This window comes from Alcaligenes sp. Me129, from assembly GCF_050487245.1.
Classification (GTDB): Bacteria; Pseudomonadota; Gammaproteobacteria; order Burkholderiales; family Burkholderiaceae_B; genus Alcaligenes; species Alcaligenes phenolicus.
Map to the genome: position 1 here is coordinate 1 of NZ_JBKQGX010000023.1, position 55843 is coordinate 55843.

Genomic DNA, 55843 nt, shown 5'->3' on the forward strand with positions numbered 1-55843 from the left:
TACGGCTTACGGCTTACGGCTTACGGCTTACGGCTTACGGCTTACGGCTTACGGCTTACGGCTTACGGCTTACGGCTTACGGCTCATGGTCCATAGCCCACCAGAGTTCACGGCAACAATCCCGCCTCTTTCAGCAAAGGCTCCTCATAAACGGAGTCTTCAGCGGGATAGCGCAGGTTCGGCACGTTTTTGGCCTTGGCCAAGGCCCAGATGATGCTCTCCCCAGCAGGCAATGTATCGGGGGCTTGTGCGTACAAGGGGTCCTGAAATGCTGCCTCTGTTGATGTGATGGTCCAACCCTTGGCGGTAAATGCCGCGAGCACATCCGGCAATGCAGCCGCATTGATCTGGTTGGTATGCAAGAGGATTACATGAGCCGGACTGCGTCCCAGAAGCTCTTGCGCCAACTGATCATAATAGCTGGCACGGTCCAGCAGGTGAAGGATGTATTGCTCTTTCACGCGCGCTGCCTTGGCACTATCGCCTGCTTGCACATGATCTGCAAAGACCCGGCTGTAATACCAGTCGCTGGCATCAATGGATACGGGCGCGCTCTTGTAATCATGCGCCGCCATCCACTGACGGAAGCCGTCGCGCTTGGCGATGGTGTCCCCTTCCTTCAAATAAGGAAAGCGCAGCATGGGTGTGAAGGTGGGCAGGCTTTTGAACGCGGCATCGGCAAGCTGCACATCTGTAATGAAGTCCTCCAGACTGAGCGCCGGGTCGGCCAGGCTTTTGTGGCTGGCGGTATGGTTGCCGATCCGATGTCCTTCCCTAGACCAGGCCTGCACAAGACCCAGCCCCTCTTCCCCGCCCATACGGGCTAGCGATGGGAACAGAGTGGCCTTGATCTGGTGGTCCCGCAGGCTGGTCAATATTTGCTCATTCCACTGATTGGCCTGTGGCTGCGTGCCGGGGTTGAAGCCGTCATCAAAGCTGAGGGCCAGGGTCTGGGACGTGGCCCAAGTAGTGCAGAGAGCCAGAACAGCCGTAGCCAGGAAGTGCAGGGGAGAAATACGGAAAGCCATGCGAAAACGGAGAGGGTGAAAAGAGTGACGGAAACAGGCAAGCTTGCCCAGGCCTTGTCAGCATGCAGGACGACAAGCGGCGGTGCAAGTTCGTAGTTCTCGCAGGGGGCAAGTCAGCAGGCGAAAAAAATCCCCATCCTGAACCAGCAAGAGGGGATTTTGGGACACTGTTACCCGGAGTCAGGCTCCGGGCGACATCGTGTGCTTTAGGCTTGAGCGGCTTTGAATGCCAGACGCCATTGGTGCAGCAAAGGCTCGGTGTAGCCGTTAGGCTGTTCCAGACCCTTCAGAACCAGATCCTGAGCGGCGCGGAAGGCAAAGGAGCCTTCGAAGTTGCCGGCCATGTTCTGGTAGGCTGGGTCGCCTGCATTTTGCTGGTCAACCACAGCAGCCATGCGCTGCAGGGTTTCAACCACTTGTTCGTGGGTGACGATGCCGTGCAGCAGCCAGTTGGCGATGTGCTGGCTGGAGATACGCAGGGTAGCGCGGTCTTCCATCAGGCCCACGTCGTGGATGTCCGGTACTTTGGAGCAGCCCACGCCCTGGTCAATCCAGCGCACCACGTAACCCAGGATGCCCTGAGCGTTGTTGTCCAGTTCTTCCTGGATTTCCTTGGCGGACCAGCTGGTGTCAGTGGCCACAGGAATGGTCAGGATGCTGTCCAGGTAGTCGTTGGTGTCGCCTTCCAGACCCTTCTGGACGTCGACCACGTTGACTTGGTGGTAGTGCAAGGCGTGCAGCGTGGCAGCGGTAGGCGATGGCACCCAGGCGGTGTTGCCACCGGCCTTCACGTGACCAATCTTCTGTTCCAGCATTTCAGCCATCAGGTCAGGCATGGCCCACATACCTTTACCGATCTGAGCGCGACCACGCAGACCGCATTGCAGGCCGATCTGAACGTTGTTGCGCTCGTAGGCAGGCTGCCAGTCAGCTTGTTTCATGTCGGCCTTGCGCACCACGGCACCCGCTTGCATGCAAGTGTGGATTTCGTCGCCCGTGCGGTCCAGGAAGCCGGTGTTGATGAACACGACACGCTCGGTGGCCTGGGCAATAGCTGCTTTCAGGTTCACGCTGGTGCGGCGCTCTTCGTCCATGATGCCCAGCTTGACGGTGTTGGGAGCCAGACCCAGCAGGCTTTCCACACGGTCAAAGATCTCGCTGGCAAACGCCACTTCGTCAGGACCGTGCATTTTGGGTTTGACGATGTACAGCGAGCCGCTGCGCGAGTTTTTCTTCAGTTCCAGATCGCGCATGCCGATCAGAGTGGTGATCACGGCGTCCAGAATGCCTTCAGGGATTTCGCGACCTTCGCCGTCAATGATGGCAGGGTTGCTCATCAGGTGACCGACGTTACGCACGAACATCAGGGAGCGACCAGCCAGAGTCTGGGTAGCGCCTTTCAGGTCGGTGTACTGGCGATCGTCAGCCAGGCGGCGCGTAAAGACCTTGCCGTCTTTTTTGATTTCTTCGGTCAGCGAACCGGTGACCAGACCCAGCCAGTTGCGGTATGCCAGGACCTTGTCGTCGGCGTCCACGGCAGCCACGGAGTCTTCGCAGTCCATGATGGTGGTCAGTGCGGCTTCCAGAACGATGTCTTTCACGCCAGCCGGGTCGGTCTTGCCAATGGGGCTGTTGGGGTCGATCTGCAGTTCAAAGTGCAGGCCGTTGTGCAGGAACACGATGGCTTCAGGCGCATCGGGCTGACCGCGGTAACCCAGCAGGGTCGAGGCGTCTTTCAGACCGGTGGTGCCGCCGTTTTCCAGGGTGACGCGCAAAGCGCCGTCAGCGATGGTGTAGGAGGTAGCCTGATCGTGGCTGCCTTGAGCCAGAGGAATGGTGTCGTTCAGGAACTGACGGCCAAAGGCGATAACCTTGGCACCGCGCACGGCGTTGTAGCCACCGCCACGCTGAGCACCGTCAGTGTCAGGGATGGCGTTGGTGCCGTACAGCGCGTCGTACAGGCTGCCCCAGCGTGCGTTTACGGCGTTCAGCGCGTAACGTGCGTTCATGATGGGCACAACCAGCTGAGGACCACCTTGTTCGGTGATTTCGGTGTCGACGTTGGTCGTGTTGACCTTGACGTTGGCAGGCGCTTCTTTCAGATAGCCGATGGAGCTCAGGAAGCTCTTGTAGGCAGGCATATCGGTGATGGGGCCTGGGTTGGCCGTGTGCCACTTGTCCAGTTCGACTTGCAAGCGGTCGCGTTCGGCCAGCAAGGCGCGGTTTTTAGGTGCCAGATCATGGACCAGCTTATCGAAACCAGCCCAGAAGGCTTCGGAGGAGATACCTGTGCCGGGCAGGGCTTCTTGTTCGATGAACTGATGAAGCACCTCGGCGACTTGCAGTCGCTGGCAGGAGATTCGAGTGGTCATGTGTACCCTTGCTGATAGTTAAAAGTGATTCGGTACAGCGGCAGGCCAAAACGGCCTTGCTAACTGCAAATACCTGGTCAAGAGCACTTTCAGATCTTGCTGAAATCGCGGGTGACAAGACCCACGCGGCGCCAGGACACAAATGACATCAGAGGGCGAGCAAATGCTTGAAGCGAAAATCATTAAAATACGCTAACCCATTGTAAATTAGCCTAAATACAAGCTAATTTGCGCGATGACGAGCTATGTCTCACACGCATGCCGAGCACACTGCCAGGTTGGATAACTTAAATTATGAAGGACTGACGCTAGCTGGATTTAATACTAAAAGTATTAAGACTACATACTTAATGTATTTACTGGATTTGGGCAAGTCTTATATATGAGGTAGAAGACGTGCCTGACTTCCACTTGCCATCATAAGCTGCCTCATCTGGTCCCGCTTGAAATACCTGATATGCCCGCCAAGCCGCTTGTCTAGCGCCATTAGCATAAAAACTGGGTCTTGGGTCAAGGGCTTGCGCCAGGGCTCTACCTGCCTGATCCCGGAAAAATGGAATTTGCCTAAAACCGGGGTAAAGCTGCCTGTTTAAATGGGGCCTGTGAGTAAATTCAGTCTCAAAACCAACGATAGTCGTGTCCATTGTGTGGACAGTGGGGCTTGTGATTCAGTCAAAAACCAGTAACGACATTTGCTTTGAGTGGGACTGGGTCTGGGTTGCCTTGCTCGGATACGGCAAGACGCTGGGGCGCTAGGCGAGCCATTGCAAAGGTATATGGGTGATGGCTTTAAGCGCAGGCGAAACCGATAGCCGAACGTCTGTATTGGGGAGCGATGGTCCGCGAAAGCGGCAGATGGTCAGGCCTGTCTGTTCGGCTGGTGCATGAGCGTCAGGATCAGGCGGCTGAATTTGTCATGGAGTCGTGTAGGAGGCGGAACAATAAACAGCTTATGATGCTTGCAGATCTGCTTGTCTTTGTTTCCCCTTGGAATACTTGTTATGTCTGATCCCAGCGGTTTTTCTCGTATCACGTCCACGCCGGAGCTGATTCCATTCAATGGCTATCAGGATGCCGGCCAGGCTTTGGAGCAGCTGCGCCATATTTACGACCGCAACACCGCTTTTTTGCGCGACTCTTTTGCCCAGTGTCTGGAAACCGGATTTCCACGCGGGCAGCGCTTCAGAGCCTGCTACCCTGCCGTGCGTTTGCGCGTCGATACCTATCAGGAAGTGGATAGCCGTCTGTCTTATGGGCATGTGGTCGAGCCCGGCGTGTACATGACCACCATTACCGCTCCTGGCCTCTATCACGATTACTTGCTGGAGCAACTGGAACTGCTGCTGCGCAATCACGGTGTGCAGGTGGAAGTGGGGGAATCCTCCGTGCCTATCCCGCTGCATTTCGCCCTGAATAATGGTGTGCAGTCCACGGTGACAACCGTGCCTGAATCGCCCGGTGACACCTTGCGCGATCACTTCGATGTACCAGATCTGGCGTATATGGACGATGCCATCGTCAACGGTACGTGGGAGCGCGTGCATAACGAACCCTTGCCGCTGGCGCCTTTTACTGCGCCGCGTATCGATTACTCCTTGCATCGTTTGCAGCACTACAGCGCTACTCGTCCCGAGTACTTTCAGAACTTTGTGCTGTTCACCAATTATCAGTTTTATGTGGACGAGTTCTGCCAGTGGGCGCGTGAAGTGCTGCAGGCGGATGATCAAGGCTATATAGATCTGGTGGAGCCGGGCAATATCATCACCCCGGCGGGTGCGAATGCATCGACAACCGGTTCGCCTTTGGCTCGCGCGCCGCAAATGCCCTCGTATCACTTGCGCCGTGCCGATCATTCCGGCATCACCCTGATCAATATCGGCGTGGGGCCATCCAATGCCAAGACCATTACCGACCACGTTGCCGTTCTGCGCCCTGCTGCCTGGCTGATGCTGGGCCATTGCGCCGGTTTGCGTACTACTCAGCGCCTGGGTGATTACGTACTGGCACATGGCTATGTACGTCAGGATCACGTGCTGGACGAGGATTTGCCTACTTGGGTGCCCATCCCTCCTCTGGCGGAAATTCAGGTTGCCCTGGAGCAAGCCGTGGCCGAGGTGGCCGGGCTGTCAGGTTGGGAGCTGAAGCGCATCATGCGCACGGGTACGGTGGCGTCTATTGATAACCGTAATTGGGAATTGCGAGACCACCACGAGCCGGTGCGGCGCTTGTCGCAGTCGCGGGCGATTGCGCTGGACATGGAGTCCGCCACCATTGCTGCCAATGGCTTCCGCTTCCGTGTCCCGTATGGCACCTTGCTGTGCGTGTCGGACAAGCCTTTGCATGGCGAGCTGAAACTGCCGGGTATGGCCAGCGAATTCTATGCACGTCAGGTTGGCCAGCATCTGCATATTGGCATCCGGGCGCTGGAACTGCTGCGCGAGATGCCCAAAGAAAGGCTGCACTCGCGCAAGCTGCGCAGCTTCCTGGAAACGGCGTTTCAATAAGATATTGCAGGCCTTGTCAGTGCCTCTGCGCCTGGGTGAGCTGTTGGCTCGTAGCACTGACTCACCATTTTTAGTGGTTTGAGAGCAGGCCGTGCTACCAAGTGGAGCACGGCCTCTTGGTTTCTTTGAGGACAGCAGATACTCATATGGTTAAGGCGTTTCAAGATTTTTATGCCGACAACTTCAGCCATTGCTACGGTTGTGGCAAACATAATCCCGACGGGCATCAGCTTAAGAGCTACTGGGACGGCGACGATACCGTGGCCCGCTACACCCCCAAGCCGATTTACAGCGGTGGCGTGCCCAACCATGTATACGGCGGCTTGATTGCTTCCTTGTTGGACTGCCACGGTACTGCTTCTGCGGCAGCCTTCATCTATAGGGATCTGAATATCGAGATGGGCACCAGCGAGGAGCCGATCCGTTGCGTGACAGCCTCCCTGAAAGTGGAGTTTCGGCGTCCCACTCCAATGGGGACAGAGCTGACGGTACAAGGCAAGCTGCGTGAGCTGGATGGACGCAAGGTCTGGGTGGACCTGTCGCTTAGCGCGAATGGCGAAGTTTGTGCGACGGGTGAAATGCTGGCGATACGCTTCAAGGAATAAGCGGGATTTTTTTGAGGCTCAGCGGTCAACGTGCTTTGACACGGTGTCTTGGACTTGCTGATCGCTCAGAAGGAAGCTGGTTTTTGATATTTGTAGGCTGTAAAGAATGCCCTCAGGTTGTGCCGCCGATTTATGGCATTTCTTTCTTCGAGGGTAACCCGGAGGTTGAAAGTATCCCCACGCTGCGCTCGTAGGCTGCTGCTTTCATGAGGTTTGTTTTGTGCGGGGCAGCCAGACAATAAAAAGCCGGGCCCATTCAGGCCCGGCTTTCAGTCTTTCAAACCCAGCTAATTAGCGGCTGGCAGCAATCGCGTCGCGTGCCTTCTTTACCAGGTCTTCACCGATGGTCTTGGTCCATTTCTCGACCACGCCTTCGGTTGCCTTGGCAAAGGCAGCGTGCTGCTCAGGCGTCAGGCTGGTGACCTTCACACCGTGGCTTTCGATCTCTTTGAGCAAGGTAGGATCTTCCGCCGTGATGCCGGTACGGGCAATCACGATTTCACGCTTACCAGCTTCAATAGCGGCTTCACGCACGATCTTCTGGTCTTCCTCACTCCAGGATTTCCACACGTCGCGGTTCACCACAAATACCAGTGGGTCAGACACGTAGTTCCACAGGGTCAGGTACTGCTGCTGCACGTCGTACAGCTTGGCACCGGCGTAAATGGACAGGGGGTTTTCCTGGCCGTCTACAGCCTTATTAGCCAGTGCGGGTTGTGCATCTGCCCAGCTCATTTGCGTGGGGTTGGCACCCAGGGCGCTGAAGGTGTCCATGTACAGCGGCGAACCGACCACGCGCAGTTTCAGGCCCTTCATGTCTTCAGGCTTGGTCACTTCGTGCTTGGAGTTGCTGAGCTGACGGAAACCGTTTTCACCCCAGGCCAGAGGCACCACACCGGCTTTCTCGATGTAGCCAAACAGGTCCTTGCCCACTTCGCCGTTGATCAAAGCGTCGGTGGCTTTGGCATCCGGTTGCAGGAATGGCAGGGAGAACAGGTTCAGCTGCTTGATCTGGGGGGACCAGTTGATGGTCGAGCCCACGGCCATATCAATCATGCCTTGGCGAATGGCGGTGAACTCGCGTGTCTGGTCACCTTGTACCAGCGAGGTGCCGGGGTAGATCTTGATATTGATGCGGCCATCGGTACGCTCGCGCACCAGGTCGGACCAGATCACCGCCCCTTGGCCCCAAGGGAAAGTGGTACCCACCACGATGGACAGCTTGTACTCGGATTTGTAGGCGGCTTGGGCAGTGGGAACCACGGCCAGGGTGGCGGCTGTACATGCCAGAGTGGCCAGAATGTGACGTAATTTCATGGGTCAGGTCTCCCTTTCTATGAGTTGTGTTTCAGTCTTGTGGTTTTAGTTAAAGCCCAGGTAGCGTGGCAGCCACAGGGCAATCTCGGGTTCTGCGATAACGAGCAGCATGGTCGAGCCCATGCCCAGCAGCAGCCAGCCTACCCAACGCAGGGTGCTTTCCATGGGGACGCCCGCGATACGGCAGGCGACCATCAGGTTGACGGCGACTGGCGGGGTGAACTGGCCCAGAGCCACGTTCAAGGTCAGCAGGACCCCGAACCAGACGGGGTGCCAGCCAAAGTTGTAGGCAATCGGCATGAATAGCGGCACGAAGATCAGGAAGATCGAAATGCCATCCAGGAACATGCCCAGCACAATCAGCATGACAATCATCAGCGCCAGAATGCCGTACTCGCCCAGACCGGAATTGATGATGGCATTGGTGACGGGGTCAATAATGCTCAGGGTGGACAGCGCCCAGGCAAAAATACCGGCTAGTGCCACAACCATCATGATGACGGCTGATAGTTCGGCGGCTTCCCGCAGGATCAAAAACAGATCGCGGAACTTGATGGTGCGATGGATGACCATGCCCACGAACAGGCCGTAGAACACGGCCACTACAGCGGCCTCAGTAGGGGTGAACAGGCCCAGGCGCATCCCGCCCAGAATGATGACAGGCGCAATCAGGCCCCAGGCGGCTTCTCGCAGGCTGCGCCAGAATGGTGGACGTGGCAGCTCGGCCTCGGCCAATCCCAGCTTGTGACGGCGCGATAGCCAGATGGCCGGAATAATCAGGCCAATCCCCGCCAGAATGCCGGGGAACATACCGGCCGCAAACAGCGCAGGTACGGAGGCCTCGGGCACCAGCACCGAGTAAATAATGAAGGCGATGGAGGGGGGAATCAGAATGTCGGTGGCTGCACCCGCTCCCACAATACTGGCCGCAAAAGGACCGGGATAGCCCGCACGTTTCATCGCGCCGATCATGACCGCGCCCACGGCGGCCGCGCAGGCCGGGCCGGAACCGGAAATGCCACCCAGGAACATGGCCACGCCGATGGCAACGACGGGCAGCATGCCAGGGCCGCGGCCAACCAGCGCTACCGCAAAGTTCACCAGACGGCTGGCTACGCCCGAGCGGTCAAAAATGGAGCCCACCAGCACAAACATGGGAATGGCCAGCAAGGGGTATTTGGCCAGACCGGCATAAAAGCTTTGCGGCACGGCCATCAGGCCAAACCAGTGCGTATCCAGGTTGGACATCAAAATCGCAAAGGCACCACCTATACCCAGGGACACGCCCACCGGCACGCCCACCAGCATCAGGCCGATGAAGATGACAAACAGCAAGGTTGCAATCATGATTTAGCCTGCCAACGACGCACCCACATGCCCAGCAAACGCAGGCTCAGGGTAGTAGACAGGATGGGCAGCCACATGCTGTACCACCAGGTCGGGACACCAATGGAGGGCGAGGTATCGCCCCACTCGAACTCGTCCAGGGCCATGCGGCCGGACAGAATGGCCATGCCGACAAAGAACAGCAGGCTCATGCCAATGCCAAACAGGGCCAGGCGGCGTTGACGACGCACCGTGCCCGCATCGGCAAAGACTTCAATACGAATGTGCAAGTGGCGCACACAGGCGCTGGCACCGGCATTCATGGTCAGGACCACCAGCAGGAAGATGGAGATTTCCTCGGTCCAGGCAAAGGAGCTATCGGTCAGATAGCGCACAAACACGTTGGCAAAGGTAATTAAAGCCAGGGCCGCCATGATCAGGACCGAAGCCCAGTCCTCTATTTGCAAAGGAATACGCAGGCCGGATTCGGCGGGCGAGGCGGCGTGATTATCAGGTGTATCTGTAGAACTTGAATCCATGAGGTCTGTCAGATTTGGCAATAAAGCTACATGCTAGCGGTCAAAGACGGGGCTGGCAGTGAGTAATTTCCCCCGGTGCAATAGCACCCGCGGGCCATCATTGGCCTGGGGAGAGACGATAGGGATGGGGGCGAGGGCACACGCAATATGGGGGTTGGTGCTTCGCCTAGCTGATGAGGTCTGAAACCTGGCCCGGCACGACAGATGGGCCTGTGTGTGGCGCTCTGAGAGGCCCGACAGGGGTGTTGCCGGGCTTGCTGTGCGGGTGATTAGCAAGGGTGCAGGCTGCCGGTGAGGCAGCCTGGGCTAATGCAAGCTGGGGGACAGCTTACTCTTTTTTACGGTCCTTTTTCCCTTTTTTGCCTTCTTTGTCCTTTTTGGAAGGCTTTTTGTCTTTATTTTTATCCTTGTTTTTGGCTTTTTCTTTTTTCTTCTTTTTGCTCTTCTTATCCTTTTTGCCTTTCTCGCTTGAGGATTCTTTATCGCTATCCGCGTCCTCATCTTTATCCTGATCGGACTCGCCCTTTTCTGCTTGCTTAATGGCAGTGGCCTTCAGATCAGCGGCTTTTTGTTTGGATGAAACTGGCGTATTGCGGGCCTGTTCCATTTCCGCATCCAATTCTGCGGCCACTTCGCGTAGCTCGTCGGCAACAGCCTGGGAGCGATCTGATTGCAGGGCAATCATGGTGCCACGGCACTGGGGAGCGCCACACAGGCAGCGGTAGTTCTGCTTGAGCTCCTCGGTAATTTCATCGTCGATGACCAGCGAGTAGTCATACAAAAGCTCTTCCCCGGCAGGAATATCGCGCATGGCCACAATAAAGACGCGCGAGCCATCGGCGTTCTCGTGACCTTCACAGTTGGGGGCGCAAGAGTGGTTGATCCAGCGTGAATCATTGCCTCCCTGACCACCGTCCACGATTTTGCCATTGCTCAGTGCAAAGAAAAAAGTGTGGAAAGGCTCATCCGGATTGACGGGGAACAAGGCATCGGCCTGTTCCGGCGTAAGCCGCTTGCCAGCATATTGCAGGATGCGCGTTCCGGCTGGAATATCGCGTAGCGCAAAGACGCCGTTGCCATGCAGTTTGGACGGTTTGACGACGTGCCAGGGTTGGCGTTGAGTGACCATGGGGAATCAGCCTGTAAAAGGGGATAAACTGGACGGCGATCTCTATCTTACAAAACATGCAGGGCTACGCAACCATGTCACTTGAAACGACCGCCCACAACGGCGCGCAAATCTTGCTCGAAACCTTGATCGCTCAGGGTGTAGATACCATTTTTGGTTATCCTGGCGGAGCGGTGTTACCGCTCTATGATGCTCTTCATGCCCAACCGCGAATTCGTCATATTTTGGTTCGTCACGAGCAAGCTGCCGTACATGCGGCCGAAGGCTATGCCCGCAGCACCGGCAAACCTGGCGTGGTGCTGGTGACATCAGGCCCCGGTATGGCCAATACCACCTCCGGTTTGCTCGATGCCCTGTGTGATTCTATTCCTGTCCTGTGTATTAGTGGTCAAGTAGCGACCACCGCAATTGGTACCGCCGCTTTCCAGGAGTGCGATGCGATTGGCATTTCCCGCCCTGTGACCAAGTGGAATGCCCAGGTTCGTCGTATTGAAGACGTGGCCTCCTTGACGGCCAAGGCCTTGCGCCTGTGTACCCAGGGCCGCCCCGGCCCGGTGCTGCTGGACTTCCCCAAAGATATTCAGATCGCCACCCTGCCCGCTGCCAGCAGCGACGCGCCGGCCCAGGACGAGGCTGACAGCCTCTTGGCTCCTGCCGCTCCGGCCTCTGCCCAGGAAGCGGCGATTAAACGCGCCGCCGCCATGATTGCGCACGCTCGCCGCCCCGTGTTTTACGGTGGTGGTGGCCTGATCAACTCCGGGGCCGATGCCAGCCACGCCTTCACCAGCCTGGTTCAGGAAACCGGCGCACCTTGCACACTGACCTTGATGGGCCTGGGTGCCTACCCTGCACGTGATGAGCAGTTCGTGGGCATGTTGGGCATGCACGGCACGCTGGAAGCCAACTTGGCCATGCACCATGCGGATCTGATTATCTGTGTGGGCGCTCGCTTCGACGACCGCATTACCGGCCGTCTGTCCGATTTCTGCCCGCATGCCAGCAAGATTCATATTGATATCGACCCCGGTTCCATCGACAAGGTGGTGCGTGCTGATGTGGCTCTGGTGGGTGATTGCTATCCCCTACTGCGCGCCCTGCGCAAAGAGCTGTCGCATCACGAATTGCCTGAAGGTCGCTTGAATGACTGGTGGCAGCGTATTGGCGTGTGGCGTGCACAAGAGTGCTTGAAAGTGACGCCACATAACGACGCTATCTTGCCGCAGCACTTGCTGCAACGTCTGGACGCGCATCTGGAAGGCCGTGATGCCATCGTGTCCACCGACGTGGGCCAGCACCAGATGTGGGCGGCACAATACATCAAGTTTGATCGCCCTCGTCGTTGGCTGACTTCCGGCGGTGCGGGCACCATGGGTTACGGCGTACCTGCCGCTTTTGGCGCGCAGATTGCGCATCCGGACAAGCTGGTGGTGTGTGTCAGTGGTGACGCGTCGGTACTGATGAATATTCAGGAACTGGCCAGCGCTGTGCAGCACCGCACGCCGATCAAGGTGATTCTGTGCAATAACCGCCACATGGGCATGGTGCGCCAGTGGCAAGAGCTGATTCACGATGGTCGTTACAGCCACAGCTATAACGAAGCCATGCCGGATTTTGTGGCCTTGTCGCGCGCCTTTGGTTGGGAAGCCGAACGCGTGGAGCATCCCGATCAGCTAGATGCGGCGCTGGAGCGTTGTCTGGCTCACGATGGTCCGTTCTTCCTTAACGTGGAAGTGCTGGCGCTGGAAAACTGTTTCCCCATGATGCCAGCGGGCTATGGCCATCAACAGGTCATGTTGTCCGAAGATAACTGGTACGTAGAAGAATAAGGTGCCCGGCTGGGACACAGGCGTAAAAACCCCTATGTCCCAGCCCGAGCACTACGCATTAAATACACTGATCCATTCAGACAGGAGGGGCATGCATGATGTACCGTCACATGAAGAACCGTCTTTTGGCCGCAGGTTTGATGCTGGGCTTGGGCCTGGCGGCGGGAGCGGCCACGGCCCAGACTTCCTTGAAGCTGGCTTACGCTTTGTCCACCAGCTCTCACTATGGTGCGGGTGCAAAAGCCTTTGCCAGTGCCTTGGAAAAGGACGGCAACTACACCATCGAGGCCTTTCCCAACAGCGCCTTGGGCGGCGAGCGTGAAGTTATTGAAGGCTTGCAATTGGGCACGATTGATCTGGCCATTGTGTCTACCGGCGCAACCCTGAACTTTGTGCCCAAGACTGGCGTGTTCGATATTCCTTTCCTGTTCCGCGACCTGCAACATGCCCGTCATGTGCTTGATGGCAAGATCGGTCAGGACATGCTGGCTGAATTTCCCAAACGCGGAATTGTGGCGCTGGCCTGGGGCGAGCAAGGTTTCCGTCACCTGACCAATAATGTGCGTCCTGTCACCACCCCAGCTGATGCCAAGGGCCTGAAGATACGCACCACAGAGAACCCCATTCATATTGCCGCTTTCCGTGAAATCGGCATTCTGGCTACGCCTATGGCCTGGCCGGAAGTGGCGACCGCCCTGCAACAAGGCACCATCGACGGCCAGGAAAATCCCTTGTCCGTGATTGTGTCGGCCAAGCTGCCTCAGCTGCAAAAGTACCTGTCGCTGACGGCTCACGTGTATGGCCCGGCCTTGGTGCTGATGTCTCCGGCGGTGTATGACGGCCTGTCCGATCAGGACAAGCAGTTGATGAAAGATGCCGGCGTAACGGCTGCCCAGGCCATGCGTGACTACGTGGACGATATCGAGAAAACCGGCGTGGATGCCGTCAAGGCCGAAGGCATGCAGGTCAATACAGTTGACCATGCCGCGTTTGCCAAAGCGGTAGAGCCTGTCTATCCCCAGTACTACAAACAGTTCGGCCAGAAACTGGTCGAATCTATCCGTCAGACTCAGTAAACGGCATTCATCATGAAAGCTCTGTTGTCCGTTCTGGATAAGGGCCTGTTTCGTCTGGTGTCCTGGGTGACGCAGTTGCTGCTGCTCTCGGCAGTGGCGGCTGCGTTCTATCAAGTGATCGCTCGTTTCGTGCTCCAGTCGCCCGCCGACTGGAGCGAGGCCTGGTCACGTGCCGCTCTGATCTGGACAGTCATGCTGGGTCTGTGTCTGGCCTTGCGTCAGGGTGCCATGCTAAGCGTGGATGTGCTGCGGCTCTGGGTCGGAAAGCGGACGCAGCATTGGCTGGATGTGGCCGTGCTGATTACGTGTCTGGCTTTCTTCGGCCTGTTGACCTGGGTCGGCATTCAAATGACCTGGCGGGTGCGGTTTCAGACCATGCCTAGTCTGGAGTGGTCCATTTCCTGGGTGTATATCGCGATCCCGATTGGTGCCGTGCTGGCCATTTTGGGCCTGTTGGCCCGTTGGCTGGAGAAACCTGCGCCTGCTGTGGTCGATAACACGCAGCTCTAATTCAAGACCTGATTCCGTGCCTGTAAAGCACCACCGAACTCTCGATGCCCTACGGGCATCTGTTTAGACCGGAGACCGTATCGTGTCCCAGATCATGCTTGTGTCCATGCTGCTGTTTTTTGTATTGACGGTGCCCGTGGCGATTGCCGTGGGGCTGGCCAATATGGCGGGGGTAGCCTGGGAGGGGCGCATGACTTTTCTGGTCATCGCCCAGCAGTTGTATGCAGCTCTGGACAAGTATCCTCTGGTTGCTGTGCCCTTCTTTATTCTGGCAGGCAACCTGATGGAGTCGGGCGGCATGTCCAACCGTATGGTGGAGTTTGCCAAAAGCCTGGTGGGTGGTGTGCAGGGTGGTCTGGCTTGCAGCTGTGTGCTGACCTGCATGATTTTTGCGGCGGTGGCCGGTTCCAGTGTGGCAACCACTTTTGCGGTCGGGGCAATTCTTATCCCTGCTATGGTCCGGCATGGCTACCCGGCACCGTTCGCGGCATCCTTGCAGGCCTCAGCGGCGGAGTTGGGGGTGATCATCCCGCCGTCCATTCCCATGATTTTGTTTGCCGTATCCACGGACACGTCGGTAGGCGAGCTGTTCGTTGCGGGTATTGGCCCTGGCTTGTTGATCGGCGGCGCCTTGATGCTTTATGTGTGGCTGTATGCACGTCGCCATGGTCTGGGTTTGCAGGACGGTGTGGGTCGTTTGGGTGTCTGGACGGCATTCCGTCAGGCGTGGCTGGCCTTGTTGATGCCGGTGATTATTCTCGGCGGGATTTACGGGGGTATTTTCACGCCTACCGAGGCTTCGGCGGTGGCGGTAGTCTATGCCTTGATCGTGAGCATGTTTGTCTACCGCAGCGTTAAATGGGGCGACCTGTCCAAGGTGCTGCATCGTTCCGTGGTGTCCACGGCGGTCATCATGTTCATCATCGCCAATGCGGGTGTGTTTGGCTTCCTGCTCAATCGCACCGGCATTCCGGCTGCCATGGGGATCTGGTTGGGGGAATTGTTCAGTAGCCCCATGATGTTTTTGCTGGGTGTGAACGCGGCCTTGTTTGTGGTGGGGATGTTCGTTGAAACGTCGGCTTCGATCGTTGTGCTGGCTCCCTTGTTGTTGCCGGTGGCCGTGCAGTTCGGCATTGATCCGGCGCATTTTGGCATCATCATGGTAGTCAATCTGGCCTTGGGGATGGTGACACCGCCCTTTGGTGTGAACCTGTTTGCGGCTTGTTCAGTGGCCGGGATTTCTTTGGAAAAACTGATACGTCCCCTGCTGCCTTTTGTAGTCGTCATCCTGGCTTGCTTGATGCTGATCAGCTATGTGCCAGAAGTCAGTTTGTGGGCGCGAGACCTGGTGTACCGTTGATGAATCGTCTGCTTTCCTGAGCGCTGTTCATGAGCTATTTCCTCCTGTTGTTGGTTCACCTTCTGGCTGCGATTTTTTTTATCGGCACTGTGTTTTTCGAGGTGCTGATGTTGTCGCCTTTGGCGCGTCAGGTTTCCCGCCCATCGATGCGGGAGTTCGAGTATGCCTTGGGGCGGCGGGCGCGCCGCATCATGCCTTGGGTTTTGTTATTGCTCTACGGTGCGGGCTTGAGTCTGGCCTGGCAGCATCGGGCCTTGTTTGAGGTCGGCGGGGCCAGGGCCTGGATACTGGGCGTAAAGATCACTCTAGCGCTAAGCGTATTTGGACACTTTCTATCCGTTATGGTGATGAGCCGGCGCAAAACCATGACGGCGCGCCGGTCCCGGATCATTCACCTGAGTGTTTTCGCCCACGTTCTCTTGATAGTGGTGCTGGCCAAGGCCCTGTTTTACTGGCCGCTTTGAGGCGTGCCCGACCAGGGTTCAAAGCAGAGCAGGCCCACAGACTCCTGCGTCAGTTCCTCTCCTTTAGCGGGGTTTTTTAAGGACACATAGACGCGTCCGCTGCCGGTATCCAGCGCTAGGCTGTTGGTCAGCTTGTCGGTGGTGGCTGCGGCTACCGGGCGCAAGGTATCCAGTGTGTAGGCGGCAACACGTCGGTCGCTACGCTCGGACACGTAGGCCAGGTTCGCCGCGGGGTCAACGCTGATTGCCAGTGGATTGCCCTGAGCAAGCTGTGCCGCGAGAATCCGCCCATTTGTGGCATCGAGCATCAGCACTTGCTGGCGTGATCCACTCCAGTCGCGTTGGGGCAAAAGCCGCTGTTGCCAGGGAGTAATGGAATCGAGCCCCTGGTCAGTCACATAAAGGTGATCCTGGTGGTAGGCCAGATTGATGGGTTGATGCACGCCGGGCAGAGTCCAGCGTTCCTGGATGCGCAAGGCTCGGGTGTCGATTACCACGATTTCCGCCGCCATCGTGGAGACATACAATCTCCCGCCTTGTTCATCCAGGGCCAAGCCGGTGGGATAAAAGCCCAGGTCGGGGATACGGGCCTTAAGGGCAAGGTTCTGGCTATCCAGCACAAAGAGTACGCTTTCGCCGGCCGACAGGCCGGGTACAAATAGCAGGCCTTGAGTTTTGTCCAGAATAAGGCCACGCAAGTCGTGCTCGTAGCGCTTGCCATCTGCGCGGGGCTGGCTCAGTTGTACGGTGTGCAGCCTGCGATTGCGCTGTGTATCGATTACGCTGATGCGCCCTTGCAGGGAGTGGCCTACGTACAGGCGCTTGGCCTGATCGTCCAAGGCCAGACCAAAGGCGCGATAAGGCAAGAGCAGGCGGCTTTTTTCCTGCAAGTTGGCGGCATCGAGCTGCACCAGGCTGCTAGGTGGTGCATCGTCTTTGAAGCCACCGGCCACTGCCGCATAGACGGCTTGTTGGCTGGGGCTGTAGGCCAACTCGTAAACGCCCGGCCCCACGGCTGTTTGTAAGTTGCTGGCGGTGGGGCTGCACATACGTTGCGCCTGTACTGGCAAGGCCAGTGCGCCACTGGTGGCCAGCAGGGCAACTATCCAACGGGTTCGCATGGGAAAGCTCCTTAGTATTGCAGGGTGTAGGTCAGCGCGTAGGTGCGCCCTTGGCCCCGAAAATCCAGCACGCTGGGGGAGATAATGCCGCTGTAGATCAGCTTGGCCTGCTGACCCCATCGAGTTTCGTAGGATTTATTGAACAGGTTCTGAATCCCCAGTGACAGCGTGCCTTTGACTTGTGCGCTGTGATCGAACTGGTAGCGTCCCAGAAGGTCGACCAGTGTCAGGCTGGGCAAGGATTCTTGTTGCTGACCGCCGCCCACGCTGGGGATGTCGCTGCGCAGTTTCATCGAATGGGCCACCTGAGCGCGTACGGCCCAGTTATTGCCTTGCTTGCCAATATAGGCGGTGGCTTTGGACGGGCTGGAGTAGTAAATACCGCGTCGCTGCCAGCGGCCGTCTTTCAGCTCTTCATTGCGAATCAAGAGCAAGCTGGCTCCCGTGCTCCAGCCATCGTTCAGGCGCAGGTCTACTTGTCCTTCCAGACCGTAGTTACGTACTTTGGAGTCCACCAGTGAGATATTTAACGTGCTGCGGTTCAGGGCGATCGACTTGTCCGATTGCGAATGGAACAAGGCGACCTGGGCAGAGAGTGGGCCGTCGTTGTAGCGCCAGCCCACTTCGGTCGAGCGGGTTTTGATGGCCGCCATGGAGGAGTCTGTCACGCTGATGTGGCGACCCAGTGTCCAGTGATTGTCGATCAGTGAATAGCTGGCGCCTGTTCCATAGTATTTAGCAGGATCGGCCAGTTCAAAACCCTCGGAGTAATTCGCCCATACTTGCTGTGCCGGGCTGAGCTTGTAGATCAAGCCGGCATTGAACAAGGTCGTCCCATAGCTGTTGCGCCCGCCTGGAATGGAATCGGCAGACTGGCCGTAGCCCGATAGAACCAGGCGTTGCTGTATCCCCTGAACAAAGTCATTCACCTGCACACGGACGTGTTGCTTGCGCACTCCAGCGCTCAGGCTTAGTTTGTCAGTTAGATGCAGGTCAGCCTGTGCGAAGGCCCCCAATATGTGATTGCGAAAACCGGGGTAGCGCGGCAGGCTGGCCACCTTGTCAAACTCCAGGCCCCCACTGTCCATCGCTTTGTTGATGTCGAACATGGTTTGGGTGGCTTTGAAGGTTTCGTGATCGTAGTCCACACCGTAGTTCAAGCTGAAGCGGTCCCAGTCCTTGTTGAGCATGGCTTTCAGCCCGTACGTCTGGGTTTCCTGAGTTGAAACACTCCAGTTGTAGATGCGTTTGCCTGGAACAAGCGGGTTGGCGTCTGAATCCGGGTAGGGATAAAAACGCATGGATTCATTGCGATAGTAGGCCTTCAGATACAGGTCCTGGCCACCGAGCACATCACCCTTGAAGTAGTCCGCCGCCAGAATCTGGCGTTCGGTGCGGGGCTTATAGTCCGAGTCAAAACCGCTGCGTATATCCAGTTCCGACGGGTTGAGAATATTGTCATTGGGACCGGGACGTAGCCACAGGGCTTTGCCCGGTTTAAAGCCGGAATCGTAGTATTGTGACAGTAGACGCAACTCGCCCGCCTCTTGCAGATCCACATTCAAAGAGCCCATCAGATCCAGGGACCGGTTCCATTGCAAGTCTGTTTGTGTAATGTCGGGCAGGACGCGTTCACCTTGACTGTCATAGGCGCCGCCATTACGGGTCAGTGACAAGGCCAGTCGCCCTTGGAGGGTGTCGTTGCCGCCTTCTACGGATTGCGACAGGGTGGTGTTCAGGTCATCGCCCGCTTGCAAGCCGCTTCGTACCCCCAGCTCGGAGACAAACCGAGCCGGACCGGGTTCGGCGCGTTTGGTAATGATATTGATGATCCCGCCTGTGGCGTTGCCTCCGTGGATAGCGGTGGCCCCTGACAGGACTTCAATGCGTTCGATATTGAAAGGATCAATGGAATCAAACTGTCGGCTTAACTGACGCGAGCCGTTCAGAGAAATGCCGTCGATCATGACTTGAGTGGGACGGCCTCGCAGGTATTGGCCTGCATTGGTGCGGGATTGCCCTCCCAGATCCAGTCCGGGAATCAGTTGTCCCAGCATTTGCTTCAGGGAGGCGCCTGCACCGGTTTGCTCGGCAATTTGTTTTGAGTCAATGACCCAGACCGTGTTGGCGGTTTCGTCAATGGATTTTGGGGTCCGTGAGGCCACAACGGTAACGGCGGCCAGTGTCTCACCTTGTCGGATAGGGGCGTCCTGGGCCTGCGAAGGGACGGTCTGCAAGGTGTAGGAGTCGGCCCCGACCTGCCGAGGGGCCAGCCCCGAGCCGTTCAGTACGGCGTGCAAGGCTTGAGCAGCGGTGTAGCTGCCTTGCAAGGGGGGAGACAGGCGATGCTCGACCAGATCCTGAGTGAAAAAGACTTGTATGCCTGCTTGACTGGCAATCTGGGTTAACGCGGTGCCCAAAGGCTGGGCGGGTAGATTGAAACTTAGGGTCTGGGCATGAACAGCGGTGCCAATGCTGGCCAGAGCCAGGACAGCCAAGGGAGTAGAGAGCGTCAGGCGCATGGACAAAGTACCTTGAAAGGAGGACTGATATAGCTAAGCCGATTCAGAAGACCGGCTTCCCTACCTCGCTTACAAAGAATTACTTTTTAAGGGGGAGGACCAGTAGGCTGCCATCAGCCTGTGGCTGAAGCTCGATTGACCAGACCTGGGGTAGCAAGGCTGGCAGTTGGTCCAAAGCCGTAAGCTGAAAAACGGCGCTGACTCTGCGTTGGGCCAAGGCAGGGTCCAACACCCGCAGGGTTTGCGGCAGATAAGCTTGTAGTTGATGCAATGCTTGCTCCAGGGGTAAATCATTGATCAGCAGTTGACCGCGTTGCCAGGCCAGCAGCGTGTCGGCCTGCACAGTTTCAATTTGTCCCATCCCGGCAGCATCGACTAGCAGCCGTTGATCAGCCTGCAAGACACGGAGGATGTCCGGGTGATGTGCCTGGTCGCGGACCTGCACCCGTCCTTGCTCTACGATCACGGCAACGGTATCGGGCTTGTGTTCAACCGCAAAACGTGTGCCCAGGACGCGGACTTGTACCGTGCCGGCCTGCACCTGGAATGGACGCCAGGCCGAGTGGCTGACATCGAAATATGCCCGGCCCTGCGCCATCTGTATGTCCCGGCTACGTAGCCGCCAGGTGACCGATAGCCGGGTATCACGGTCCAGGACGGCGATCGAACCATCGGATAGCGTAACGCGTTGCTGAGCGTGAGCCATGCTGCTAATCGATTCGTGTTGCCAAGCCGGGTTCCCGTACCACAGTCCTGTTGCCGCGATTGCGAGAACCAGCAAGCCGGAGCTAGCGCGTCGCCGTTCTCGTTTGCGTTTACGTTCGTTGGCCTGGCGAGCCAGTTGTTCTAGGTCTGGCAAAGGAAATTGCTCACGCAGTGTTCCCTGATTTTGATTGAGCAGTTCGTCCAGTTGGGATTCAGTAGCTGGATCTTGAGCGGGCGGGATGGGGCCAGGAGTGGAACTCATTTAATAACGCTCCATATGACGGCGACAATGCGCCATGCCCAGCCGTATATGTTTTTCTACGGTTTTGACCGAGATAGCTTGCAGGCGAGCGACGTCTGCCTGGCTGATATGGTGAATCTTATGCAAGATGAATACCTCCTGGCAGCGGGGAGGCAACGTCTGAATCGCTTGCATCAGGTGGTCCAATGCTTGACGGGTACACGCATGCTGTTCAGGAGTGGCCGCCGGGCATACCTGGTCTTCGGGCCAGAAGTGACCCTCGTCGTGCTTGCATCGGCGCTGGTCATGGCGGTAGCGATCAATCGCCAGATGGTGCAAGATGCGCCGTAGCAGGGCCAGGGGGGAGCGGGGTTCAGGGCGCTGGGGGCGTTCCAGCAAACGCAGGCAGGCGTCGTGCAGCACATCCTGTGCAAAATGATGAGCACCAAAGCGGCGGCGTAATTGAGCCAGCAGATCATCGTAATGTTCGCATAAGGCGTCGACCAGCGAATTGCGCCGGTGGCGGGATGAAGCACGGGGTTCTGTCGGCATGGGTGGGAAGCTGCCTGCGAGGCAAAAATAGGAGCAGAATCGGCAAGGTAAATAAAAACGATTCTTATTTTAATATAAGTCGGCTGACAGAGAAAATGCGGGTGGGTCGGCTAGCGAGGTGTCACGTGGTGGGGCATAAAAAACACCCCAAAGGTTGGATCAATATCCAACTTTTGGGGTGCAGTTGATGGCGCGGGCCTTGTTGCGATCGATGTAGTGGGCCGGCAGATTATTGTGCGGTTTTAGCGGCCGTTTTTTTGGTGGCCGATTTTTTAGCGCTCGTCTTCTTAGCCGCTGTTTTCTTCACGGCCGTCTTTTTAGCCACCGCTTTGGTCGCCGTTTTCTTGGCGGCCGACTTGCGACCTGGCTTCTCTGGACGAGGCTCGAACTCAAAGCCGATCTTGCCGTCTGCCTGACGCACCAGGAAGGCTTTGAACTTGCGGTTGGTGCGCGAGGACACGAAACCATCCAGCAGGTCTGTCTTGCCTTCGCCCAGCAACTTGGCCATCTGCTCGCGGGTAATTTCCTGCTGCAGAATCACCTTGCCGCTACGGAAGTCGCAGCTCTTGGAGGGGCCAACGGACTTCTCGCACAAATAACGCAAGCCGTGCTCAAAGACGGGAGACTGGCACTTGGGGCAGGGGCCGACCGGGGTCTGGCCGCTGAAATCCAGGGCTTCGTCATCATCGTCGTCGTTCTGGCCGAAGTCGAACTCCAGCTTGTACTCGTCGGTAATGCGTAAAAGTGCCGCAAAGGGACGCCCCATCTTGCTGATGAAACCAGGCAGTGGGCCCAGTTCTTTCTTGGCAAGCAGCTCTTCAACTTCAGGCAGCTCGAAGGTGCGACCACCGGGGTGCTTGCCGATAGAGAAATCGCAAGCCGTGCAGGCATAACGACGGTAATTTTCTTTGACCACGCCACCACATTTAGGGCATGGCGTCTGCAAGGTCGCGTAATCACCCGGAACCGTGTCGCGCTCATATTCTTTCGCGCGCTTGACGATAACTTGCGTCATCTGCGCGATTTCACGCATGAACACGTCCCGATCCAGCTGACGTTGCTCGATCTGCTTGAGCTGGTGCTCCCATTCGCCAGTCAGTTCGGGCGAAGTCAGTTCGCTCACGCCCAGACCGGACAATAAAGTCATCAGCTGACGTGCCTTGGCGCTAGGCACCAGCTCGCGGCCTTCACGACGCAAGTAGGCTTCGTTCAGCAGACCTTCAATAATGGCAGCACGAGTGGCTGGCGTACCCAGACCGCGCTCGGACATGGCTTCGCGCAAGGCTTCGTCATCTACCAGTTTGCCGGCGCTTTCCATGGCCGACAGCAGGGTCGCTTCCGTAAAGCGTGCAGGTGGCTTGGTAGCCAGGGCCTTGGTGTTCACATCTTCGGTGCGAACCTTCTCGCCGTCAGCAACCGGCACCAGGGACGCATCTTCACCTTGGGCATCGCGGCCGTAAATAGCCAACCAGCCCGGTTTGACCAGCACTTTGCCTTCCGTCTTGAAGTGGTGACCGGACACCTGCGTAATACGCGTGGTGACGCGGAATTCCGCAGCCGGGAAGAACACGGCCAGGAAGCGACGGCTGATCAGCTCGTAAATCTTGTGTTCGGCATCGCTCAGTTCCCGAGGCACCTGCAAGGTAGGGATGATGGCAAAGTGATCCGAAACCTTCTTGTTGTCGAAAATCCGACGGTTGGGCTTGACCCATTTCTGCTCGACCACTTCCTGCGCAAACGGTTGCACCGAAGCGCTGGCAGGCGTGCCGCTGTCAGCCAGCGCACGCATGGTTTCTTGCACCGTACTTATATAGTCTTCAGGCAGATAGCGCGAGTCGGTACGGGGGTAAGTCAGCGCCTTGTGGCGTTCGTACAGCGTCTGCGCCAAGGACAAGGTGGTCTTGGCAGAGAAGCCGAAGCGCGAGTTGGCTTCGCGTTGCAGTGAAGTCAAATCAAACAAGGCGGGCGACATCTGCGTGCTGGGCTTGGATTCCTCGGTGACTACGCCGGGTTGCTCGCGGCACGCGGCCACAATGGTTTGGGCCGCCGTCAGGGACCACAGACGCGAGTCTTTTTTCTCGGGGTCATGCTCGTCTTTGACGAACTTGGGATCGAACCAGCGGCCGGTGTACAGGCCTGCAGCGGCAATAAAGTCCGCATGTACTTCCCAGTAATCGCGCGACACAAACTGGCGAATGCGGTTCTCTCGCTCGTTCACGATAGCCAGCGTGGGGGTTTGCACACGGCCCACGGGGGTTTTGAAAAAACCGCCATCCTTGCTATTGAAAGCCGTCATGGCACGCGTGCCATTAATGCCCACCAGCCAGTCCGCTTCAGCGCGCGAACGGGCCGCCGCTTCCAGCGGTTTCATGTCTTCATCGTCGCGCAGGTTTTCAAATGCTTCACGGATCGCCGATTGTGTCATCGAACGTAACCAAAGCCTTTGCACCGGTTTTTTCGCTCCAGCGTACTGCATAATGTAGCGAAAAATCAGCTCACCCTCGCGCCCCGCGTCACAGGCATTAATAACAGCGGTGACATCTTTTCGTTTGATCAGCTTGACCAGCAGTTTCAAGCGCTCAGTCGATTTCTTGTCAGTCGGGTTGAGCTCAAACTGAGGGGGAATAACAGGTAGATGTGTGAAGCTCCACTTGCCGCGGACCGGATCATTAGGGGCCACCAGGCCCAGCAGATGGCCGATGCTGGAGGCCAGCACATAGCGATCGCTTTCAAAATAATCACCTTCTCGAGTGAAACCGCCCAATGCCCGCGAGATATCTACGGCGACTGAAGGTTTCTCGGCAATGATTAGTGTTTTATCCATATGATTCCAGTGACAGCAACTGCGCTGCAATGCGCGAAATGATACGAGGTGCTTATCCCTCTATGCAAGTTATGAGACCTGACAAGACTAACGTATGGCCCACAGACTGGCGAGTGTTTCTGACAAAACTGGCCTGGGGTTTGGCCGTTTTGCTGCTCGCTAGTGGTCTGGTGACCTGGATTGCGGCCAATTGGGAAAACTGGGGGCACGTAGCCAAATTTGCCCTGGCTCAAGGCGCCGTGCTGGTTTCTGCAGGGCTGGCCTTGCTGTTTCGCCGACGTTCCGGTGGCTGGGGTCATGATCTGGGAGTGCCTGCTGCGTTGACCGGCCTTGCCGCCGTGGCCACGGGCGGTTTGCTGGCGCTGATTGGCCAGACTTATCAGACTGGCGCAGACCCTTGGCAGCTTTTCGCATTGTGGACTGTGCTGATCATACCTTGGGTATTCACAGTGCGCAGTGTCTTTCTGTCGGTGCTGTGGCTGGTACTGATCAATACCGCCTTGTACTTGTGGATTGATGTTGCCCGCTTGGGCTGGTTCGGGCGCAGTTACACCTCGCAGACCTTGCTAGCTTTGGCAGTCAATGCGCTGTTGTTGCTGGCCGCCGAAACCATCTGGCGTGCGCGTCATGACCCGTGGCGCATCGTGCCGCGTGTGGCAGCAATTGCGGTGGGTTTTTTCATCGGTGCCCAGGTCATGGAAGGCAACTTCCTGCTGGGACTGGTCCTGTTCCTGGTGCTGTACGGTATTTATCCCTACCGCCGCCCGGATTTGCTGATCATGTCCTTGGCCTCGTTCGGTGCGTATGGCTCCTTGAGCATGCTGATTATTGAGTATGCAAGCGATGCGTTTCTGCTGATCGTGGTGGTGATTGTGGGCCTGGGCCTGGGCTTGCTGCGCTTCCTGCAGCAACAGGTCGTCCATTGGCGACGGACTCATGGTGGCGAGGCGGCAGCAACTCAAGCACCAGTGAACGCAGCAATGGCAACAAGTCCTGCCGCCTCAACAGCAGAGACCCTGGCCAACGCACAGGCTAGTGTTCAAGCTGACGCTCAGGATAGTGACGAGCATCACCCCTGGTATCTGCGCGTGATCAAGCTGTTCCTCTACCTGCTGTTACCGCTGATTATTCTGCTGTACCTGGCTGTTTCTCTGGATTTGAGTCTGGAAGCGCTAGGTGTACTGGGCGGCATCATGGCTCTGGTGTCCCCCGTGCTGTTTGGCAAGGCTCACACCGTACCCAGCCGGGATCTGGTCGGCGGCTGGGTTGCGTGTGCGCTGCTCTTGCTGAGCGTGCCGCTTGTGGACATGCGCTACCCCTGGCCACCTGAGGCCAGCGCCATGATAGCCGTCGTGATCAGCACCTTGCTGTACAGGCTTGCCAAAGGCCAGTTCGTATTGCGCATGTTGCTGGTGATTTGGGCACTGGCCGCGATCGAGTTTCTGGTGATCGAGCGCTTGTTTGATCGCTGGACCATGATGCCTTATTGGGTGCTGGAAATGCCCGCGGCATTCATGTTTTTTGCCGCCTTGTTGCTGGGGCATTTTTATCTGCGTGGTGAGCGCAAGCCGCATTTCTGGCTGCCCTTGTTCTGGTCCTTGCTGCTCGCTTCCCAGATTCATCTTGTTTCGGCGGGCACGCTGTTTTATTCCATGCCCTTCTGGGACGAGTCGCGGCCGTACCTGACCGTAGCTGGCTTTCTGCTGGCCATGGCTCCTTTGGCGATACTGGCGTTTTATTGGCGCGGCTGGCGTGACCAGCCCCTGGTTTATGGCATTGCCTTGCTGGGGATGGCCGCTTTGTGCGCGGTCTGGACACCCTATCCGCCAGTGGCCCTGGCCTTGAGCTGGGTTCTGGTGGCTTATGCCTGGCGTTATCTCAGCTTGTTGGCGGTGGCCGTGGCAATGGGTCTATTCTGCCTCTGGCGTCTGTATTACATCCTGAATATCAGTTTGCTGGACAAGGCCGAACTGTTGCTGGCAACCGGAGTGGGATGTCTGGTCTTTGCCTATTTGGGTCAGTTGAGCCGCAAGAAGAAAGGGGCGTTAGCAGCGCCGCAGGAGGCACCCAAGGGTATTGTTGCAAGTGTTCTATTGGGGACTGTGTTGGTGCTGGGTGTGGCCAACGTGGCCATCGTGCAAAAAGAACGTATCTTGAGCGATGGTCAGACGGTCTTGCTGGAGCTGGCTCCGGTGGATCCCCGTTCGCTGATGCAGGGCGACTATATGTCCTTGAACTTCGCCCTGTCGCAGAACTTGTCTGCCCTGTCCTGGGGCTTGCCCAAGGATGCGCTTGCCAAGATGGACGCTCAGCAATGGGTTGTTGTGGCGGTGCAGCTGGATGAGAACAAGGTGGCGCAGCTCAAGGGTGTTTATCTGGAGCAGGACGGCCAGGAGCGTCTGTGGAGCGAAGAAGGCCCTGTGGCTGAACCTTCCGATGTGATGCGCTTGCGCATGCGTCGTCATCGCAGTAACTGGACGCCTGGAACAGATGCCTGGTTCTTCGCGGAAGGCTCGGCAGATCGCTTCGATGCCGCCCGTTATGGCGAGTTTGCGGTGGTCGAGGGTGGTCAAAGCCTGCTGCGCGCGATGCTGGACAAGGACAGAAAGGAAATCAAGTGAGCCTGACCTGATCAGTTGCGCTCAATAGCCTGTAGCCGGATTGCCTCTATCTAATAAAGACAATCCGGCTTTTTTGTATCTGGGACTTGTTTCTATAGAGGTGGCCAAGCCAGAGCCAGTCAGCAGCAAGCCTAATCAAAAAGGCCCGAATCCGATGTGGCGTCGGATTCGGGCCTTGGTTTTTTGTGTTGAAGGACCCTCTTTATCGGGGCCGTTTCTTGAACAAAAAATAGGTTCCTGTGTATCAGCTTAGTGGGACTGACGGGTGGAGTCGTCGCTGAGCAGCTCTTCAAAGATCAGGTGATCGATTTCGGCTTCGTGGCTCCACAAAACCATCAGGGCGACAATTTTTATTTTGTCCAACGAGACCGGGCTTTCGTCCACCGTCATGGCGCTTTCAATCAGAATTTCGCGCAGGTGGGCGGTAAGAGCGCCGGAATTTTGCAAAAAGGTGATGAAACCCATCGCGTCAGCGCCCAGCACATTCTGTTCGTGCTCAGAAAAAATACGCTGACTGTTGGGACTGAGTTGAGCCGTAGGCTGACACTGTTGCGAGGTCTCGCCCAGTGCATGTAACCAGCCCAGTGCGTCGTTGATGTCCTCGTCTTCAAAGCCAATAGCGGCCAATTTGTGGGCCAGAACCTCCGCCTTGGGACAGGACTGGGGGTTGTAATACGTCTCGAATAGATAAACCAGGATATCAAACATGGGTATAAGGTTGCCGTCCTAAGTGATTAAAAAAACTGCGTGATTTCGGTAACCAGTGACCAAACTTTACGCTGATTTGCGGTAGGGGGCAAATGGGGTGTTCAGGGGATGGATGGGTCTTGCCTTGCGCATCCAGACTGCTTTTTGCCTGGGTCTGCTCTGGCAGACGCCCTTTGCGGCGGGGCGTCTTTATGATTGAAACATAAATCGATTGTTGGGGCAGAAACTGTCGTTTATTTGAAACCCTGCAAGTGGGACCGCAGCGGTTGAAAGGCCACTAAACTAGCTGGCATCCGCATCCGCATCCGCATCCGCATCCGCATCCGCATCCGCATCCGCATCCGCATCCGCATCCGCATCCGCATCTAGCCTCGGCTCGTGGCTCAGTTGTTCGGGCTTGGCTTCGCAGGCAGCGGGAAGCGCTGCGCCCACGCACTGATGGCCTGGCTCCAGAACCCGTCCAGGGTGTTCGCAGCCATGGGAGCAAAACCCAGAAAGGTCCAGACCCGTTGCAGCGTTTCCATAGGATGCTCCAGGTCAAAGGCCGGGGCATGGTTCTGTTTGGAGAGCTTGCGGCCTTGCTCATCGCAGGCCAGCGGCACGTGCAACGTGCGCGGGACAGGCAGGCCCAGGACTTTTTGCAAGACGCGCTGGCGGGCGGTGGAGCTGAGCAAGTCTGCGCCGCGTACAACATCAGTGATCCGGCTGTCCGCATCATCAATGACCACGACAAACTGGTAAGCCCAGAGCTTGTCGGCCCGTTTAAGGATGTAGTCCCCGACTTCTTTGGCTACGTCCTGTCGCTGCGGCCCGGCCCAGCGATCGGTGAAGTGTTCCACCCCTTCCGGGACACGTAGCCGCCATGCACGGATGGTACGGTTTGTCGGGATGCCGTGGCGGCAGGTGCCTGCATAGGGGTATTCATGCGAATCCGGGGCAACCGGCATGGAAGCCGCCAGAATTTCCTGACGGGTGCAGGTGCAGCCGTAGACCAGATCTCGCTCGCGCAGGCCATCAAACACTTCCTGGTAGCGTGCCAGCCGCTGGCTTTGCCAAATCACCTCGCCATCCCAATGCATGCCCAGGCCTTGCAACTGCTGCATGATGATCTGGTCAGCCCCTGCGACCACGCGTGGCGTGTCTATATCTTCAATGCGCAGTAACCAGCGCCCGTTCTGGGCGCGTGCATCCAGGTAGCTGGCCATGGCAGCAACCAGCGAACCCTCGTGCAAGGGACCACTGGGACTAGGCGCAAAGCGACCACAGTAGGGGGTAAGAGGCTGGGCGGTCATGAGTCGTTCTTAACGGCAAGAGCCCCTGGGCGGGGGCTCTTGTTAGTGCGACTTTACGCCTATTTTTCCAGCCCGGCAATGCGTTTTACACGGGCTGGAAGGGAGGAGTTTCAGCTCTCCATGGTGACCAGTTCTGCACCTTCAGGCACTTGATCGCCCACCGCAAAGAACAGCTCGGCCACGGTGCCGTCTGCCGGTGCCTGAATGGAGTGTTCCATTTTCATGGCTTCCATGACCAGCAGCACATCGCCCTGTTTGACGCTGTCACCTGCGCCCACATTCAAGGCAATGATCTTGCCCGGCATGGGAGCGGTCAGGCGGCCTCCGTGGGCTTCCTGGCTGTTCGTGCCGGCGCTGGCCAAGGTGTCGACCACGGCCAGAGTCCAGTCCGAGCCGGCCTGGGCAACTTGCAGATGGTCGCCATCTTGCAGCACCTGGGCGCGGTATTCGACCTGATCCAGCCACAGACGCAAGGTCAGGGTTTTGGCCAGGCCGGCCGTTTCTTCGGCTTGCCAGCGCAGCGCGTGTTGGGTTCCGCCCAGCGTGATCTGCCACTGGTTGTCACGACGTTGCAGCAGCACTTCGTGGGCTTCTTCACCCAGTTGCAAGGCCACTTTCTGATCGTAGTCCCCGCTCAAACGCCAGGCGTCATGTACCGCCCACGGGTCGGAGTTGGGGGCTTGCCCGCTCATACCCTGATGAGTCAGCACGGCGCAGGCGGCGAAGGCCAGCACAGAAGCTGGAACGTCCTGATTGCTGGGGAACAGCGCATCGTGACGACGTGGAATCAGACCCGTATCCAGATCGGCCTGGGCAAAGGCTTCATCGCCCAGCAGACGTTGCAGGAAGGTCTTGTTGGTGTGTACACCGGCCACTTGAGTATCGGCCAGCGTGCGAATCAGGCGACGGCGGGCCTGCTCACGATCAGCACCATGGGTGATGACCTTGGCAATCATGGGATCGTAGAAGGGGCTGATGACGCTGCCTTCACGCACGCCGCTGTCGATACGCACATCACCGGAGGTGAAGGACGCATGGGCGGGGTACTGCAAGCTGCGCAGCGTACCGATGGAGGGCAGGAAGTCCTTATCGGGGTTTTCTGCGTAGATACGAACCTCGATGGCATGGCCATTGATGCTCAGCTCTTCCTGCTTGGCAGGCAAAGGCTGGCCATCGGCTACACGCAATTGCCATTCCACCAGATCGTGGCCGGTAATCAGTTCGGTGACGGGGTGTTCGACTTGCAGGCGGGTATTCATTTCCATGAAGTAGAAACGCCCGTCCTGCTCGGCAATGAACTCCACCGTGCCTGCGCCCACATAGTTCACGGCGCGTGCCGCTGCAATGGCCGCTTCACCCATGGCCTGGCGACGCTCGGGCGTCATGCCGGGGGCGGGAGCTTCTTCAATCACTTTCTGGTGACGGCGCTGTACCGAACAATCGCGTTCGAACAAGTAGACGTAGCCACCGTGCTGGTCACCAAAGACCTGAATTTCGATATGGCGTGGCTTGGTGATGTAGCGCTCGATCAGTACGCGGTCGTCACTAAAGCTGCTGGCGGCTTCGCGCTGGCAAGAGCGCAAGGCTTCCAGGAACGCGCCGGACTCTTCCACAATGCGCATGCCCTTGCCGCCACCACCGGCGCTGGCTTTGATCAGCACGGGGTAGCCGATTTGGTCGGCTTGCTGGTGCAGAAAGTCGGGGTCCTGATTGTCGCCGTGGTAACCGGGCACCAAAGGTACACCGGCTTTTTCCATCAGGGATTTGGCGGCGGACTTGCTGCCCATGGCCGCAATGGCTTGAGCGGGCGGGCCTACAAAAATAATGCCGGCTTCTTCACAAGCGCGAGCAAAGTGCTCGTTCTCGGACAGAAAGCCGTAGCCGGGATGGATGGCATTCGCGCCAGTGGCACGGGCGGCTTCCAGAATGGCGTCGATCTTCAGGTAACTGTCGCGTGGCTCGGGGCCACCGATGCGCACGGCTTGATCACAAGCACGTACGTGCTGGGCGTCGGCGTCCGCGTCGGAGTAAACCGCAACGGTACGCAGCCCCAGGCTGCGGGCAGTGGCGGCCACCCGGCAGGCAATTTCACCGCGATTGGCTATCAGCAGGGTCTGAAACACAGTGTCTCCTTGTCTTACATGCGGAACACGCCAAAGCGGGTGTCTTCAATAGGGGCGTTCAAGGCGGCGGACAGGCCCAGGGCCAGAACGCGCCGGGTATCCGAAGGCTGGATGATGCCGTCATCCCACAGACGCGCAGTGGCGTAGTAGGGGTGGCCTTCATGTTCGTATTGTTCGCGGATGGGGGCCTTGAAGGCTTCTTCTTCCTCGGCGCTCCAGCTTTGGCCACGAGCTTCCAGGCCATCACGGCGCACGGTAGCCAGCACGCTGGCTGCCTGCTCACCACCCATGACCGAGATGCGGGCATTGGGCCAGAGGAACAGCAGGCGCGGGCTGAAGGCGCGGCCACACATACCGTAGTTACCGGCACCAAAGGAGCCGCCCAGAATCACGGTGAATTTGGGCACGGCTGCGGTAGAAACGGCGGTGACCAGCTTGGCACCGTGGCGGGCGATCCCTTCGTTTTCGTATTTGCGGCCCACCATGAAGCCGGTGATGTTCTGCAGGAACACCAAAGGCGTCTTGCGCTGGCAGCACAGTTCGATGAAGTGGGCGCCCTTCTGGGCCGCTTCGGAGAACAGAATGCCGTTGTTGGCAATGATGCCTACAGGCATGCCGTGGATATGGGCAAAGCCGGTCACCAGCGTGGTGCCAAAGCGGGCCTTGAATTCATCAAAATCCGAGTCATCCACAATGCGGGCGATGACTTCGCGCACATCGTAGGGTTTGCGGGTGTCGGCAGGGATGATGCCGTTCAGCTCTTGCGGGTCGTAGCGTGGCTCGCGCACTTCTTTCAGCGGCCAAGGCAGTTTCTTCTCACGGTTCAGGCGGCCTACGCAGCGGCGCGCCAGCTCCAGCGCATGCAGATCGTTTTCCGCCAGATGGTCAGCTACGCCGGACAGACGGGTGTGTACATCGCCACCGCCCAAGTCTTCGGCGCTGACCTCTTCACCGGTTGCGGCTTTGACCAGTGGAGGGCCACCCAGGAAGATGGTGCCTTGGTCGCGCACGATGATGGACTCATCGCTCATGGCTGGAACGTAGGCACCGCCAGCGGTACACGAACCCATCACGACCGCAATCTGGGCAATGCCCTGGGCCGACATATTGGCCTGGTTGTAGAAGATGCGGCCAAAGTGGTCACGATCCGGGAACACGTCTTCCTGGTTGGGCAGGTTGGCTCCACCCGAGTCCACCAGGTACACGCAAGGCAGATTGTTCTGTTGGGCAATTTCCTGGGCACGCAAATGCTTCTTCACCGTCAGTGGGTAGTAAGTACCGCCCTTGACTGTAGCGTCGTTGCAGACCACCACGCATTCAATGCCTGCAATGCGGCCAATGCCCGTGATGATGCCGGCACCGGGAGACTCGTTGTTATAGACGTCCTGGGCAGCCAGAGGCGAGAGCTCCAGAAAGGGAGTACCGGGATCAAGCAGACGTTCGACGCGTTCACGGGGCAGCAGCTTGCCGCGACCCACATGGCGTTGCCGGGAGGATTCGGACCCACCCAAGGCGGTTTTCTGTAGCTTTTGGCGCAGATCAAGGATCAGGGCCTGCATGATCGAGGCGTTGTCCTGAAAGTCTTGGGAACGCGGATTGATGCGGGATTCAATAACTGACATGGCGTGCCTGGAAAGAGAACAGAGAAAAGCCCATAAAATCAGCCGGGCCGCAGCCCGGCTGATGAGCTTGCTTTAGACCAGCTCGACGGCCAGGGCGACAGCTTCGCCACCGCCAATGCACAGCGAGGCAATACCGCGCTTGCCGCCGGTCTTGCGCAGTGCGCCGATCAAGGTTGCCAGAAGGCGAGCACCCGATGCACCGATGGGGTGACCCAGGGCGGTAGCACCACCGTGAATGTTGACCTTGTCGTGCGGGATGTTCAGCTCTTTCATGGCAGCCATGGTCACCACGGCGAAGGCTTCGTTGATCTCGAACAGGTCAACGTCAGCCACGCTCCAACCGGTTTTATCCAGCAGTTTCTGGATAGCAGCGACTGGAGCGGTCGTGAACCAGGCCGGTTCTTGCGCGTGCTGGGTGTGAGCCACAATGCGGGCCAGTGGAGTTGCGCCCAGTTCCTTGGCTTTCTCTTCGGTGGTGATCACCATGGCGGCGGCACCGTCCGAAATGGACGAGGCGTTGGCAGCGGTAATCGTGCCGTCTTTCTTGAAAGCGGGACGCAGCGTGGGGATCTTCTCGGGCATGGCTTTGGTGGGGGCTTCGTCCTTGGCAACAACGACATCACCCTTGCGGCCAGCGATGGTGACTGGCGCAATTTCCCATTCAAAGCTGCCGTCATCGCTGGCTTGGCGAGCGCGGCGCAGCGACTCCAGCGCGTAAGCATCTTGCTCTTCGCGGCTGAACTCGTATTTGCTGGCGCAATCTTCGGCAAATACACCCATGGCGGTGCCACGGCTGTAGGCATCTTCCAGGCCGTCCATGGCCATGTGGTCATACACGGTGGAGTGACCGTATCGGTAGCCTTCGCGGCCTTTCAGCAGCAGGTAGGGAGCATTGCTCATGCTTTCCTGACCGCCGGCCACCACCACGTCCACGCTGCCTGCCTTGAGCAGGTCGTGGGCAAACATGGCGGCTTTCAGACCGGAACCGCACACTTTATGAATGGTGGTGCAAGCTACACCCTGGGGCAGACCGGCGCCCAAGGCAGCCTGGCGTGCAGGAGCCTGGCCCTGACCGGCTTGCAGCACGTTACCCATGATCACTTCGTCGACTTTGTCGGCCTGAATGCCCGAGCGCTCCATGGCCGCCTTGATGGCGACCGCGCCCAGTTCGTGGGCGGCCAGATCGGACAGGCTACCCATCATGCCGCCCATAGGGGTGCGGGCGATCGAGACGATGACAACGGAATTAGTCATGAAAGACTCCTGGTTGCAAAGAGGAGACCGGCGCGCGTTTGGCAAACTCGTGCAGCTGCCGATCTTTGTTATACGGAAAAATATTTTCGATCCGACCTTGCGTCACTCGCAAGCGGCACTGAGTCCACCATTCAGGCTCCAGCAGTTCTGCATGGTGGGCCATGAAGGCTTTGCGAATACGAGGGTCGGTCAATAGAAAGTAGCCGAATTCTTCGGGAAATACATCGTTCGGGCCGATGGGATACCAGGGTTCGCTGGCCATTTCGGCTTCTTCATTTGGTGCAGGCGGAATGGCGCGAAAGTTCATCTCGCGCATGTGCTGGATTTCGTCGTAGTCATAGAAGACGACGCGGCCCAGACGGGTCACACCAAAGTTCTTGAACAGCATATCGCCGGGGAAGATGTCGGCGGCGGCCAGTTCCCGGATGGCCTTGCCGTATTGCTCCACGGCGGCGTTCAGGGCGGGGTCACTGGCTTTGTTCAGATACAGGTTCAGCGGGGTCATGCGCCGTTCAATGTAGACGTGGCGCAGCAAGATGGTGTCCTCGGACTCTTCCAGCAGGCTGGGCACTTCGCGGCGAAGTTCTTCCAGCAAGGCTTCGGAAAAGCGTGCCTTGGGCAAGGCAACCTGGGCGTAGTCCCAGGTGTCAGCCATGCGCCCGACACGATCATGTTTTTTAACCAGCTGGTATTTGCTGCGCACCGTGGCGTGGTCCATGCCCTGCTTTTGAATCCGGTCGCGGATCAGCTTGAACACATAGGGGTAGGACGGCAGGGTGAATACCGTCATCACCATACCGGCAATACCGGGAGCCAGATCAAAGTGATCGTGCGAGTGCGACAGGTGGTGCAGAAAGTCGCGGTAGAACAGCGTCTTGCCCTGCTTTTGCAGGCCGATGGCGGTGTACAGCTCGGCCTTGGGCTTGCGGGGCAGCAGGCTGGACAGGAAGTCCACATAGGCTGACGGGGCTTCCATATCGACCAGGAAATAGGCGCGGGTAAAGCTGAACAGCGTGGACAGGTCGTCCGTGGTGTGCAGCAAGGCGTCTATATACAAGTGTCCCGAGGGGCGATGCAAAATAGCGATCGAAAACGGCAGCACTTCACCCTGATTGATCAGGCGGCCCACCACATAGGCACCCTTGTTACGAAAGAACAGGGAGTTCAGCACCTGAATCTGGCAGTCCGAGCCAATGCGCGAGCCATAGCCACGTGGCAGGCGGCGACATAGCTGACGCACCGCCATGCGGGCCAGTGTGCGCACATCGCGCGGCAGGTCGGCAAAGGGGGCGGCCAGACCGAAGTCGGCCAGCATATTGGTCAGGCTGGTTTCCAGACCTTCTTCGGTGGGGTAATAGACCCGATACGAAGGCAGCGCGCCGTCCAGATAATCCGTGGCAACAGCTGGACGCACGAAAATAAATTCGTTGCGAAAATAGTGCCGGTGCAGCACACGGCAGGAGACGGAGTTGAAGAAGGTCTCGGCACATTCCGGCTGACGGTGGCCCGACAGCAAACGCACAAACTCCGCCTTGGCTTGCAACCACAACTGCTGCTGGGCCTCGTCCAGATGGGCCGGATCGGAAGGCGTGGGCTGATGCAAACGCAGATTCTGGCTAAGCATGGCCGCGCATTCGCGCACCCGTGTCGCGTAGTACTCGATACGTTCGCGCGAGAGCTGCTGAATACCATGCCAGTCGCCCGATTCGTACAAAGACTTGGCGCGCTGGGCGCTGTAGCGAAACAGCGCATAGTGGCGATTGAACCCATCCAGCATGGCCTGGGCCACCTGGATAGCCGTCATCCCCGGTTTTTGAACCGGGGTAATGACGGTGGTTTCGCCAAAATCAGGGTTGGACATGCCTCTGCCTTTTTAGGCGGTTTCAGCGAACAGTTCGCGGCCGATCAGCATGCGGCGGATTTCACTGGTGCCCGCGCCGATCTCGTACAGCTTGGCATCGCGCCACAGGCGGCCTGTGGGGAATTCGTTGATGTAGCCGTTGCCGCCCAGAATCTGTATACCTTCACCAGCCATCCAGGTGGCTTTTTCAGCGCTGTACAGGATGGCGGCTGCGCAGTCTTTACGCACAGAACGTACATGGCCTGCACCCAGACGGTCCAGATTCTTGCCCACGGCATAGCACAGGGCGCGGCTGGCTTGCAGGGTGGTGTACATATCGGCCACCTTGCCTTGAATCAGCTGGAATTCGCCAATGGCCTGGCCGAACTGCTTGCGGTCGTGGATGTAGGGAATGACCACGTCCATCACGGCTTGCATGATGCCCAGCGGGCCACCGGCCAGCACGGCGCGTTCGTAGTCCAGGCCGGACATCAGTACTTTGACGCCACCATTCAGTTGGCCCAGCACGTTTTCTTCAGGCACTTCACAGTCCTGGAACACCAGCTCGCCTGTGTGGCTGCCGCGCATGCCCAGCTTGTCCAGCTTTTGGGCAACGGAGAAACCGGCAAAATCCTTTTCGATCAGGAAGGCGGTAATGCCGCGTGCACCGGCTTGCGGGTCCGTCTTGGCGTACACCACCAGGGTGTCAGCGTCCGGGCCGTTGGTAATCCACATTTTGGAGCCGTTCAGCACGTAGCGATCGCCCTTTTTGTCGGCGCGCAGCTTCATGCTGACCACGTCCGAACCGGCACCGGGCTCACTCATGGCCAGAGCACCGATATGCTCGCCGCTGATCAGCTTGGGCAGGTATTTCTGCTTCTGGGCTTCCGTACCGTTGCGGTTGATCTGGTTCACACAGAGGTTGGAGTGCGCACCGTAGGACAGGGCCACCGAGGCGCTGGCACGGGAGATTTCCTCCATTGCGATCATGTGAGCCAGATAGCCCAGGTTCGCACCACCGTATTCTTCGCTGACGGTCATGCCCAGCAAACCCATCTCACCGAACTTCTTCCACAAGTGCATGGGGAACTGGTCATCGTGATCCAGTTGAGCCGCTAAAGGGGCAATTTCGGCCTGGGAGAAGTCGGCGACAGCGTCGCGCAGCATGTCCAGGTCGGAGCCAAGATCGAAATTCAGGCCGGGCAGGCTCATGAGGCACTCCGTGGAAATAAATGGGTTGTGGAATTGTATTTATATTACGTTTACGTAAACGTCATATATATGGGTTTTCCCTTATCGGGACTCCAACTTCAACTGTTCGCTCATGGTGTGACAGATGTCGAGCTGGTCCTGAATCTCCTGCAAGGTCTGATCCAGGTCCTGCCGCTGGCGCTCCAGGCGCAGGCGATGCTCGTTCAATACCTCCTGATAGTGCTTAAGCTGGGAAGCCGTGTCCATCGGGGATTCATACATATTGATCAGCCGCAGAATCTCCGATAACTGCAGCCCCAGGCGCTTGCCACGCAGAGCCAGCTTCAGGCGGGCACGATCGCGGGGCTGATAAATGCGCTGTGTACCTTGGCGCAGCGGGCTCAAGATCCCTTGGTCTTCATAGAAGCGCAGGGTGCGAGGCGTGATGCCAAACTCGTGCGCCAGATCCGATATTGTCCAGGTTGTCGTTGTCATTTTTAGTGTGATTTACGTAAACGTAAACTATCATGCCATAGAGCTAGAGAGGGAACTAGGGCCTTTTAGTATGGACAGCCCTTACGCCCTACAAGAGCCATTCATTGGAGCGAGCATGAATCCTAACGAACAAAAATTGAATTATCCCTGGGCAGATACCCTGCCCCCAGCGGGTGGCAGCCTGGAAGTCGCGCCGGGGGTGCGTTGGCTGCGTATGCCTTTGCCTTTTGCGCTGGATCACATCAATTTGTGGCTATTGCGCGACCAAATCGAGGGGCGCGAGGGCTGGACCATTGTGGACTGTGGCGTCGCCCGTCCCGAAGTGCGCGAGCTGTGGGAACAGGTTTTCCAGAACGAGCTGGAAGGCTTGCCCGTGCTGCGCGTGATCGTTACCCATATGCACCCGGATCATGTCGGTTTGGCGGACTGGTTGTGCCAGCGCTGGAATGCACCTTTGTGGATCAGCATGACGGACTACGCGACCGCCAGGCTGTGGTCGGGGACAGGTGGACGCCAGACTGGCGCGGAGGCCGGTGGCCCGAATGGTGTGGCGGCAGAAGCGCATTTTGTCCGTCACGGCCTGCAAGATGAGAAAGCCCGTGAACAGATTCGCAGCCGTGGGGATTACTACCCTTCGATGGTGCCTTCGGTGCCCGAGCGTTTTGTGCGCTTGATGGATGGTCAGCGTGTGGTGATTGCCGGTCGCCCCTGGCGTTTGATCGTGGGCTACGGCCACGCTCCCGAGCATATGTCGTTGTACTGTGAAGAACTGAAGGTGCTGATTTCCGGTGACATGCTTTTGCCGCGTATCTCCACCAATATCAGCGTGTTCGATACCGAGCCCTTTGCGAATCCCTTGCCTTTGTACCTGAACTCCCTGCTGTCCTATCAGGATCTGGCCCCGGATACTTTGGTGTTGCCTTCGCATGGCAAGCCTTTCCGTGGCATGCACGAGCGCATTCGTCAGCAGCAGGAGCATCACGCCGAGCGTCTGGAAGAAGTGTTGGAAGCCTGTGCCCAGCCCTGTACCGCCGCCGATATTCTGCCTGTGCTCTTTCATCGCAAGCTGGACTCGCATCAGATGACCTTTGCCATGGGCGAGGCCATTGCTCACCTGCACGCCTTGTATTTTGATGACCGTTTGCGTCGTGAGATGGGCGAGGATGGGGTTTACCGTTTCCAGCGCATTTAAACACTGGGGCGCCTCTTAATAAGAGGGGGCAATATAGCGACTGTTGGCGGAGGCGACTGGGCCCGCTGGCCTGTGGTAGCGTAGAGCTTTTCTTGCTACCGCCTGCCAACACTATGAGCTCTGATCTCGCCCTGGACACCGCCTTGCAACATACGGGTCTGGCCCCGTTCGATCCGCATACCGATGCGGCGCCGGTGGCCGTGCCCATCATGCGCACCAGTACGGTGCGCTTTCGCAATCTGGACGCTCTGGATCGAGCCCAGGCGGACAAGGCAGATCCTGAAAAACGCTCGGTTACCTACGGGCGCTCGGGCATGGATACCCACGCTGCACTGGAGCAGGTGTTCTGTCAGCTGGAATCTGCCACCCAGGCTTTGCTGGCACCGTCCGGCATGGCAGCGATTACCTTGGGTTTGCTGGCACTGCTGGATTCTGGCGATCACGTGCTGATTGCTGACAGTGCTTATGGTCCGGTGCGTTATCTGGAAAAGACCGTGTTGCGCCGCATGGGCATACAGGCCACGTTCTGTGCACCGACCCCCGAGGAAATGGCACGTCATCTGCAGGACAATACCCGCATGGTGTACGTGGAGTCACCCGGCTCCTTGTTGATGCAAATGCTGGATATGCCTGCCTTGGCGGAGTTTGGTCGCAAGCACGATTTGCTGCTGGTTACCGATAACACCTGGGGCTCGGGCTATATCTACCGTCCCTTGGAATTGGGTTTTGACGTGTCCATCGTGGCTGGGACCAAGTATGTGGCAGGTCACTCCGATTTGATGTTGGGTGCAGTCATGTCCGCAGATCCAGCCATCAACAAACGCCTGCACGACAACCACTATGCGCTGGGTTTTTCCATCAGTGCCGATGACGCCTGGTTGGCATTACGCGGTGTGCGTACCCTGCCTATTCGTATGCGTGAAAGCGCCGCCAATGCGCTGGCCGTGTGCCAGTTCTTGGATAGCCGCCCTGAAGTCACCCGTATCTATCATCCCGCTTGGCCACAAGATCCTGGCCATGCCTTGTGGCAACGTGACTGCACGGGCTCCAATGGCATGCTCTCGGTACAACTGAAGCTGAACAATGCGCAGGCACGCGCATTCGTAGATGCCCTGACCCTGTTTGGTATCGGCTTTTCCTGGGGTGGTTTTGAAAGCCTGGTGCAGTTGGTGGATACGGCGTTTCTAAGTGGTCATAGCTACTGGCAGGACAGCCAGGACAGTCTGGTGCGCCTGCATATCGGTTTGGAATCGACCAAAGACTTGTGCGCTGACCTGACGCAGGCTTTTGAGACGGCGGCGCAGGCTTAGGCCTTTCACTGACTGCTCCAGCCAGGGACGCACCCTGGCTTTAATAAATGGCCCAGACTTGCAATGACGTTGGAATCCCGTACCTTCTTGTAAGCCGCTGTTATCGAATTACTTACGAGTTACCGGCAGCTAATAGATCACAGATATAGAAACGCCAAGGGCCCTCAAAACCGGAACGAATCCAGTCTTGAGGGCCCTTGGCTGTATGGCTCAGCCAAACCGCTGATTAGCGGTTGGTGACCATCTTCACCAGCTCTTGAGCTTTGGTGATGCTTTCGTCGTAACCATTGGCCAGTGCAGGTGAAGTCACAAACTTGCCGCCTACTGCCAGACTAGGTGTGCCCTGAATCTGGTAGGTGTTGGACAGTTCGTTGGCTTTATTGGCCTTGGTCTGCACGCCAAAGGAGTTGAAGGTTTGCTCGAAGCGAGCCTTGTCTACGCCTTGTGCGGCTGCCCAGGCCGTGATGGTCTTGGCATCAAAAATGCGCTCACGTTTCTGGTGGATGGCTTCAAACACCTTGGGATGCAGGTCCAGACGGTCCATGGCTTCCAGGGTGTAGTACAGCTTTTGCAGATCAGTCATGCCGGCATTGAAGGCAACAGGCACACGGCGCAGCACGACATTGTCTGGCAGGGTCTTGGACCAGGCTTCGACCTTGGGTTCCAGGATGGCGCAGTGTGGGCAGCTGTAGGAGAAGAACTCCAGCACTTCGGTTTTACCGACGCTGTCCGAGGGCTGAGCCGCAGGCAGGGTAACGTAGCCTTGGTCGGCTTGTTGAGCCAGCGCGCTGGTGGCGGGCAACAAGGTCGCTCCAGCCAAGAGACTGGCACCGACCAGGGATCGTACAAACAATGCGTTCAGCTTCATGAATCAATTTCCTTAATGGGGAAGATGAGGTCTATGACCTGTGCAATGGCGGAAAAGTTCACCTTGGGGCTGCCTTTGGCACAAATTGCTTAGGGCCGGACCACCGAAGTATCAATTTTTTCCTCGGCCAGACGGCTGCGTGCCCGGTTCATTTCGTCTATGCCCTTGAAGGGGCCCATGCGTACCCGGTTCACCGTGCTGCCATTGACCTGTGCACTTTGCACTGAAGCGTCAAAGCCTAGCATCAACAAGCGGGCCTTCATGGCTTCGGCGTCCGCATTGTTGCGAAATGCGCCTGCTTGCAGGTAGTAGGGGGTGGAGGTGGTGGCTGGCTTGGTCGCCGCCGGGGGCGCAGCCGGAGCTGGTGTGGCGGGTTTGCTGGTGGCCGGTGCCGGGGTGCTTGGAGCGGCAGGCGTTGTGGCCGGAGGCGTTACCGCAGGAGCGGTATTGCGGGTCTCTGGCTGGCGAGCTGGTTCCGTGCCCATGGCGGGCAAGGTGGCGATCAGATCACCCAAGGCGTCCGGTGCAGCAGGCTTGGACGGGATGCTGGGCAAATTCACGGGGGGCAAGGTCAAACCGGGAATGGTGTCGCCCGGCGGAGGAGTTTGTCCACTGGAGCTGCCATACAGGTCCCGGTTCGGGTCCAGTAAGTCTCGCCCTTCAGGCAAGGCAACGGTAGGTTTGTCCCGGCTGGCCTTGTCCACAAAGGGCATGGGCACTTTGGTGACAAACAGGGCAACGGCGACCGCCGCGCCCAGACCCAGAATCAGGCCAATCAGAATGCCGGTATACGTACCGCCGGAACTACTGGATTTTTTACGTGCTCTTGCCATATCTGCCTATGGGTTTACATACGTTCGGGTGCGGACACACCCAGCAGGTTCAGACCATTGCGAATGACTTGGGCGCAGGCCTGGGCCAGACGCAGACGGGCCAGACGCAAGGTGGTGTCGTCTACCGACACGCGCTCGGCGTTGTACCAGGAGTGGAAGTCCGCCGCGCAGTCGCGCAGCCAGAAGGCAATGTGGTGAGGAGCCAATTCGCGAGCGGATTGGGCCAGCACATTGGGGTATTCGGACAGGCGTTGCAGCAGGGCGATTTCGGTGGGGGCGGTCAAAGGCGTGATGTCGGCCTGAGGAACCTGATCCAGCAGTTCTGCCGACTGGTTCAACACGGAGTTGATACGGGCATGGGCGTACTGGATGTAGTAAACCGGGTTTTCTTCGCTCTTGGACAGGGCCAGATCGATATCGAATACGAATTCGGAGTCGGCACGACGCTGGATCAGGAAGAAGCGCACGGCGTCCTGGCCTACCCATTCGATCAGGTCACGCAAGGTGACGTAGCTGCCTGCACGCTTGGAGATTTTCACTTCCTGGCCATTGCGCATGACTTTGACCATCTTGTGCAGGATATAGGCCGGGAATTCCTTGGGGATACCCAGACCCAGACCTTGCAGGCCAGCGCGCACACGGGCAATGGTGCCGTGGTGGTCGGAGCCCTGAATATTGATGGCGTGGTGGAAACCGCGCTCCCACTTGGCCACGTGGTAGGCCACGTCCGGCACGAAGTAGGTGTAGCCGCCTTCGGATTTGCGCATCACGCGGTCTTTGTCGTCGCCTGTGCCCAGTTCCGTGGTGCGCAGCCACAGCGCGCCGTCCAGCTCGTAGGTGTGACCGGCGTCGATCAGGGCCTGCACGGTTTTTTCAACCTTGCCGGAGGTGTACAGCGAGCTTTCCAGGTAGAAGTTGTCGAACTTCAGGCCGAAGGCTTGCAAGTCCAGATCCTGCTCGCGGCGCAGGTAGGCCACGGCAAAGCGGCGGATGTCTTCCAAATTGTCCAGATCACCACTGGCGGTGACGGAGGCGCCATCGGCAGCCTGAACCGTTGCACCGGCCTGGTAGTCGCGGGCGATATCCAGAATGTAGTCGCCCTTGTAGCCGTCAGCGGGGAATTGCTCGCTGTCGGGCTCGATGCCACGGGCACGCGCATGCACGCTGGTGGTTAGGTTGTCGATCTGGTTACCGGCGTCGTTGTAGTAGAACTCGCGGGTTACGTCGTAGCCTTGGGAGCTGAATACGCGGCACAGCGAGTCGCCCAGCGCAGCCTGACGGGCGTGGCCCACGTGCAAGGGGCCGGTCGGGTTGGCCGACACGAACTCCACCATCAGTTTTTCCTGGGTAGGAGCAAGGTGACCGAAGTTATCGCCCTGTTCAGCAATAGTCTTCAGGACAGCCTGGTGCGTGGCGGTGGACAGACGAAAGTTGATAAAGCCCGGACCGGCAATTTCCGCGCCTGCCAGCAAAGCGGCGGCGTTCGGATCAGCCAGGAGGGTATCGACGATTTGCTGAGCCAGCTCGCGCGGGTTGCGACCGGCTGGTTTGGCCAGTTGCATGGCAATATTGCAGGCAGCATCACCGTGCGCAGCCACTTTGGGGCGCTCCAGCGTGATGTTGGGTTCAGCCTGGGGCAAGATGGCACGGACGGCAGCCTGGAGGCAGGCGATTAATTGAGATTGTTGCTCAGCAAGCATAGGAAAGGTCTGGATTGGTAGAAAGACAACTGCGGCGTGTGGAACACGCCCCAGATGGAAGGCGCGACATTGGCCCGCCGGATAGCCCCACATGATAGCGTGATTTGACGCCAAATTCTTTTCAAGAAGCCTGGCGCTCCCATCCCAGGTGGTTATGTAACCACGTATCGTAAGCGTCCATGTCTACCCAACCCACTTGATTTCCGGGACGGATGCGCCAGCTGTTATGGCGTTTGATCACGGTTTCCATGGATTGTTGGGTAGCCTGCCCCAGACGTGGATGCAGGTCCTGATACATCAGGTTTCGACCCGCTCCGTGATAGTCCACACCCCGCAAACTGCCTTTCGTCAGTCGCAGCCCAGGCAGGCGCATGTCCAGTAATACAGGGTGAAGGACGCTAAGGTCTGTGTGCGCCAGTTCCGCCAGCGTCAGACCCGTCGCCCTGGCCTGCCAATGCATCCAGGCCAGCGCTACCTTATCCAGATCGCTGATGGTTTCTTCGTTTTCATCAGGCAGCGCACCGCCGCCAATTTGGCTGTGCGCGCCGATAAAAGGCATTTCCACGGTGTTCATGGCCTCTGCCAGGGCGCTTAAAGGGAAGTAGGCGCGGTGTTCATGCATGGCGACGGCATGAGCAACCCAGCTCCAGGCGTCAGACACACCCAAGCGGTATTGGGAGTTGCTGCCGCCTCCCAGCCCGAACTGGGCCACGGTGTCGAACAGCCCTAGAAAACGGGGCGTGATGCAGGCACGGATGGCGCCGCGCTGCGGATCATTCAGCACAAACCAGCCCTGCTGCACGTGGTCCAGAATTCGATTGGAAAAGTCTCGTGCCAGTGCCGCTCCCCGAGAAAATCCCAGCAAGTCCACGGGTACAGCGCTAGGAGCCGGGCCTTGTTCCTGCATGCGATTCAGAAAATTGTTCCATTGCGACTCCAGAATCTGCCCTGCTCGCCAAGCAGTCAGTGCATCCCAGTTCAGGGTGACTGGATCACCCGGCCCTGCGGCGTAATGCACCGCCCCATCCTGATACAACTGCGACAGTTTCCACACATTGCTATTGGTAATAGGAGCCTGTCGTGTGCCATCAAAGGCGAACAGGAGCAGGCCGGTGGGATCAATATGACGCAAAGGCTGTTGCTGTGCGTAACCCACGGCCTGGGTCTGCGGCCATGGTCCTAGAGGGTCCGCTTCCAGATACTGCCCGTGATCGGGTAGATAGGTCCGCAAGAGATTGTCGTGCCAGCCGGTAGCCGATTCCGCGTACTGCCCCGGCAGGCGTAGGTTGAATTCCAGGGTTTCAAGCAAAGGTTCGGCCTGTCCTAAAGGGTTCAGGTCGGCAGCCCAAACCGGCTGGGTTTGCTGATCGCTAATCAGCCGCACAGCCCCCATCAAATCACTATGCAGGTAATACAGCTGCCCTTGTCCGTCTGGCTGATAAACAATCATGCCTATTGGTGTCAGCCCGGCATACAGATAGCGCCGGGAAATGAGCTGGCCGGGTGTAGCTGGTAAATCCAGCTCAGCCATTAATTGCTGGCCGTGAAAGAAGAAGGCACGCTCTTGATTGCCTTGCTGGCGCCAGATACGTTGGCCAAAGGCATCGTGCCGGTATTCGACCAGTGTGGAGCTTGCTGTTTGCACACGCTTCAAGCGACGGTTGGGGCCGTAGTCCAGATTCAGGTTTCCGACGGCTTTCGCCGTGCCGGAGGAGGAACGCTGAATGGAGGCGGCTGGCTTCGGGTGGCGTGCAGCAAGTTCGCCGTTGTGCCCCCAGGCCAGCCACTGTTCTGGTTCTGTCTTGTCCTGACGGAAAGCGATGAGCCGGTTTTGGGCGTCGTAGTGCAACAGCCAATGACGGGTTTGCTGTAGCAGCGGGTATTGATGACGATCCTCCAGTACCCTGCCTTGGTCATCCAGACGGCGGGCTTGTGTCCAGGCAGGTTTGCCATCCGGCTGCAAAAGCATCAAATCCACCGCTTGCCCGGTGCTGTTCGCATGGCTGATCAGTTGAAGGCCATTGCCCCAGGCATAGCCCACCTCTTGTGCGTGGATCACGGTCTGGCTTTGCCCGGTTTGCTTGATCCACTCCAGAGACAGCAATCGTCCGCTTTTGTCCCAGTGATAGCGTAGCTGGCCACCTTCCGGCAGGGTGTGCCGCGTCAGCTTGCGCTGCTCGTCGTACTCAAAGCGCTCGGTCCAGCGTTGGCCGGGACTATGGCGGCGTTCCAAACGGCGCTCTTGTAGTAAACCGGCCCGCAATTTGAGCCATTGCGTTTCTGTGGGATGACGAATACGCAGCGCGCCAGGCCCGAGCCAGTCCAGCTCACTGCGTTCAGTGTCCTGACCTTGCTGATGTTCAAGACTGCTCAGGCGTCCCTGTTGGTCGTACTGAATTTGGAGCGCGCCTCCTTCGGCATATTCGAGGTACGTCAGTTTGCCATTCGGGTTCCAGCGCCGTGTTTCGCTTCCATGCTGGCTGGTTGCCCAGCTTTGCAAGCGCCCTTTTTCATCCAGCTCCAAACGTAATGCTCCCCAGCCGCCCTGCCTTTTCTCCAGTCGAGAGAGCGTTCCATTTGCCCGGCGTTGCGCTGTCCAAGGTCCGGCCTGCAACCAGCGCCCTTGCGGGTCATATTGCCACTCCGTGCTGTGGACCGGGCAGTCCCTACACAAGCGGCTTTCCAGTTTTTGTAGCCGCTGCAGGCCTTGATAGTCTCGGTAATGGAAGCGATGTCGCTCCGTACCTATGGACCATTCGCTCAGACCTGGCTCATAGCGTGCCGTCCAGTCTTGCTTGAAGGCGTGGGAGATCAACCTATTGACTCGGCCTTGGGCGTCGTACTCCCATTGTTGGATTGGCTGAGGGGCTTGCCCCGGTGCTTGCAGGCTGCTGCCACCCAAACGGTGCGACCAAGGTGTGGGGGCTGGATGATAGAGACGTTGCATGCCGTCCGGACGGCTGACGCTGGCCAGCCAGATTTGTTGATTCTGCTGTTCCAGAAGCAAGCGAAATGGCCCGGCCGGGGTTTTAATATTGATAGCCGTAGCCGTAGCCGTAGCCGTAGCCGTAGCCGTAGCCGTAGCCGTAGTTGCCTCCGTCGTCGCTGCTGCTACTGCGGCCGTTCCCGCTGCCCTTACCGCCCTTGTGACATGGGTCAGGGAACTGGTTTTAGTTTGGGATTGAACCTGTCCTGATGCCTGAACTTGAGTTTGGTTTTGTCCTGGTTCTTGGCCCTGCTCCGGCCCTGGTAGCGACACCGACTCCTGCGTTTGGCTTTTCCAGTCAAACACCAGCGCTTGGCCCAAATGATTACGGACAGTGTTAACCGCATACGCCTGCGGATGCGTGACCGCAAAACGTTCTATATCCAGCCACTGCTGAGTAGATATACGCACATGGATTAACCAGCCCTGCTCATCAAACCGCAGAATCAAACCATTCGGCCCTTGCCAGAACCAGCCCGAACTTTGCCGCTGTGCAGGTGGGTACAAGCGCGTTTGCCTTCCATCTGGCATGAACAAGGCATGGCCTTGCTGCCGCAATTGCAGGTCGTAATTCAAGGCCCAGCCAGTTTGCCCAAGTGTCGGCGTGGGGTTTCGCCCTTGCCCATTCCAATGGCGCTGCAATTGCAGCAAAGGCCAGGCCTGACTTAGCGGCAGGTCTGTATCACTTTGGTATTTTTGTCCGCTGAGCAAATCCACTGGATTGAGCAGACCCATATCCGTTGCGGGCTCGACCTGTTCTCCCAAGGCGGCCGCTGGTGCGCAGCGGGTGGAAGATGGAGGCAATGGGCATTCAAGCGAGCTTTGTGACCAGGCCAGGGACGGCAAGGTAGTCAAGAGCAAGATTAACCATGACAGAAACGCGGCAGGCATGAAGGACTCTCCAAGACGGGGAAAATCCTGCTATCTTGCAGGGGTGTGTATCCTGAAAGTCGAATCGGAAACACAAAGATCCATAAGGAGAAACCGTATGCTAGTCGTCTTTAAAAGCAAAGCCGCCGCCGATGTTCTGATGTTCTCTGAACATGCCATGCCTATTCTCCGGGCCGCGGGGCGTTCCTATCCTGATGGTTTGCCCGAGCGTGGCGTGTTCACGGCAGAGCAACTGTCCGAAGCTATTGGCAATATTGAGCGAGCGATCGGGCAGGACCGGGAAAACAAGCATTCGCCCCACGAGGACGAAGACGATGAAAAGGAACACCCGATTTCACAGGCCGTGAGTTTCAGCCAACGCGCCTATCCTTTGCTGGATATGTTGCGCCAGGCGAATAACACTGGCGTGCCGGTGATGTGGGAACCGGCTGATAGCTCCTGGTAGTCCCTGGAATGTCGGCCTGCCGACAATTTGGCAGGCCTTCTTTGCTTAAGCTCCAAAGTTGATCTATTTTTTTTCGGAGATCGTCTATGAGCGCTATGGTGCTTGTGATCTTTAGTCCTCGCCAGCACATAGAGCTGGTCACTCCTATACAAACCATTGATGCGGACAGCGGCAAGCAATCGCGTGATTGGTTTGATCGCACCTGGCAAGAGCTTGGCTGTGAACCCCTGCGGGCCAGCGGCAAAGTGCTGTTGCTAGACAAGATTATGGGCGTGGCCGATGCCCTGGGTTACACGCTGCTGTCGCAAGACGATGAGCGCGCCCAGGAATTTGCACGCCATTGCTTGCAAGCGGTGGGCTCCATGCAAGTTACTGTGGATTTGCCGGGTTTGGCGGTCACGTACTGATCTGCGGCAAGGCAAACGAAAACCGGCTCTTGGGCCGGTTTTTTTCTTTCTAATTCTTCGGCAAGGGTTGCCGTGTGTGCTGTGACACCCTTATCCTTGCCTGCACCATCTTTAACTTCTTCCTTCCCAGCGCCATGGATCTGAACACGCTAGAAAAGTACCTTGATGCCTCACCTGTGCTGCAAGCGCATAAACAGTATTTCCTGGACCTGGCGCAACCGGCGGTTGCCATCCGTTTGGGGAAAGGCCAGGGTCAGCCTTTGCAAAGCCGCTTTGGTGGCCAACCTATGGTTCCTCCAGGCTTTACTTGGCCCGAGCATCCGGACGGTGAATATTTATTTGTCGGCCAGATCAATTTTGCGGAGCTGCCGGAAGGACCGGACCGCCCAGCGAATTTGCCCACGAGCGGGCTGCTGTCGCTGTTTTACGGTATGGATCAGGAAGACGCCATTTTCTGGCGCGATGAGGACTATCTGAAGGCTTTTTACTGGCCGGACACCACTGATTTTCACGAGCTTCAGGCCCCTCATGACTGGGGTACAGCAAGTCGGGAAGTGCTGTTCGAAAACTGCATTGATATTCCTCGCCATGAAGAGCTGCGCAAGGATTGGCCAGTGGATATGGACGAGCTGTATGACTGGTTTGAGGAGCTGGAAGAAAGCGGCGACTTGCCGCGCGACTATCTGCTGGGTCGCCCCTCTTGGGACAGCCTGGGCTATGACCCTACGCCGACGCAGGACGAGTATCCCAGTCAGTCGCCATGGCGTTCACTGCTGACCTTGCAGTCCCATGATGAGTTGAACTGGTGCTGGCAGGATGGTGCCCGCTTGATGGCCTTTATTGAAGAGGACAAGCTGCGCTCCAAGGACTTCAGCCGTCTTCAAGTGGATTGCGGCTAAACAGGGGGCAAGCTCCGTGTGGTGAGATTGGCCGTTTAGAGGCATATTGGCACAGCCATCTTTACTGTGCCGCGAGCATTGGCTTTACGCTCTGGTGCCGAACAGCCGAACAGCCGAACAGCCGAACAGCCGAACAGCCGAACAGCCGAACAGCCGAACCAACCGGGCTAGTCAAACTGATCAGGTCCGGTCCGACCTGGCCGAGTCCGGCTTATCTACGGTGTGGGGCCACAATCTAATGGCCCGCCCACGAAAAACCCGCCTTGTGGGCGGGTTGCGGGCAGAGCGACGATAAGCCGGGCTGCGAAAGCGGGTCAGGCGCGGTTATGGTGAACCGGGCGGGCGCTTGGGTGGGATCACCACCCAAGTCGCGACATGAAGACGGTATTAAGCCGTGGTGGCTTCAGCTTCTTGCTGGGCGATGGTGTGGCGGTTGACCGCACTCAAGATCGCCAGGAAGGAGGAAGTCACGATGTCGGCGTGGATGCCCACACCAAAGCCCGATGGGCTGTCGCCGATACGCATTTCCACGTAAGCGGCAGCGCGGGTTTCAGCACCGGAACCGATGGCGTGCTCGTTGTAGTCCATGATCTTGATGGACAGATCCAAGGCATTCACAAAAGCAGAGATCGCACCTTCGCCCGAACCCTTCAGGGTGCGAACCTGGCCGTCGTGCTCCACATCCACTTCAATCGTGAATTGCTGGCCGCTGTCGGCGTGAGGCTGGCTGATGATGTTGTGCTTGAGCAGCTTGTAGTGCTTCTTGCAGTTCAGGTATTCGGATTCGAAAATGCCGTACACATCTGCAGGCGTCACTTCCTTGCCGGAAGAGTCGGTGACGCGCTGAATGGCGCGGCTGAATTCGATTTGCATGCGGCGTGGCAAGACCAGACCGTGCTCTTGTTCCAGCAAGTAGGACACACCGCCCTTGCCCGACTGGCTGTTGACGCGGATCACCGCATCGTAGCTGCGGCCCAGATCGGCCGGGTCGATAGGCAGGTAAGGGACTTCCCAGATTTCGTCGGCTTTTTGCTGGGCCAAACCCTTCTTGATGGCGTCCTGGTGGGAGCCGGAGAAAGCGGTAAAGACCAGATCGCCCGCGTAAGGGTGGCGTGGGTGCACGGGCAACTGGTTGCAGTACTCGGCGGTGCGACGCACTTCGTCGATGTCCGAGAAGTCCAGTTCAGGGTCCACGCCCTGGGTGTACAAGTTCAGGGCCAAGGTCACCAGGCAAACGTTGCCGGTGCGCTCGCCGCTACCGAACAAGCAGCCTTCGATACGGTCCGCGCCAGCCATCACAGCCAGTTCAGCGGCAGCGACCGCAGTGCCACGGTCGTTGTGCGGGTGCACGCTCAAGGTGACGTTGCTGCGCTGTTCCAGATTGTTGTGCATCCATTCGATCTGGTCGGCGTACATATTGGGCGTGGTGGCCTCAATGGTGGCGGGCAAGTTCAGGATGACACGTTCGTCAGCGGCTGGACCCCAGGCTTTCACGACGGCGTTGCACACCTCCAGAGCAAATTCGGGCTCGGTAGTGCTGAACACTTCGGGCGAGTATTCGTAACCCCATTGGGTTTGCGGATACTTGGCCACTTCGTTCTTGACCAAGCGTGTACCGGTCAAGGCAATTTCCTTGATCTCGTCCTTGCTCAAGTTGAAAACAATCTTGCGAAAGGCGGGGGCACAAGCGTTGTACAAGTGAATGATGGCGCGTTTGGCACCGGCAGCCGCTTCAGCCGTGCGCTTGATCAGGTCTTCGCGCGACTGCGTCAGGACGATAATGGTGACATCTTCAGGAATGCGGTTTTCGTCGATCAGCTTGCGAACGAAATCGAAGTCGGTCTGCGATGCGGATGGGAAACCGACCTCGATTTCCTTGAAACCGATTTTGACGAGTTGCTCGAAAAAGCGCAGTTTGCGAGCCACGTTCATGGGCTCGATCAGGGACTGATTGCCGTCACGCAAGTCCGTGCTCATCCAGATGGGCGCTTTGGTAATGCGCTTGGAAGGCCAGGTGCGTTCAGCGAAGTCGCGATCAAAGGCGACAAAAGGACGATACTTTTGAGAGGGGTTTTTCAGCATTGCCATGGGGATACCTGTCGGACAAAAAGTGTTGATTACTTCTTGCCGTCACCAGCGATTGCAGCATTTACGTAGGCCGGTGGCGGCACAAATGACGTAGATGTGGCTGAGTATTGGCTGCCGAACTGCCACGGGACACTAGGCCCGGCAACCGGACGCTAGTAGTAGCAGCTGGGATAGGCTGGAGGCAGGGGCCGAAGAACGGCCTTCACGCACGGAACGCGACAAGGCTGCTTCAGCGGCGGGGCTGAAACCTTGGCAGGCGTAGGAGAATTGGCGTGCGTGAGTCATGACCGTTAGTCAAACACAAAAAAAACAGGAAGGCAAGCTTTAGGCTTGTGGCTCGTGACGTTCGTAGTCGGCTTGCAGCAGGCGGCTTTGCTGCTCGGCCAGTTCGATTTTGCTAAAACGTCCGGAGCGCAACTCGCTATGGGCTCGTTGTAAATCGCCCACAGTCAACGGACTGCGCTGGTCGGGCCAGCACCACAAAATCACTTCACGGGCCGGACGGCTGAGTGATCGGGCCAGTTGAGCCACCGTGGACTCGTCGATAATGCGTTGCTGGTTGCGTCGCATGACCCCTTGTACGAAGCCATACAAAAGATAGGCAATAATGAGGGTTATGACGCCCACTACCGTCCACCAGAAAAACGGGTTGTATTGCTTGATCAGCGCCAGGTTTTGAATGCTCAAGGCCTGCAGGCCGGAGTAATCCAGGCCACGCCCAAAGCTGATAAGACGGTTGAGCAGGTCCCACCAGATAATGGCGACCACGATAGTGACTACGGTGCAGATAATAGTGGCCGTGGCGCACAGCTTGAACAGTGTGCTGCGCAGAGCCTGACTATCGTTGGCGGTGGGTGTCTGGGCGTTGTCAGTTTTCATGGAAACGATTGTACCTATGCTTACGCGTCAGTCACTAGATTTACGCCAGCAGCAAACGCTGGTTTTGACGCCGCAATTGCAACAGTCTATTAAAGTGTTGCAGCTATCGGGGGCCGAGCTTGAGCAGGAGTTGGCTCAAGCTTTGCTGGATAACCCCTTGCTGGAACGTCTGGACGTGCAGACGGATGTCGCCGCCGAGCCATTGCCCGAAGCCGCTTCGGGCGAGGCGGAATCCTCGTGGGCGAGCCTTGAGTTTCCCAAACATCAGGGAGATTCGGACGACCCTGACTGGACTCCCGAATCGGCCATTGCCCAGGACCTGGCGGCTTATTTAAGCGAGCAGCTGGGACTGTTGCGTTTGAGCGACCGTGACCGCGCTTTGGCCCAGTTATTGATCGATGAACTGGACGATAACGGCTACCTGCCCGTCTCGCTGGAAGAGGTGCTGGACTGCCTGCCCGACGAGCTGGACATTGATGAAAGTGACTTGCGCTGTGCGCTGGCCCAGGTGCAGTCCCTGGACCCGGCCGGTGTCGGTGCGCGGGATCTGGCCGAGTGCCTGGACTTGCAACTGATGCAACAGGCTCAGCAATTGGAACCTGCCTTGCTCGACTGCGCCCGCTATCTGGTGCGCGAGCATGTCGGCATTCTGGCCTCTCCCAGTCAGTTGCGTCAGCGCTGTGCCGGCCGCTATTCGGCCGAGCTGGTCGAGCGCGCCCATCATCTGGTCTTGAAGCTGGACCCCAAGCCGGGGCGGGCCTGGACGCAAAACGTCTCGGCTTATGTGGTACCCGATGTGCTGTTGATTCGCGGCAAGGACAATTGGCAGGCGGCCTTGAATCCTCTGGCTGTGCCGCGCCTGCAATTAGTGAATCTGCACGATTATGAAATTGAAGCGCACCCTGCCTTGCTGGCAGAGCGCCAAAAAGCGACCGGCTTGCTGCGCAGCGTTAACAGCCGTTTCGTGACGATTTTGCGGGTGGCCCAAGCGATTGTGCAGATGCAGCAGGACTTTTTCACGCAAGGTGTGTCGGCTCTCAAACCCATGCAATTGGCCGATCTGGCAGCCGAGCTGGATTTGCACGAGTCCACGATTTCTCGTGCAACGCGGCAAAAGTACATGCAAACACCGCATGGGGTGATGGAGCTTAAACAGTTCTTTACCGTGGCCTTGGCCAGTGCTGATGGCAAGGCTGATCTGTCGGCGGCTTCGGTACGGGCACAGATCGCGCAGATGATTCGTGACGAGTCGCCAGCCAAGCCTTTGTCGGACCAGCAGATTACCGACCTCTTGCAGGCTCAGGGCCTGACTTTGGCGCGCCGTACGGTGGCGAAGTACCGGGAAGCGGAAGGTTTGGCACCGGCGTCACAACGCAAGATGCGGGCGGCGGCTGGCGTTTAGGGACGACACGCCATAGCAGCTCAAAGATGCTTGGTGGGCCCAGAGGCTCACCGTTTTAGCTAACAAGACCTGTCAAAACAAAAAAAACAGGGCCTGCATACACGCATGAACAGGCCCTGCAAAAGCGGAGTTAGACCCTGCCAGCCAGACGGAGAACTGGATGGCAGGGGGATCGCTGGTCTACTTAGAATTTCATGGTGGCTGAAGCCAGGAAGGTACGTGGCGAACCTTGGCCATTGCTCAAGGGCACGACCCAGTAGGCCTTATTACCCACGTTTTCCAGGCTGGCGCGCAAGGTCACTTCCTTGCCGGCAAAGCGCGTTTTGTAGCGCATGCCCAGGTCATAGGTGGTCACGCCTGGCATGTAGTAGCTGTTGCTGGCGTCGGCATATTGCTTGGACTGGCTGTGCAGGTTGGCATTCAAGGTCAGGCCCTGAACAAAAGGCGTATCCCATTCAATTCCGGCCTTGGCGACCCAGCGGGACAGGCCCACGGCCATACGCCCTTCGTTGCTCGGGTTGCTGGCCTTGCGAATCTTGGGGTCCAGGTAGGCAATACCACCGGTCAAACGCCAGTTCTCGGCAATTTGACCAAAGACCTGTACTTCAACCCCTCGGTTGCGCTGACGGCCGTCGTAGCTCAGGTTGGGCTTGCCGTTGAAACGTTCAGCGCTCTCGTAGCTATTGGGTTGGGTGATGTCGAACAGGGCCGCTGTCAGAGCGTAATCGCCGCTGTCGTACTTCATCCCGATTTCGTATTGACGTGTTTTCTGGGGCGCGAAGATCTGGCCTTCGTTGGCGTAGTCGTCACCGACGATCATTCCTTGTGTCAGACCCTCGGCATAGTTGGCGTACAGCATCCAGTCGTCACGCAATTGCCAGACACCGGCAATGGTGGGCGTCAGTGCATTCTTGCTGTAGTTGTCGCTCTTGCCGCTTTTGTCTTTGGTGCTGACCCACTGCTGGCGCAGGCCCAGCGTCAGCTGATATTTGCCATCCGCAAAAGACAGGGTATCGGCTAACGCTGCACTGTACAGATAGCTGACGTTAGGCGCACTTAGCCCATTCATGGGGACATAGGGACGAGCCGGGTAGTCTGGGTCGTAAATATTGATGGTCTCGGACCAGCCTTTGATGGACGTGTTGTCGCTGCGCGAGCTTTTGCGGTTCCAGTCCACTCCGGCGCTGATGGTGTGGTGCACGGAGCCGGTGTCGAAGTTGTAGAACAGGCCACTATTGGCGGCCAGGTTGTAGCCGGTATTGTTGCGACGGGTCGCAGCCAGTTTCAGGTCCCCTTGCTCATTCAGCAAGGTGCTGCCCTTGGTGTTGTAGTTGCTCATCTCGGACTTGCTGTAACCCGCAGAACCGTAGACGGCCAACTTGTCGTTGGCAGCCCAGTCTGCACGTACCAGTGCGGTGGTTTCACGCGTCAGGCCAGCCGCCCACGGTACGCCCAGCAAGACATTGCCTTTAGGTGGTGAGGGCAATGGGTTCTTGTCCAGCCCCTTGGCCAGACGCACGCCCCGGTTCAGACCGGAAATGTATTCTTCCAGGTGGTACAGGTCGGCAGACAGTTTGACTGTGCCCAGGCGATAGTCGGCCCCCAGAGAAATCAGCTTGTCGCGATTGGTGCGGTGGTCCACCACGCCCTCGCCGTCCTTGAATACGCCGTTCAAGCGCAGGCCCAATTCATTGGATTCCCCGAAACGGCGGCCCAGATCCAGATGCGTCCCGAATTGGGAAGGCTGGATGTAGGACAGGGTGACGTTGCTAATGGGATCATCCGTGGCGCGCTTGGACACCAGATTGATTGAGCCGCCCACATCATTGCTGGCATTCATGCCGTTCAGCACGGCAGAGGGGCCTTTGAGAATTTCTAAACGCTCTGCGATGGCCATCACGCGGCGGCCACTGGTCAAACCTTGCAAACCATTTAGAGACACGTCACCGGCACGGAAACCCCGTATATACATGGTGTCTTTGCCGCCCGTTCCACCTGCACCGGGAGTCTGCACGGAAGGGTCGTTCTTGCTGATAAGAATGCGCAGTTCCTGACCTTGCAGATCTTCGATGTAGTCGCTGGTGTAGTTGATGGTGCTAAATGGGGTGTTCATGACATCCCGGTTGCCCAGCAAACCCAGGTTGCCGCCGGTAGCGACATGATTGCCTTCATAAGCGGGCGGCAAGTCAATGTATTCGCTGGCTTTGACTTCAATGGTGGACAAAGATGTAACTGGGGGAGCATCGGAAGATTGAGCCCAACTGCTGCCCGCGCTGAGCAGGCTCAGGCCAATAAGATGAGAAATGCGCATGGATCTGTAAGTTAAATATAAATAAAAATGATTCTCATTAATGTTTCATTTGTAGCATTTGCTTGTAGGTGCTTCAAGCAGTTAGGCGCCTTTGTGATATAAAAAAGACCCTAAAAAACTTATGGGTATAAGTAGGCGGAGTAGTCGATTTCGCTCCGAAACTGCGCCGGAATCAGGGTTTCAGAGGGATTTTTGAGCAAAATAGAGGCCTCGTCTGACACGAGGGTGGGAGTGCGTCCCATGGAACAGTTTTGGCAAGAACAGGTGATCTTTGCTTGGCGAGGGGGAGGCAAGGGAGCGGTGATGGCTCCTGGCTAATAAGGGAGCGGCTCAAGAAATTCTTCTATTTGTGACTTGAACAGGCTTGAGCTGTGTTTCGATACTTGTCGACTGGGACTGGGACTGGGACTGGGACTGGGACTGGGACTGGGACTGGGACTGGGACTGGGACTGGGACTGGGACTG

42 protein-coding genes are annotated in these 55843 nt (G+C 57.7%); 14 read left to right on the plus strand and 28 right to left on the minus strand.

Annotated elements, in window-relative coordinates:
• Window positions 1-107: 107 nt before the first annotated feature.
• Window positions 108-1028 carry a polysaccharide deacetylase family protein gene (locus ACLPGZ_RS17900; RefSeq protein ID WP_239054967.1) on the minus strand — a complete coding sequence of 307 codons (921 nt, stop codon included), beginning with the start codon at window positions 1026-1028 and terminating at the stop codon, window positions 108-110.
• 206 nt (window positions 1029-1234) lie between these two features.
• Complete coding sequence (locus ACLPGZ_RS17905) at window positions 1235-3400, minus strand: malate synthase G (RefSeq protein ID WP_035269306.1); 2166 nt, start codon at window positions 3398-3400, stop codon at window positions 1235-1237.
• 1001 nt (window positions 3401-4401) lie between these two features.
• Between ACLPGZ_RS17905 and ACLPGZ_RS17910 the strand changes: the two genes are divergently transcribed.
• Both ACLPGZ_RS17910 and ACLPGZ_RS17915 read left to right on the plus strand, forming a co-directional pair.
• The gene (locus ACLPGZ_RS17910) at window positions 4402-5904 is read left to right on the plus strand and encodes an AMP nucleosidase (protein WP_026483878.1); all 1503 of its coding nucleotides are present in this window, start codon (window positions 4402-4404) and stop codon (window positions 5902-5904) included.
• A 146-nt stretch (window positions 5905-6050) separates the two neighbouring features.
• The gene (locus ACLPGZ_RS17915; protein ID WP_203145230.1) at window positions 6051-6509 is read left to right on the plus strand and encodes a PaaI family thioesterase; all 459 of its coding nucleotides are present in this window, start codon (window positions 6051-6053) and stop codon (window positions 6507-6509) included.
• 291 nt (window positions 6510-6800) lie between these two features.
• On the opposite strand, the gene ACLPGZ_RS17920 is transcribed toward ACLPGZ_RS17915, so the two are convergent.
• The 4 genes from ACLPGZ_RS17920 to ACLPGZ_RS17935 form a co-directional block, all read right to left on the minus strand.
• Window positions 6801-7826 carry a DctP family TRAP transporter solute-binding subunit gene (locus tag ACLPGZ_RS17920; RefSeq protein ID WP_137431074.1) on the minus strand — a complete coding sequence of 342 codons (1026 nt, stop codon included), beginning with the start codon at window positions 7824-7826 and terminating at the stop codon, window positions 6801-6803.
• A gap of 45 nt (window positions 7827-7871) precedes the next feature.
• Window positions 7872-9173, minus strand: a complete 1302-nt coding sequence (locus ACLPGZ_RS17925; protein WP_035269297.1) for a TRAP transporter large permease — start codon at window positions 9171-9173, stop codon at window positions 7872-7874.
• Window positions 9170-9691 carry a TRAP transporter small permease gene (locus tag ACLPGZ_RS17930; protein ID WP_060186573.1) on the minus strand — a complete coding sequence of 174 codons (522 nt, stop codon included), beginning with the start codon at window positions 9689-9691 and terminating at the stop codon, window positions 9170-9172. Before ACLPGZ_RS17930 ends, ACLPGZ_RS17925 begins: the two co-directional genes overlap by 4 nt.
• A 328-nt stretch (window positions 9692-10019) precedes the next feature.
• Window positions 10020-10820, minus strand: a complete 801-nt coding sequence (locus tag ACLPGZ_RS17935) for an SET domain-containing protein (RefSeq protein WP_115634761.1) — start codon at window positions 10818-10820, stop codon at window positions 10020-10022.
• A 56-nt stretch (window positions 10821-10876) separates the two neighbouring features.
• Between ACLPGZ_RS17935 and ilvB the strand changes: the two genes are divergently transcribed.
• The 5 genes from ilvB (at window position 10877) to ACLPGZ_RS17960 (ending at window position 16056) form a co-directional block, all read left to right on the plus strand.
• Complete coding sequence (ilvB, locus tag ACLPGZ_RS17940) at window positions 10877-12646, plus strand: biosynthetic-type acetolactate synthase large subunit (RefSeq protein ID WP_083055205.1); 1770 nt, start codon at window positions 10877-10879, stop codon at window positions 12644-12646.
• 110 nt (window positions 12647-12756) lie between these two features.
• Window positions 12757-13722, plus strand: a complete 966-nt coding sequence (locus ACLPGZ_RS17945; protein ID WP_239055718.1) for a TRAP transporter substrate-binding protein — start codon at window positions 12757-12759, stop codon at window positions 13720-13722.
• 12 nt (window positions 13723-13734) lie between these two features.
• Window positions 13735-14232, plus strand: a complete 498-nt coding sequence (locus ACLPGZ_RS17950; protein ID WP_009463607.1) for a TRAP transporter small permease — start codon at window positions 13735-13737, stop codon at window positions 14230-14232.
• Between the two features lie 82 nt (window positions 14233-14314).
• Window positions 14315-15592: a TRAP transporter large permease gene (locus tag ACLPGZ_RS17955; RefSeq protein ID WP_026483870.1), complete on the plus strand. Its 1278-nt coding sequence runs from the start codon at window positions 14315-14317 to the stop codon at window positions 15590-15592.
• A 29-nt stretch (window positions 15593-15621) separates the two neighbouring features.
• On the plus strand, window positions 15622-16056 hold the full coding sequence (locus tag ACLPGZ_RS17960) for a CopD family copper resistance protein (protein ID WP_060186570.1): 435 nt from the start codon (window positions 15622-15624) through the stop codon (window positions 16054-16056).
• Here ACLPGZ_RS17960 and ACLPGZ_RS17965 read toward each other — a convergent pair.
• The 5 genes from ACLPGZ_RS17965 to ACLPGZ_RS17985 form a co-directional block, all read right to left on the minus strand.
• Entirely contained in the window at window positions 16041-17177 is a 1137-nt protein-coding gene (locus ACLPGZ_RS17965; RefSeq protein ID WP_060186569.1) for a YncE family protein, read from the minus strand. The genes ACLPGZ_RS17960 and ACLPGZ_RS17965 overlap by 16 nt on opposite strands.
• 11 nt (window positions 17178-17188) lie before the next feature.
• A complete protein-coding gene (locus tag ACLPGZ_RS17970) occupies window positions 17189-19699 on the minus strand; it encodes a TonB-dependent siderophore receptor (protein WP_429641791.1) in 2511 nt (836 codons plus the stop codon).
• A gap of 79 nt (window positions 19700-19778) precedes the next feature.
• On the minus strand, window positions 19779-20666 hold the full coding sequence (locus tag ACLPGZ_RS17975) for a FecR family protein (protein WP_239054968.1): 888 nt from the start codon (window positions 20664-20666) through the stop codon (window positions 19779-19781).
• The gene (locus tag ACLPGZ_RS17980; RefSeq protein ID WP_115634773.1) at window positions 20667-21197 is read right to left on the minus strand and encodes an RNA polymerase sigma factor; all 531 of its coding nucleotides are present in this window, start codon (window positions 21195-21197) and stop codon (window positions 20667-20669) included.
• A gap of 229 nt (window positions 21198-21426) precedes the next feature.
• Window positions 21427-24021 carry a DNA topoisomerase III gene (locus tag ACLPGZ_RS17985; RefSeq protein WP_060186565.1) on the minus strand — a complete coding sequence of 865 codons (2595 nt, stop codon included), beginning with the start codon at window positions 24019-24021 and terminating at the stop codon, window positions 21427-21429.
• A 113-nt stretch (window positions 24022-24134) separates the two neighbouring features.
• Here ACLPGZ_RS17985 and ACLPGZ_RS17990 point away from each other — a divergent pair, with 113 nt between their 5' ends.
• Window positions 24135-26642, plus strand: a complete 2508-nt coding sequence (locus ACLPGZ_RS17990; protein ID WP_203145227.1) for a GDYXXLXY domain-containing protein — start codon at window positions 24135-24137, stop codon at window positions 26640-26642.
• Window positions 26643-26891: 249 nt separating this feature from the next.
• Here ACLPGZ_RS17990 and ACLPGZ_RS17995 read toward each other — a convergent pair whose 3' ends face one another.
• The 9 genes from ACLPGZ_RS17995 to ACLPGZ_RS18035 form a co-directional block, all read right to left on the minus strand.
• Window positions 26892-27350: a Smg family protein gene (locus ACLPGZ_RS17995; RefSeq protein WP_042484796.1), complete on the minus strand. Its 459-nt coding sequence runs from the start codon at window positions 27348-27350 to the stop codon at window positions 26892-26894.
• 282 nt (window positions 27351-27632) lie between these two features.
• Window positions 27633-27782 (minus strand): hypothetical protein, encoded by a 150-nt coding sequence (locus ACLPGZ_RS18000; protein ID WP_266108851.1) that lies wholly within the window; start codon window positions 27780-27782, stop codon window positions 27633-27635.
• Window positions 27734-28642 (minus strand): tRNA glutamyl-Q(34) synthetase GluQRS, encoded by a 909-nt coding sequence (gluQRS, locus tag ACLPGZ_RS18005; protein WP_239054970.1) that lies wholly within the window; start codon window positions 28640-28642, stop codon window positions 27734-27736. The genes ACLPGZ_RS18000 and gluQRS overlap by 49 nt, the downstream gene beginning before the upstream one ends.
• Window positions 28643-28752: 110 nt before the next feature.
• Window positions 28753-30765, minus strand: coding sequence for an acetyl/propionyl/methylcrotonyl-CoA carboxylase subunit alpha (locus ACLPGZ_RS18010; RefSeq protein ID WP_239054971.1), 2013 nt, complete (start codon window positions 30763-30765; stop codon window positions 28753-28755).
• Window positions 30766-30779: 14 nt separating this feature from the next.
• Window positions 30780-32387, minus strand: coding sequence for a carboxyl transferase domain-containing protein (locus ACLPGZ_RS18015; protein WP_042484787.1), 1608 nt, complete (start codon window positions 32385-32387; stop codon window positions 30780-30782).
• A gap of 72 nt (window positions 32388-32459) precedes the next feature.
• Entirely contained in the window at window positions 32460-33641 is a 1182-nt protein-coding gene (locus ACLPGZ_RS18020; RefSeq protein WP_035269274.1) for an acetyl-CoA C-acyltransferase, read from the minus strand.
• Window positions 33634-35445 (minus strand): bifunctional isocitrate dehydrogenase kinase/phosphatase, encoded by a 1812-nt coding sequence (aceK, locus tag ACLPGZ_RS18025; RefSeq protein ID WP_239055719.1) that lies wholly within the window; start codon window positions 35443-35445, stop codon window positions 33634-33636. The genes ACLPGZ_RS18020 and aceK overlap by 8 nt, the downstream gene beginning before the upstream one ends.
• A 69-nt stretch (window positions 35446-35514) precedes the next feature.
• A complete protein-coding gene (locus tag ACLPGZ_RS18030; RefSeq protein WP_026483861.1) occupies window positions 35515-36693 on the minus strand; it encodes an isovaleryl-CoA dehydrogenase in 1179 nt (392 codons plus the stop codon).
• 81 nt (window positions 36694-36774) lie between these two features.
• On the minus strand, window positions 36775-37167 hold the full coding sequence (locus tag ACLPGZ_RS18035) for a MerR family transcriptional regulator (RefSeq protein ID WP_009463587.1): 393 nt from the start codon (window positions 37165-37167) through the stop codon (window positions 36775-36777).
• Between the two features lie 115 nt (window positions 37168-37282).
• On the opposite strand from ACLPGZ_RS18035, the gene ACLPGZ_RS18040 reads away from it, so the two are divergent.
• Together ACLPGZ_RS18040 and metC are read left to right on the plus strand one after the other, a co-directional pair.
• The gene (locus tag ACLPGZ_RS18040; RefSeq protein ID WP_060186560.1) at window positions 37283-38359 is read left to right on the plus strand and encodes an MBL fold metallo-hydrolase; all 1077 of its coding nucleotides are present in this window, start codon (window positions 37283-37285) and stop codon (window positions 38357-38359) included.
• A 113-nt stretch (window positions 38360-38472) separates the two neighbouring features.
• Window positions 38473-39669: a cystathionine beta-lyase gene (metC, locus tag ACLPGZ_RS18045; RefSeq protein ID WP_083055219.1), complete on the plus strand. Its 1197-nt coding sequence runs from the start codon at window positions 38473-38475 to the stop codon at window positions 39667-39669.
• A gap of 226 nt (window positions 39670-39895) precedes the next feature.
• Here metC and ACLPGZ_RS18050 read toward each other — a convergent pair whose 3' ends face one another.
• From ACLPGZ_RS18050 to ACLPGZ_RS18065, 4 genes are all read right to left on the minus strand, one after another.
• Complete coding sequence (locus ACLPGZ_RS18050; protein WP_009463582.1) at window positions 39896-40537, minus strand: thiol:disulfide interchange protein DsbA/DsbL; 642 nt, start codon at window positions 40535-40537, stop codon at window positions 39896-39898.
• A gap of 89 nt (window positions 40538-40626) precedes the next feature.
• Window positions 40627-41370: an SPOR domain-containing protein gene (locus ACLPGZ_RS18055; protein ID WP_021447119.1), complete on the minus strand. Its 744-nt coding sequence runs from the start codon at window positions 41368-41370 to the stop codon at window positions 40627-40629.
• A 14-nt stretch (window positions 41371-41384) separates the two neighbouring features.
• On the minus strand, window positions 41385-43070 hold the full coding sequence (gene argS / locus ACLPGZ_RS18060; RefSeq protein ID WP_026483856.1) for an arginine--tRNA ligase: 1686 nt from the start codon (window positions 43068-43070) through the stop codon (window positions 41385-41387).
• 121 nt (window positions 43071-43191) lie between these two features.
• Window positions 43192-46947 (minus strand): phospholipase effector Tle1 domain-containing protein, encoded by a 3756-nt coding sequence (locus tag ACLPGZ_RS18065; protein WP_429641795.1) that lies wholly within the window; start codon window positions 46945-46947, stop codon window positions 43192-43194.
• Window positions 46948-47044: 97 nt separating this feature from the next.
• Here ACLPGZ_RS18065 and ACLPGZ_RS18070 point away from each other — a divergent pair, with 97 nt between their 5' ends.
• The 3 genes from ACLPGZ_RS18070 (at window position 47045) to ACLPGZ_RS18080 (ending at window position 48698) form a co-directional block, all read left to right on the plus strand.
• Window positions 47045-47392 (plus strand): DUF1840 domain-containing protein, encoded by a 348-nt coding sequence (locus ACLPGZ_RS18070; RefSeq protein WP_009463576.1) that lies wholly within the window; start codon window positions 47045-47047, stop codon window positions 47390-47392.
• Window positions 47393-47478: 86 nt separating this feature from the next.
• Window positions 47479-47799: a hypothetical protein gene (locus ACLPGZ_RS18075; RefSeq protein ID WP_009463574.1), complete on the plus strand. Its 321-nt coding sequence runs from the start codon at window positions 47479-47481 to the stop codon at window positions 47797-47799.
• A gap of 134 nt (window positions 47800-47933) precedes the next feature.
• Window positions 47934-48698 (plus strand): YwqG family protein, encoded by a 765-nt coding sequence (locus ACLPGZ_RS18080; RefSeq protein WP_239054973.1) that lies wholly within the window; start codon window positions 47934-47936, stop codon window positions 48696-48698.
• A gap of 387 nt (window positions 48699-49085) precedes the next feature.
• Here the strand turns inward: ACLPGZ_RS18080 and leuA are convergent, their stop codons facing one another.
• The 3 genes from leuA to ACLPGZ_RS18095 all read right to left on the minus strand — a co-directional run bounded on the left by leuA (window position 49086) and on the right by ACLPGZ_RS18095 (window position 51665).
• A complete protein-coding gene (gene leuA / locus ACLPGZ_RS18085; RefSeq protein ID WP_035269943.1) occupies window positions 49086-50780 on the minus strand; it encodes a 2-isopropylmalate synthase in 1695 nt (564 codons plus the stop codon).
• Between the two features lie 138 nt (window positions 50781-50918).
• Complete coding sequence (locus tag ACLPGZ_RS18090) at window positions 50919-51071, minus strand: hypothetical protein (RefSeq protein WP_155624357.1); 153 nt, start codon at window positions 51069-51071, stop codon at window positions 50919-50921.
• 39 nt (window positions 51072-51110) lie between these two features.
• Window positions 51111-51665 carry a hypothetical protein gene (locus ACLPGZ_RS18095; protein ID WP_009460264.1) on the minus strand — a complete coding sequence of 185 codons (555 nt, stop codon included), beginning with the start codon at window positions 51663-51665 and terminating at the stop codon, window positions 51111-51113.
• A 16-nt stretch (window positions 51666-51681) separates the two neighbouring features.
• Here ACLPGZ_RS18095 and rpoN point away from each other — a divergent pair, with 16 nt between their 5' ends.
• Window positions 51682-53067 carry an RNA polymerase factor sigma-54 gene (gene rpoN, locus ACLPGZ_RS18100; RefSeq protein ID WP_115634785.1) on the plus strand — a complete coding sequence of 462 codons (1386 nt, stop codon included), beginning with the start codon at window positions 51682-51684 and terminating at the stop codon, window positions 53065-53067.
• A gap of 184 nt (window positions 53068-53251) precedes the next feature.
• On the opposite strand, the gene ACLPGZ_RS18105 is transcribed toward rpoN, so the two are convergent.
• On the minus strand, window positions 53252-55378 hold the full coding sequence (locus ACLPGZ_RS18105) for a TonB-dependent receptor (RefSeq protein WP_060186555.1): 2127 nt from the start codon (window positions 55376-55378) through the stop codon (window positions 53252-53254).
• Between the last annotated feature and the right edge of the window lie 465 nt (window positions 55379-55843).

Bases quoted from the DNA above. Each gene is read 5' to 3' on its own strand.
- ACLPGZ_RS18015 (WP_042484787.1), bottom strand. From the start codon at position 32,387: ATGTCAGTTATTGAATCCCGCATCAATCCGCGTTCCCAAGACTTTCAG.
- ACLPGZ_RS18095 (WP_009460264.1), bottom strand. From the start codon at position 51,665: ATGAAAACTGACAACGCCCAGACACCCACCGCCAACGATAGTCAGGCT.
- ilvB (WP_083055205.1), top strand. From the start codon at position 10,877: ATGCAGGGCTACGCAACCATGTCACTTGAAACGACCGCCCACAACGGC.
- ACLPGZ_RS17915 (WP_203145230.1), top strand. From the start codon at position 6,051: ATGGTTAAGGCGTTTCAAGATTTTTATGCCGACAACTTCAGCCATTGC.
- ACLPGZ_RS17970 (WP_429641791.1), bottom strand. From the start codon at position 19,699: ATGCGCCTGACGCTCTCTACTCCCTTGGCTGTCCTGGCTCTGGCCAGC.
- ACLPGZ_RS17965 (WP_060186569.1), bottom strand. From the start codon at position 17,177: ATGCGAACCCGTTGGATAGTTGCCCTGCTGGCCACCAGTGGCGCACTG.
- ACLPGZ_RS18030 (WP_026483861.1), bottom strand. From the start codon at position 36,693: ATGAGCCTGCCCGGCCTGAATTTCGATCTTGGCTCCGACCTGGACATG.
- metC (WP_083055219.1), top strand. From the start codon at position 38,473: ATGAGCTCTGATCTCGCCCTGGACACCGCCTTGCAACATACGGGTCTG.
- ACLPGZ_RS18105 (WP_060186555.1), bottom strand. From the start codon at position 55,378: ATGCGCATTTCTCATCTTATTGGCCTGAGCCTGCTCAGCGCGGGCAGC.
- rpoN (WP_115634785.1), top strand. From the start codon at position 51,682: ATGCTTACGCGTCAGTCACTAGATTTACGCCAGCAGCAAACGCTGGTT.
- ACLPGZ_RS17980 (WP_115634773.1), bottom strand. From the start codon at position 21,197: ATGCCGACAGAACCCCGTGCTTCATCCCGCCACCGGCGCAATTCGCTG.
- ACLPGZ_RS18090 (WP_155624357.1), bottom strand. From the start codon at position 51,071: ATGACTCACGCACGCCAATTCTCCTACGCCTGCCAAGGTTTCAGCCCC.
- ACLPGZ_RS18020 (WP_035269274.1), bottom strand. From the start codon at position 33,641: ATGACTAATTCCGTTGTCATCGTCTCGATCGCCCGCACCCCTATGGGC.
- ACLPGZ_RS17995 (WP_042484796.1), bottom strand. From the start codon at position 27,350: ATGTTTGATATCCTGGTTTATCTATTCGAGACGTATTACAACCCCCAG.
- ACLPGZ_RS18080 (WP_239054973.1), top strand. From the start codon at position 47,934: ATGGATCTGAACACGCTAGAAAAGTACCTTGATGCCTCACCTGTGCTG.
- ACLPGZ_RS17905 (WP_035269306.1), bottom strand. From the start codon at position 3,400: ATGACCACTCGAATCTCCTGCCAGCGACTGCAAGTCGCCGAGGTGCTT.
- ACLPGZ_RS18040 (WP_060186560.1), top strand. From the start codon at position 37,283: ATGAATCCTAACGAACAAAAATTGAATTATCCCTGGGCAGATACCCTG.
- ACLPGZ_RS17935 (WP_115634761.1), bottom strand. From the start codon at position 10,820: ATGGTCACTCAACGCCAACCCTGGCACGTCGTCAAACCGTCCAAACTG.
- ACLPGZ_RS18070 (WP_009463576.1), top strand. From the start codon at position 47,045: ATGCTAGTCGTCTTTAAAAGCAAAGCCGCCGCCGATGTTCTGATGTTC.
- ACLPGZ_RS18050 (WP_009463582.1), bottom strand. From the start codon at position 40,537: ATGAAGCTGAACGCATTGTTTGTACGATCCCTGGTCGGTGCCAGTCTC.
- ACLPGZ_RS18035 (WP_009463587.1), bottom strand. From the start codon at position 37,167: ATGACAACGACAACCTGGACAATATCGGATCTGGCGCACGAGTTTGGC.
- ACLPGZ_RS17930 (WP_060186573.1), bottom strand. From the start codon at position 9,691: ATGGATTCAAGTTCTACAGATACACCTGATAATCACGCCGCCTCGCCC.
- ACLPGZ_RS17985 (WP_060186565.1), bottom strand. From the start codon at position 24,021: ATGGATAAAACACTAATCATTGCCGAGAAACCTTCAGTCGCCGTAGAT.
- gluQRS (WP_239054970.1), bottom strand. From the start codon at position 28,642: ATGACCGCCCAGCCTCTTACCCCCTACTGTGGTCGCTTTGCGCCTAGT.
- ACLPGZ_RS17960 (WP_060186570.1), top strand. From the start codon at position 15,622: ATGAGCTATTTCCTCCTGTTGTTGGTTCACCTTCTGGCTGCGATTTTT.
- leuA (WP_035269943.1), bottom strand. From the start codon at position 50,780: ATGCTGAAAAACCCCTCTCAAAAGTATCGTCCTTTTGTCGCCTTTGAT.
- ACLPGZ_RS17920 (WP_137431074.1), bottom strand. From the start codon at position 7,826: ATGAAATTACGTCACATTCTGGCCACTCTGGCATGTACAGCCGCCACC.
- argS (WP_026483856.1), bottom strand. From the start codon at position 43,070: ATGCTTGCTGAGCAACAATCTCAATTAATCGCCTGCCTCCAGGCTGCC.
- ACLPGZ_RS17910 (WP_026483878.1), top strand. From the start codon at position 4,402: ATGTCTGATCCCAGCGGTTTTTCTCGTATCACGTCCACGCCGGAGCTG.
- ACLPGZ_RS17925 (WP_035269297.1), bottom strand. From the start codon at position 9,173: ATGATTGCAACCTTGCTGTTTGTCATCTTCATCGGCCTGATGCTGGTG.
- ACLPGZ_RS17975 (WP_239054968.1), bottom strand. From the start codon at position 20,666: ATGAGTTCCACTCCTGGCCCCATCCCGCCCGCTCAAGATCCAGCTACT.
- ACLPGZ_RS18055 (WP_021447119.1), bottom strand. From the start codon at position 41,370: ATGGCAAGAGCACGTAAAAAATCCAGTAGTTCCGGCGGTACGTATACC.
- ACLPGZ_RS17900 (WP_239054967.1), bottom strand. From the start codon at position 1,028: ATGGCTTTCCGTATTTCTCCCCTGCACTTCCTGGCTACGGCTGTTCTG.
- aceK (WP_239055719.1), bottom strand. From the start codon at position 35,445: ATGACGGCTATCCAGGTGGCCCAGGCCATGCTGGATGGGTTCAATCGC.
- ACLPGZ_RS18065 (WP_429641795.1), bottom strand. From the start codon at position 46,947: ATGCCTGCCGCGTTTCTGTCATGGTTAATCTTGCTCTTGACTACCTTG.
- ACLPGZ_RS17950 (WP_009463607.1), top strand. From the start codon at position 13,735: ATGAAAGCTCTGTTGTCCGTTCTGGATAAGGGCCTGTTTCGTCTGGTG.
- ACLPGZ_RS17945 (WP_239055718.1), top strand. From the start codon at position 12,757: ATGAAGAACCGTCTTTTGGCCGCAGGTTTGATGCTGGGCTTGGGCCTG.
- ACLPGZ_RS18075 (WP_009463574.1), top strand. From the start codon at position 47,479: ATGAGCGCTATGGTGCTTGTGATCTTTAGTCCTCGCCAGCACATAGAG.